Genomic DNA, 57,671 nt, shown 5'->3' with positions numbered 1-57,671 from the left:
ATGGCTATCTTATTTACCTATATATGACCCTGGTTGGCAAATTACAATGGCTCATGGTTTAGCTACAGGTTGGATAGAATGGGAAAATAAAAAATATCAATTCGTAGATGTCCCTGCTTATAGTGAGAAAAACTGGGGAACTTCTTTTCCTAAAAAATGGTTTTGGATCAACTGTAATAGTTTTGAAAATCAAACAGATTTAGCTATTACCGCAGGGGGAGGAATTAGACAAATATTATGGTGGTCAGAAGCAGTAGGATTAATTGGCATCCACTATCAAGGAAAGTTTTATGAATTTGCTCCCTGGAATTCCCAAATTAATTGGGATATTAAACCTTGGGGAGAATGGAAAATGCGAGCTTGTAATGATAATTATTCCGTTACTTTAACAGGTCTTACTAATTTACCAGGAACTTATGTGAGAACTCCCACAGCTAAAGGTTTAATTTTCAATTGTCGCGATACTACTAAGGGGAAATTATCTTTAGAATTAAAATCCCACACAGAGGTTATTGTTAAAGCTAATAGCAATCTTGGTGGTTTAGAAGTAGGTGGCTCACCTTGGAGTAATTCGTGGATAGTAAGTAATTTTTGAGCATAAATAGGTAAAAAATTGTGCCATATTTAGCTGTAAGCCTTATCAAAGAAAGTTCGGTTATACCGAAATTATGATGTAAAACTAACTGGAAAAAGCCAAGTTTAAAAAATATCTAAGACTAAAGTTATCAAAATTTATGAAGCCATAGCCTCGTCTTTTAATCAACTTAATTTTGTTATTAATTCCTTCTACTGTACTTTGAATAGTTCGGCAATCGCGCGTTCTTCACGAGTAATGAGTAGTGAAGTTTAGAGTAATGAGTAATACCTCAGCCCAAAGGAGCGAGGATTCAATAATTGAATTATATTTTTATTTTTCGCGCATAAATGCAGGAACGGGCGACTCAAGCATTTGAACTAAATTCAAATGACGCGCCCTCGGCTTTTAACCAAACTTCGGGCTTTACTTATTACTTATTACTCATTACTTATTACAGAGAGCCCGAAGGGCGCAGTAACAATTTCTCCCAACCACCTTCTAGTTGTACCAAAGCTTTGAGGACAATAGTCTTTTGCCTCTCTCAGCCAATCCCCCAGAGAGAATAATCCTTCGACTTTAAGATTTACACCTTTATTTAATACTTAATTTTTCTTGAGATTTTTTATTGGTTTTACATCACAGATTCTGTAGAACCAAAATACTTTGCTTAATTTGCTTCTTAAGTTTTTTATTTGAAAAACATTAACGAGAATAATATATGGCAACGATTCGCACATTTTCTTTCTTAACTTCTTAAATTTCCCTGGAAAAAATTCTTAAGGCACTTAAGATAATTAGAATACAGAACAGCCGACATCTTTAACATTTTTTGAGATCGAGTTTTAATCCGCATTCCACAGCCAAATTTTTCCCCTAGGAAGACAAATTTCTATTCGACAATTCTAAAAAAGCTTTCATAAAAGTTTTATTGTTAAGTTAATCATACAGTTGAGACTTAAGTTGCATCAATCTAAGATAACTTGAGGAGAGAACAACAATGACTCAAGCTTCCAGAACTACCAAACCGAGAAAAAATTCTGCTTTCAAAAATCTGATGTCTATTCACTGGTGGATGTTTTACTGTTACATCATTCTTTTTTTTGGCGGAGCTTCCATGGCACGTTTACCCAGAGATTTTTGGGGACGCAACTCTCTCTATGACTTTCATAAAACTGTGGGAGTACTGACAATGGCGTTATTAACCTGGCGAATTTTAACCCTGTTACAGGTATGGTGGAAAAAGTACACAAAACGTCTGCCTAAGTATAGCCCTGAATGGATGCAAAAATTTGCTCTTCACACCTCTCTTTATACATTTATGTGGGCTGTTCCTGTCAGTGGTTTCTTTTTCTCTAACTCTTTTCAAAGCAACAACGTACGCTTTTTGGGTATAATTTTGCCCGATCTATTTCCTCAAAATAGTGCTTTGGTTGAACTGGGTAGAAATCTTCATTTCTGGTTGGCTTATACTTTCTTAGCTTTTATTATTTTGCACACCCTTGACCAACGAAAAGTAGTTAAAGGGTTTTGGCGACGAATTACAAAACGGCGGACTAAATCAAGCTGATACCGATCGTTCCAATTGATGCGCACAGTCAAGATACGTGCAAAATTAAGTATGGCATATCTAGCTGTTAAGTCTTGCTAGTTATCGCTTTTAAGATAACATAATTGTAACTTTTACTTTCACAAACTAATAAAAGTTGAGTTTGATACAAATATGCCTAGAGAATATATCAATCCAAGCTCTTTGTTTCCAAGTATAAAATTTGGTTTCTCTCAAATAGTTACTACTCAAGGTGGTCGAACAGTATACTTATCTGGTCAGGCACCGTTTAATGCCGAAGAAAAAGTTGTAGGCACTAACCGTAGAGAACAAATGCAACAGTGCTTAAAAAATGTGAAGACAGCATTGGAAGCAGTCGGTGGTTCACTTAAAGATGTTGTAGCTCTACGCATTTATCTAGTTAACTACAACCCCGATACAGAAGGCAATACAATTACAGAAGTGCTGAAGGAGTTTTTCCCTGGCGATCATCCGCCTACAACAACTTGGATTGGCATTTCCACACTCGCTGTCAAAGATTTCTTGATAGAAATTGAGGCAACAGCCGTTCTGGAATAGCATTTTCCGTTTATTGTGCTTTTTTGTTTGCTTCAGTTAAAGTCTTACTACATTGTGGCGTTCCGAAGATGATTTTCAAATTTTATTGCTAAGCAATCTGTTCCACATTCCAAGTCAAGTCTTCACTCGTTTCACAAACCTAAACCATTGTCGTATTTCGATTCAATGTCAATTTAGCGATCGCCTTAACTAAAAGCTCTCAAAATTACTACTTAATTATTTGTTTACCAATGAACGACTTTAATAATTTTTCAAGTTCATCCAGTCGTCGTCAGTTTTTGAAATTTGTTTCCATAGCAGGTACTTCGGCTGCTTTTAGCGTTGCTTTACAAGGAAGAAACACTCCAAATGCGATCGCTAATTCCTTAAAAACTGCCTCAAACAATTCCCCCATTCGTATGGGTGTTGTGGGGTTGTCTTTTTATCGAGTTGTCGGTGGGGTAGTACAGAACGTTTTGGAATCATTAGGACATCAGGTGGAAATAACCGAAGGATCTCATAGTGAGATTTTTCCCATCTTAGGTCAAGAAGATTTAGATATGTTGGTAGCAGTTTGGCTTCCCAACGGACATGGACCCCTGTTTGAAGAATATGACATACAGGCGACTGAACTAGGTTTACTCTATGACGATGCTCGCTTCTTTTGGGGTGTCCCCGACTATCTACCCAACAATATTAAATCTATTGTCGATCTTGCTCGCCCTGAAGTTGCTGCTCAAATGAACCAAGTCATTCAGGGTATTGGCTCTGGAGCAGGTATTACTCGTCTGTCACAAGAAGTTATGTCTCGCTACAATCTAGAAACTGCTGGTTATGAATTTCGCACTGGCACCGAACAGGACTGGGTGGATGCGTTTGACCAAGGAGTAAGTGCAGAAAATGGGATTATTATTCCTTTATGGCAACCGCAATATCTCAACCAAGCTTACGAGATTCGCCGTTTAAATGACCCCTTGGGTGTATTTCCCGAACCAGATAGCTGTTCGTTAGTAGTTACTCAAGACTTCCGCGATCGCTTTCCCCGTAATACTTTAGAAACCCTAAACCGTATCACTTTGGGAGTTGAAGCCGTGACCGAAATGGATTATCTGACTAATGTTGAGGGCTTGTCTCCTCGCGAAGCTGCAACTCGATGGATGGAACAAAACCAAGCGCTCGTTCAATCCTGGCTCACATCTTCTTCTTGATAGAGTTTTGTTACAAAGATGCTGGACATAAGTTGCGATCGCCAATTACGATTATTCAAGGTCAATTAGCAACTGAATAATTACCCAAAATAATAATTTTCTTTTGTAGCAAGACTAGTTAACCAGATTGGCACGACTTTAACTTTTCCTGATAGAATAAGAAGTTCTCAGTCCTAAAAATTATAGTTTCACAGTATTTTTATAGGAGAAAATAATGGCAAAACGTATACCTATCGTCTTGAATGAAGACATATCCAAATTAGGTAAAAATGGCGATTTAGTAGAAGTAGCACCAGGCTACGCTCGTAACTATCTAATTCCCAAAGGTGCAGCCACAATTGCTACCCGTGGCATTATCAAACAAGTAGAAGCCAGAAAAGAAAAAGAAAGACTACGCAAGCTAGCTATTAAGCAGGAAGCAGAAGATAAAAAGACTGCACTCAAAACTATTGGTCGCTTAGTAATTCGCAAACAAGTTGGTGAAGGTAATGCGATCTTTGGTACTGTTACTTCTCAAGAGGTTGCTGACCTCATTAAAGAAAAAGCCATGCTGGAAGTAGACAAAAAAGGTATTGATGTTCCTGAGATTAGCTCTACTGGAGAATACCCAGTGGAAGTTAAATTACACCCTGAAGTTACTGCTATCGTCAATATTGAAGTTGCAGCGTTATAAACCACTTGAAAGTAAAGATTATCTGACATTTGAGAGGAAGAGGAAATTGATTCGCTAAAGTGTAGCTAAGTAATATCATTTAGGAGAATTCCTGGATATGATTCCTCTTCTAATCACTTTATTAGTAACTGCTATTAGTTTGTTGATAATTTCTAAGTTACCCACTGGGGTAGAAATTGATAGCTTTGGTAAGGCGTTCGTCTCTGCTGTCGTATTTGGTGTTCTTAATGCCTTATTACGTCCCATTCTTAGTATTATTGCATTCCCTATTACCCTCATTACCTTTGGTTTGTTTGCATTGATTATTAATGCAGTTATTTTTGGTTTAGCTGCTTTCTTAGTTACTGGTTTTAGACTACGCTGGGGTTTCTGGAGTGCTTTAATTGGCTCTTTTGCTTTGGGTGTAATTAATTCTTTAATCTACAAAATACTTCCTTTGGCTGTAAATTAGCTTTTCAAAAGTATTTAACTTAAATTTTAATTTGTTATCTTGATTTATTGGGATATGACTTAACTTTTTTCATGAAGAGGTCATCTTCCATTATTTTTTGCTTGATAATACTAATTCTCAAAAGTGATTGAAGACTTGGTAGTAGCGCGTTTAGACTAAAATGCTGGGTTAATCCCTTAAGTGAAAAATTGTTTTCCCCGAAGTTTGGTGATTAGGGGGCTTAAATTAATTACCATTACCCAACAAATTAAACTGAATGCGCTACTACAATTTATTTATTCATCTATCCAGCTATTTTTGATGCCTATAACGGTGACCTGCGTTTACCATAATTTAATTGATTAATTTTGTGAGCCAAAATAAAGAGACTCACAAAACCGAACAAACATTAGGGCGCATTCCAAATACGTTGATGATAGTCTTCTAACTTGGCATAAGGATCGCTATTAGCGTGATGATGGTGGGGATCGTGTCCGTGTCCGTGTCCGTGTCCGTGTCCGTGTCCATGTCCGTGTCCATGTTCAGCTTGTCCATCTGCTGCTGCAAGGCGGAATTTGCACATTTCGCAGTTCATTGCCACTTGTCCTAACTGTGCCTCGATTTCTCGTTCTCTGAAGACTTGCAAAAGTTGGGGTGCAATACCCATTTCAGGTAAACAAGCAAAGTCTATATTGGGGTTTTGTGATTCTTGTTGGGCAGTAATATCAAAGATTTTTTCCATTAAAGTACCCGTAAACAGGAAGTAGGGCAACACAATAATCCTTTTTGGTTGATGGAGATAAGCACGACGAAAACCCTCTTCTAGACGAGGATGAGTAATCCCAATAAAGCAAGTTTCTACTGTTTTGTAGCCACTACCCTCCCAAATAATACGAGCTAGTTTATAAACATCACCATTAGCATCAGGATCGCTCGAACCACGACCGACAAATAGCAGTACAGTATCCTCACGGGCAATATTATGGGGATTAGATTCTGGTAGATCTAATTTTATCAGGCGATCGCGCCATAGTTCAATAATTTTGGGAGTAATACCAAAGTGGCGACCATAATTAAAGCTTAATTGGGGATAAGGCTGACGCGATCGATCTAATTCGTTAGTGACATCAAATTTATTGTGTCTGGCTGCAAATAACAGAATTGGTAAAGCGGTAATGTCTGTATAGCCTTGTTTAACACAGGCTTCTACTCCCTGTTGAATTGTGGGTTTGGTTAGTTCTAAAAAACAAGGAATAACGGGACGAGAAGTATCTAATTGTTGATATATTTCGACAAAATCCAGGAAAGTTTGTCTGCCTTTTTCGTTTCTTGTACCATGACCAATCGCTAGCAATGGTCTTTGATAGGGTAAGGTGGATAACTGGAGTGAATTAACGATTGATTTAGGAAAGGAATTCGTAATAACCATCTGTACCTCGCAGATATATTAGTTAATTTGATTTTGTTCATCGGCGGGTATTCTGACTAAGAGGCTTTAGAGATATCTCGCGCGTTCCCTTGCGCGACCGAAGGAAGTCCTTTAGGGTCTTACGCCGACGCGGGGTCGCTCGCCTCATCACAGTTGCGGGACAGCGTTGGATTTACACCATACTTTCCCCATTACTTCTAACGGCTGTTCTCCATTAGAACCGATAACTAGACAACCAGGGCTTTATCATAACCCCAATCACGTATGCCTAATTCAAAAACTTAGCTTAATTTCAATATTGAATAAAGAGTCGTGGTGTCAGAAGTCCCTGTGCAAAGAAACCTGCGCCTTGGAGAAATCAGAAAATCAATGAATTGGTCGATTATGTTATACTTACAAGTCGCAAGAATGTGACTAAAGACAGTTTTTTTCGGGAATGCGATCGCTTATACTATGGATAAAACCAGCAAAAAATATAATATAGTAACTTTCGGCTGTCAGATGAACAAAGCCGACTCGGAACGTATGGCTGGTATCCTTGAAGAAATGGATTTCCAATGGACAGCAGAGCCAGAAAGTGCCGATCTAGTTCTCTATAATACCTGCACTATTCGCGATAATGCAGAGCAAAAGGTTTATTCTTATTTAGGTAGACAGGCAAAGCGGAAGCAAAAAGACCCTAACTTAACTTTGGTAGTCGCTGGTTGTGTAGCGCAACAAGAAGGAGAAAAGCTCTTACGTCGCGTACCCGAATTAGACTTGGTAATGGGTCCTCAACACGCTAATCGTCTGGAGGATTTACTGCAACAAGTATTTGATGGCAATCAAGTGGTTGCTACTGAACCCATTCATATCATGGAGGATATAACTAAACCTCGTCGTGATAGTAAAGTGACGGCATGGGTAAATATTATTTATGGTTGTAATGAACGCTGTAGCTATTGCGTTGTTCCCAATGTCAGAGGTACAGAACAATCTCGTACTCCTGAAGCAATTTTAGCCGAGATGAGGGAGCTTGGAAAGCAAGGCTATAAAGAGATTACCCTACTAGGTCAGAACATTGATGCTTACGGTAGAGACTTACCAGGAAGCACCCCCGAAGGTAGACACAAACACACCCTAACAGATTTACTTTACTACGTTCATGATGTGCCTGGGGTAGAACGCATTAGGTTTGCTACCAGTCATCCCCGTTATTTTACTGAAAGACTAATTAAAGCTTGTCAAGAATTGCCCAAGGTGTGCGAACACTTTCATATTCCTTTTCAGTCTGGAGACAACGATATCTTAAAAGCTATGAAGCGGGGTTATACCCACGAAAAATATCGTCGTATTATAGATACCATTCGTCAGTATATGCCCGATGCTGCCATTAGTGCTGATGCTATAGTAGGCTTCCCTGGAGAAACTGAATCACAATTTCAAAATACCCTCAAACTAACTGAGGATATCAGCTTTGATATGTTAAACACGGCTGCTTATTCTCCTCGTCCTGGAACCCCTGCTGCGCTATGGGATAATCAGTTGAGTGAGGAAGTTAAAAGCGATCGCTTACAAAGAATAAATCACTTAGTAGGTATTAAAGCAGAAGAACGTTCCCGACGCTATCTTGGTAGAATTGAATCAGTTTTGGTAGAAGATATTAACCAAAAAGATACTACTCAAGTAATGGGTAGAACCAGGGGTAATCGTTTAACTTTCTTCCCTGGAAATATTGAAGAGTTGAAAGGTAAAATTGTTAAAGTCAAAATCACGGAAACTCGACCCTTTAGCTTAACTGGGGAAATTGTTTAATTTGATGATTCTCGATCGGCAAAAAGAATGCTAGCTATCGATTTTTCAGTGCGTTTTTCTCGCCACAACCAGTGATTATCTTGACCATGTTTCTTCAGAAAAGCGATCGCCTTATCAATTTTTTCGTCTAATTCTGTAATATCGGTAAAGGTATCTCCTATGGTTACTGGATAATTAATTTGTTGTTTAATCACAAGATAATCTGAAGCAATTATATAACAACCAGCAGAGCCAGCATCACTAATAACACCATGATTTTATAATAGTAGCGATCGCGATCGTAATAAATTATTAAAATATTTATTTCTGGCAATACTTTAAAATAATCTTTCTTACTTAAGAGTTATTGTTGTATCTTGTAGCAAAACTCGATTGATCGCCAGCAATTACCAATGCCTTCAGGAAAAACTCACGATCGCATTACTCTTTGGATATTACCTTGGACAGTCTGCGGTAGTTACATCTTAACCCGCAATGGAGAATTAACCCTGTTGTTTTCAGGAGGCTTTTTGTTCAGTGGTTTAATGTTTGGCCCAGATTTAGATATTTATTCCGTACAGTTCAAACGTTGGGGAATATTGCGTTGGTTGTGGCTTCCCTATCAAAAATTACTCCATCACCGTTCTTTTTTATCTCATGGTTTTATCTTAGGTACAGTAATTAGAATTATTTATTTACTATTGTGGTTGTTTATTTTGGGGTCTTTTTTCGTGGCTATAGCGCAATTAATTATAGGTTTTAATTGGAATTGGCACACTTTTATTGTTAAGCATTTTAATTTAATTATTACAGAATATCGGCAAGAAGCGATCGCCATTTTTACTGGATTAGAATTAGGTTCAATGAGTCATTATTTTAGTGATTGGCTTGGTTCAGCTAATAAAAAGAAACAAAAAGCACAAAAACCCAAGCCTAAAGTGAAAAAAACAAAAAACTCAACAAGATGATTTTTCAAGCTGAGCTTTTTAGAACTATTAATTTTGAGTAAAACTAATTAAAATTATCAAAGATAGTTTTCAAAAGACGTTTTTGAATTGCTAGCGTTTTTAAAACTTCTTTATCTGCTTCAAAAGCTGGGATACCCAAAAGCTGAATATCGTATTTTTTACCAATTTTAAAACCACTAGCTTTTAAACTATTTTCATATTCTTTGGGAACTGGTATATTTTCAAGCCAATACTCTCCATGAATTGTTTTATTATCATAAAAAGCAATACCATAATTTACCTTTTTTGTAACGAAAAAACTTAATTTGTCTGGCTTTACGCTGTTTTAATCCCGCGACATCCGAGACTAAATCCCCCGCACCGAAAATAAATCCTAAATCAAACATAATAAATTTTTCTGATAACAACTAAATATTAACTACAAAATTAATCCAATATATTGTCGCCATATTATTGCTAATTTAATTTTGACTATTAAAGTTGAATTTATCTTCTAAAAAAATAATTGAAAGTGATCTTAATCACCATAGTTGCTCAAGATAGTTAGGCTCATTCCCAAATAGCATCTAACTCAACAACTAATCCAGGTAAAATATCATTATTAGCAATAGTATTGGGATGTTCTAAAAGTTCTTTCGCTTTTCCTGGCTGATAAATCTCTACTTGCTTACTTTGAGGATTAATTAACCAACCCAAACGTACTCCATTATTAATATATCCTTCCATCTTTTTTTGTAAAGTAACCAAACTGTCAGTAGGAGACTTTAACTCTAAAACAAAATCGGGAGCGATGGGAGCAAAACCTTCTTGTTCTTCTTTGGTAAGACTATGCCATCTATCAATAGTAATCCAACTGACATCAGGAGAACGTTTAGCACTATTTGGTAAAGTAAAACCAGTAGAAGAATCAAACACTACTCCTGATTTAGATTGCTTATTCCAATACCAGAATTGTCCTACTAAATCTGAATTTCGTCTACCTGTATTACTCCCTGTTGGTGACATAATAATTAACTCCCCTTGACTATTAGTTTCTAGTTTTAACTCAGGATTAAGAGCGCATAATTGCTGGAAATGTTCATCAGTAATTGGCTCTGTTGAAAGTTTTAAATTGAAAGTATAAGTATTCATGATTAACTAAGTTATAAAAGGACTATTATTAATTTTAAGCTTGAATATTAAATTAAATTCGATAAACCCTATCAAGTTCTCATGGTTACTTCAAATGAAACTCTTTTCATCAACTATTACATTCAAATGTCTAAGAAAATCTCTCTATAATTACCATTCCACAGCAAAAGATCAGAAACAAATCTATACAAAGTCGCCGAATCTGTGAAATTACGCTACAACTGATAACTAATGATTGTCATGGTACTTAATTTATGTGTGGGATAGTTGGGTATATTGGGACACAAACAGCAAAAGAAATTTTAGTCTCTGGCTTAGAAAGACTAGAATATCGGGGTTATGACTCAGCAGGAGTAGCTACTATTTCCGAAGGGAAGCTAGAATGCGTCAAAGCCAAGGGAAAACTCTATAATCTACGAGAAAAGCTAGAACATAGCATTAGCATTAATGATGCTCAAATCGGTATCGGACATACTCGCTGGGCGACTCATGGTAAACCAGAAGAACACAATGCCCATCCTCATCTAGATAGTAACCTGAACGTAGCCGTGGTGCAGAATGGCATTATTGAAAACTATCGAGAGCTAAGAGAAGAATTAAAAAGTAAAGGGGTAGAATTTAGTTCCGAAACCGATACAGAAGTCGTCCCTAACTTAATATCTCAATATTTAAACGATTCTAACTTATCTTTATTAGACGCAGTACAAAAAACTATTGCTCGCTTGGAAGGGGGATTTGCGATCGCGATTATTGATGCAAATAATCCTTATGAACTTATTGTAGCTCGTCAACAAGCACCTATTACCCTCGGTTTTGGACAGGGTGAATTTTTCTGTGCTTCTGATGTCACTGCCCTATTACCCTATACTCGTGCTGTTTTAACGCTAGAAAATGGTGAAATAGCCCGTCTTACTCCTTTAGGAGTAGAAATATATACTTTTGCAGGAAAAAGAGTCAATAAATTCCCCCGTACTCTCGATTGGAATCCTGGACAAGTAGAAAAACAGGGTTTCCGTCACTATATGCTCAAGGAAATCCACGAACAACCAGGAGTCGTACGTAGCAGTTTAGAAACCTATCTTAATCCTAATTGGCACGTTTCGGAAAATCCCGATTTTAGTCCCATCAACTTAGGTTTATCATCGCAACTATACGAAAACACTGATTATATTCAAATAGTAGCTTGCGGTACGAGTTGGCACGCTAGTTTGATTGGAAAATATCTTTTAGAACAACTTGCAGGTATTCCTACTACAGTAGATTATGCTTCTGAGTATCGTTACTCTCCTAAACCAGTAATTCCCAAAACCCTAACTATTGGTGTTACCCAATCAGGGGAAACCGCCGATACCATTGCTGCTTTGGAAATGGAAAGAGCCAGACGCAGTAAACTAGATAGCAAATTCCAAGCACAACTACTAGCAATTACTAACCGTCCTGAAAGTACTATAGGACAAATATGTAACCATATCATTAACACCCAAGCAGGTATCGAAATTGGTGTTGCAGCAACCAAAACTTTTATCGCCCAAGTACTAGGCTTTTACTATCTCGCTCTAGACCTTGCTTATCATCGTAAAACTTTATCAAATGAACGTATTAGCGAAATTATTGAAGGATTGCACCACATACCCGATAGTATCGAAAAAACTCTCGAAACTCAAGATAAAGCGATCGAAGAATTAGCACATAACTTTACCCAGGAAACCGAAGATTTTATCTTTATTGGGCGTGGTATCAACTTCCCCATCGCTTTAGAAGGTGCGCTAAAACTCAAAGAAATCTCTTACATTCATGCAGAAGCCTATCCCGCAGGAGAAATGAAACATGGTCCTATTGCTCTGTTAGATCATAAAGTACCAGTAGTAGCTGTTGCAATGCCTGGAAGTGTTTACGAAAAAGTGATATCCAACGCCCAAGAAGCCAAAGCCAGAGATGCACGTTTAATCGGGGTAACATCTGCTATGAATTCTCAAGAAGCAGCACATACTTTTAATGATTTGTTAACTGTACCAGAAGTAGAAGAGTTATTATCGCCGATTTTAGCGGTGATTCCTTTGCAACTATTGTCTTATCATATCGCTGCGATTAAGGGGTTAGATGTCGATCAGCCTAGGAATTTAGCCAAAAGTGTCACTGTTGAGTAAGTACAAAGGAACTTAGAAATAAATTGTAGAATAACAATAAAGTTAGTAACTTAGCAATAAACTTGGTAATTTTAGTATAAATAACAATAAAGTTAGTAACTTTTGTCGTACTATTGATAGAAGTAATACTAATGTAGCTACCGATAAAGTCAAGTTTTGTGCTGAGTATGGAATTGAGATTACAGAAGAGGAATGGCTAGCGCATCATATTCCCGATGCTATTTTAGGCGATCGCCAATAAATACTAGATTGAATCTCTACAAAAATTATTTATCAGAACAAGTAATAGTTTGACCCATACCCAAACGAGTTTTCATACCCGTACCCGAAAAGGCTGCATATTGAATTAGGAGATGGGCGACATTGGCAATTAATGGTTCGACCTTATAAGGTAGTTGTAAGTCTATACTGCCTGTAAATCCAGTAACATAGCCACGATGAATCTGAAAATTGCGAGTTTGTAGCCGATGGCGTTTAATTCTTATAGCTTGACTGAGATAGCTGACTAACTCGTCTCCACCTAAATAGATTGGGGCAAAATGATTCCATTTTTCTAACCAACTACGTAGCATTAAGCTGGGAACTGGTAAAGGTAAATAGCTTCCTTGGGACGAAAAACTGGTAGGTGAAAGAAATTTCAAACTAAAGTATCTAATGGGTTCTGGTTCTTCGGCGACTAATTCTGTGTATAAGCGATCGTAGCTAGTAATTTCCTTTTGGCGATCGCTTACTATGAATTTTGCACCGAGAAATTCTAGAGAATTGGATAAGTCTAAATTTGCGATCGCCTTACTACTATTTTCGGTTAATCCTGAAAGAGATAGTTGATAGGTTTCATTGGGGAGAAAACTATAAAAATCTTGGGAACTAGTGTAATAACCTAATAATCCCGAAAAAGTTGTACTGGGAATTTGTTCTGTCCCGATTTCCAAGCCCATTTGCTGATGTAGCTGTTTGACTAGTTCGAGGCAATAGGAACGGGGAATTACAGCAGTTTCTTTAGTAGTTAATGTCCAAGTGGAGCGGATGAGCATTATGATTTTTCAGTTAATTTAACCCAACCAGGGACATAGCGAATTTCTCGATCTCGATCGGCAATAACTCTTCTAGATTTTGGTGCTTCAAAACCTGGTGCTTCTTTTCCGCAAGTATCCCTAATACTTTCTACAATATCTTTTTGTAGTAAAGAGCTAATAGTAGTTCCAGACAAACCACCTCCCCAACCAAGACGAAGATTGTAAGGACATTTTTCTTGGTGATAAAATTTTCGTATATCATCTAAATATAAATCAATTTTTTCTCCATTTGTATCTTTAGCATTTAGATTATTTTTCCAATTATTATGTAACCAGTAATGACGCTCATAATTCCATTGTGCTTGAGCAAAATCTCGGCAAATATCAATAATATTTTGAGTTACATTATTTTGCTCTATTATCTCGATCGTGACTACAGATAATTACTTCTGGGACAACAGATAAATTATGGTTTTTTTGTTTAATAATAGATTTAGTGTCAGTTATTTGAATAGCACGCATAAAATCTGTATTTGATATATCAGTTTTTCCAAATGCTGTATGACCTTTATAAATAAGCTGGAAATCAGAAAATATGCTTTCCATAAATAATTTATCGTCAGCAAATTTTTGTTTCTTTTTGAATTTTAATTTATTTTCTTCTGTGTTTAACTTTTCTCGTAATGTTTTTTCTATCGCGCTAATTCTTTTAGTTTCAAGAACTTGATATGTATCTTCATGATTGATTATATGATAAGCGATCGCGGTTCTGATTGCACCTTTAATTGAAGAACCTGGAATATATAATTCTCCTCTGCCGTTACGAATCATCGGACGTATGTCTTTAATTTCCTTATTTGTCCATCTCTTAATTCTTTTATTGCGGGGAAAAATAAGTTCATTATCAACAGATCTTAGATTTTTCCAATCTCCAAAAGTGTCTTGTAATAGTAATGCGATTTCTTCTCCAGTTTCTATTTTATGAATGTAATCTTTTAAGCGACCTCTTTGATGCAAAGATTTAATTAAGGCTGACTGATTTGGATAGTAAACACGATCGTTATCTTTAACATATTCAAAAGGATTGAGTTTTGATACTTCCGAGCCAATATGAATTAGTGAATTAGGACAAGTGAGTTCAATTACTTTGATTTCAAAAGCCTTGTCTTTTTCTAGAACAATATTAGAAGTTAGCATATTTACTTAATCAAGATTTTTATAGGAAGACTGAGGCTAATACCACTACGATAAACATTATGATCGTTAAAACCTTGAGGCTTTACATTAGCTAATTTACCTCGGGGAATTTTAGAAAATACAGAACCCTCTGCAAACATATGAACTTTTTTTCTTCTTAATTGACGACCATCTGAAGAATAAGAACCAATCCAACCACCTCGTTCTTTTAGTTCATAACTAGCAATAGGTTTATCTTCTTCTCCAAGTAGCTGTTGTAGATGAAAAGAATCATCTGTCCAAAATAGACTAAGAAGACTGTGATAACTGGACTGATTAAATTTAAGCACTTTATTCCATTGTTTCGACAGAGTTTTCTTTCTAGTGTATTGGAATCTCCCAGCACCACTAGAACGTTCTCCGCCAAGACCTTCATCGCCTAAAAATTCCAAAACTTCAAAAAAAGTATTTTCCCATTCTGAATCAAGAAAGTTTACTAAAAAGTAAAGACCAGAACTATAATTTTCTTCCCATCTATACTGCACGAATCCCGTATGATAGAAATTGCTTGCATGAGTTACGCGGTCAATACTAACTTTAGGTAATTTACTGAATTTATAATTATCTTTGTATTGGAAAGTTCCAGCTTTTGTTAATACCTGAGAAGTATTTGCACTTTTAATAGTTTTAACAATCAATTCATTACGGTCGTTTTCGGAAAAGCCATTCCCTTGATACCAACGTTGCCAAATATCTATTGGTAAATATTTTAGCTTTTTAAAAGTTTTGAAAAAAGCAAGATCGCCTCCCTCTTCTTCTGTAGGATATCCTGATGGCAAACATAGAGGACGAGGTAAGTAATAAATTGTTTTTGTTTCTTTTTGAGGTTGTTGATAAATGAAAGTAGAACTTAAACTAAAGGGAATATTATCTATATCTAGAAATTGCTCCAATATTTCAGATACAGATTCTTTACCTCTTAACTTTGCATAAGCGTTAATCCAAGCACTAAATAAGGTGTCAGAATAAACTCGCTCGCTTGTTTCTTCAATACCAATTCCTAACTCACCAAAATGAGCTACATTTTTGCCAAAATTAAGTTTAACTAACCTCCAATTATTCATACGCTATCTTCATTTTCTTCACTATCTAACTTTGATTGTTCAATTGTTGGTAATAGTGCTTGAATCTCAGGAAATTTAGCTGGCAATTGGTTAGTAACTTTAGCTTCTATAGATGCGCTTAATTCTTTTGATGACAATGGCTGTAAAGGATCGTTATTAAAGTCTTGATAGTTTTTGTATTGAAATTTCCAATTTTTAAAACTGATTTTGCCGTAACCACGAGAAATATTTCCACCCAATCCATCATCTTCTAATACCATCATGGCTCGAAGAATATTTTTAATATCTCTATGTGCTTCCGTAAAAATTTCTGCTCTATTTATAAGCTGTCCTGAATTTTGTTCTTCATCAGTAAAATCTTCTACCGTATAAACTAGCTCTACTTCAAACTCCGAATCTTTAGGAACTCTTTCTACCTGTCTAGGATTAGCAGCAGCAGTAATACGATCTATCCCATTTTCAAACTTCCACTCGGTCATGTATAAACCAGTATCAATTTTTTCGAGCAATTTTGCAGAGTTATCAGTTAAATAAGCATCTCTAACTATTAAACGTGCAGTAGAGCTACGTCCTTTAACAAAAACATATTTTTCATTATTACCTAAATCATTCCGCTCTTCAGATTTAACAAGTTCTAAATCTTGCTCTTCACAGATAGATTTTTTCACCCAACAAGAAACTCCTGTAGAACCAAAAATTCTACTGACAGGGCAATTTTTTGCACCTTTAAATTTTATTGTTTGTTTATTCGATTGTTCGCCAATTTCCGAATAACCTTCTTCGAGATCGTCACTTTCATAACGATAAGTACCACTTCCACCAGGACGATTGACTGGTTTATTTTCTAAGCGTTCTAAAATAGACCTAAGTTTACCTTTTAAAGATGAGCCTGGAATGTAGGGATGACGAGAAATAGGATCGCGGATTACAGAATGATCTAATCCTCCAATATCTAATGTTTCTCCTCCTCCTCCTATGTGTAAACCTGTTTCAATAACAATATCTACAGTAATAAAAAACTTACCAAATAGTTTTTTGGGTTTAATTAATCTAGGCATTATTTTAGTCTCCACCTGCTGCTTTGTGATAGGCAATTATTGCTTCTACAAGCTGTACCAAACGATAAAAATCTTTTTCAGAATGTACTTTTTTGATTCCTGCTGTGACGACATTACAAAAATCTTGAGCGGGATTTAATGAGTCCCCTTTCCTCATTTCTTGTTTTTTTCGAGCAGCAGCAAAAGCAAGTTGAGGTTGTAAAAAATAAAGATCGTCTTGAATATCTTCAATTTTTCCTGTTTTTGCTAAACGAGCCTTTAGTTGTTTTAGTGAATCCAAAAATCGACGCAAATGATTAGTTTTTAATCCGTATTTTTTGAGGTGGTCGCTAAATTTTTCTGTATCTTCAACAAGGGGACGAACTTTATATTCATGCAAACCATTTTTAGATTTTTCAATTGTTTTAATAATTTCTTTAGTAATCATTTCGCGCTCGTTATCATTTTCTTTTTTGCTTGAATATTCAATTTTTTTCTTTTTCTCTTTAATTTGATTTCTATTTGTATTTATCGATTTTTTATAAGGTTTATTTAAAGATTGATTCATACTTTCGTTTTATTCAAAAAGTTAATATTTTTGTTCAAAAAGTAAAAATGCGCGATCGCAATTCTTTTAGCAAATTTTCTAAAAATCAAGCATTCCATAATTGCTCGACAGTTAAAGCCAACTCTGGAAAAGTAGGCGATACAATTTGCTCATTATTGTTATAAACTTGTTCCTCATAAAAACCCTCGACTAACTCTAATACAGTTACCTTTTTCTCTTCAGGATCGATAATCCAATATTCAGGAATTTCTGCTGCTGCATATTCAGATCGCTTATAACGATAATCTCGATTAACTGACTCTGGGCTAACAACCTCCACAACTAAAACAGGAGGAGTTTCTAATACTGCCGAAACATCAATATATGGTTCAATTTGTTCTCGCGTTACAACACTTAAATCAGGAATTCTAGAACGATTAAAAGTAGTACGAACACCAATGTCACTTAGAGCAAGCCAATTTAAAGTCAATCGCTCAATCTCTGCCTCAAAAACCTTACTAATTAGTCTAATAATTAGAGCATGACGACCCATCGGCGGATTCATTAAAAGCAATTCTCCATCTACAAATTCATAACGATTATCAGTTCCATCGTCATAATTTAAGTATTCTTCAAAAGTTAGCTTTTGCTTAACATTGGTTGCAGTCATGATGTTGTATTTAGACTAACGGTTTAATAATTCTATCCAAGTTGCGATCGCCCTATAATAAGGCGCATTGCGTGGATTTTTCAAGGACTTCCTAAAATCATCTTTGATTTTGACATTTTTTTCTAATCTTGCTAACGTATAAGCAATCTGGGGTAAATGCAAGTAATATTTAAGGTCTTTATCTTCAAAGGGATACAATTTATCTCTTCTTTTTTGTTCAATTTCTTCAAGTTTTTGTTCCTGTAATTGAGCAGTATTCAGTAGATTACGGACAAAGTTTCGTGTATAATCTGTTCCTATTTTTTGGTATTCTAATTGTTTTACGAACGAAAAAACTCCCCATAAATCGGGATAATCTTCTGCTTTTAAATAATCTATGATTTCTTTTTCCTTTTCAGATAAATTTTCCATTTGAGTTTTTTGCTCAATGGAAACCCGAATATTCTCTTTATTTCCTAACCATTCATCCCATTTAAAAGTTTCACCAAATAACGTCAAGCTATCACGCCCATTTCCTTTGGCTGCTTCTTCTGCATCCCCTGAATCTTCTGCTGCTTGGTAGAGGGGATATTTAGGTACAGCAAGACTAATCCCTGCGGAGATAGTAATATCTGGGTTGTAGCCAGTATATGCCCGAAAAGATTGATCGACATCAAAGCTAAATTCTACTACTTCATTCCACGCACCACTGATAAATAAGTCGTCACCACCTGCATATATAAATAAGAGATTGTCGCGCTTTTCGCCTTTTTTCGGTAAATCTATTTTTGTGTAATTTTCATTTTGGGGAAGATTATTGTCTCGATCTTCTGCCAAACTGTTTAGATATACTTTAAAAAAGTAAGTCATCTGCCGAGATAAACCCGCTATCTGAGGTAAAGTTTGTTTTTCTCCTAATCCTGTTGCAAAAATTTTGCCTAAATTATCTACATCCATTCTCAGAGAAGCAACTCGCTCAATTCCTTGAGATGCTTTGGCTAATTCTTCGGCTGTTGCAAATGCTTTGGGATCGTCTTTACTTTTTTGGGAGTAATTACCAAGGAAAAGAGGTGTGGCATCTAAACCAACATAATCATTAATATTCCAGTTATTAATTAAGAATAATTTGCCTCGCTCGGCTTTTTTCTTGGCTTCGCTAATATCATCAAAGAGATGGTAGTAATGAATTTCTGTTTTGCTCAATTTAAACTGAAGATACTTTTTAGAAGAAAGAGTTCTATCTTGCGATCGCACTATCGCTTTAACATCTCTTAATTGTCCGCCCAAACGATATAATCGGCGACAAATACCACAGGCTTCAACATCACTATCATCACCTAATGGTTTTAGATTTTCTACATCATCTCGATGACATACTTTACAGGGTTCGTAGGCAGGTTGTGGGGTAAGTAAATCTGATAGTTCTTGTCTGAATTTTTGCGATCGCAATCCATCTAAATTCTTATTAGCTTTTGACCAAACTTCAGCAAATTCGTTGTTTGATACTTTTGCTACTTCAAATTCATAGCTATCTAAAGCCAGGAATACCTTACCCTGAAACTCATCCTTCAACCATTGATTAAACTTGTTACCTATTTCTTCGACAGCTTGTTTGGTTTTATCTGAATCTGTTGCCAAGATATAAAGCTTACTTGCACCAGCAAAAATAATGTTGGTACGAGGTAATTTTAATTCTTCTAATAGTTGTTGTACTATTTCTTCTGTTACCAATTCCAAATAGAAACTACGCGCACGCAGAGACTTGAGCGCACCAGCACTAGAAATGGTATAGATGAATTTCTGCACTCCAGATAAATCTCCCACAATCAGACTTAATTTTTTGGCATCGGGATTTTTGGTTAATGCAGTAGATACAGCAGCAGTAGATCGTATTAAATCGACAAATGCTACATCTTCATCATCTAAAGCGATAAATGAGCCGTATTTTTCGATAATTAAAGCCAGTAGGGATTCATTTTGCCAATTTTCATCTCGCTCGAGAAGGGTTCTTATTTCTTGGCATGATGTTTCTAGATATTTTCTGATATCTTCTGATGTCGGTTGTATATTTTGAGGATAAGGAATATTGGGTTTTTCGTTGTCGATTTCTCTTGGTATCCAATAATGATTTTCACTCTGCCCTCGATCTAGCTTGATGCGATCAAAAAGTACTCGCAAAGCTTTAATTTCGGAATTATCTGACAAACTTATTATATCGGTGAAATCATCTTCTACAGAACAATTCTCAGGTATGCTCATACCAGCATTAGTAAACAAAAGCTTAACAGCGTGCTGAAGAATTTTTAATGCAGAGGGAATAACCAAAGAATCAGACATTGAATTTAAGGCTGCTTGTATTTTGGGAGAATTGAGAAAGTTTGATTTCTATCTATCAAAAGTAACCGTATTTCATATTTATAATTTAAAAATATCTTTTTTATTTATATTTCGTTCGATTTAAGCCTATTATTAAAATTGTGCATATTTAGGCTCTGTATATAACTCGAAGAAAACGATGCAATTTTATGCAGAATCGAGCAATGTTTAATAAAACTTCGTATCTCCCAGATTCTAATATGTATCTAAGAGATATAAATTATATTTTTTTAACTAGACAAATGCTGTGCGTAAGCATTCCAATCTATAGCTGGTACTGTCCCTAATGATTGAAGTTTGCCAAGCAGCCTAAAAATAAAATACATAACAGCTTTTTCACTTTGTTCGTTGATTATTTTTGGATAAGAGTCAAAGAAATCGAAATGATCGCCTGAAACAGCCAAGCCACAATCTAATTTTTGCTCATCATTTAATTTATAATGATTTTCAAGAAAAGTACCTTTAAAACCACCAGAATAGCCATTATTAATAGCCAAAATTCCACAAACTATCTTAAATAAAGGTTTTGCTGGATAAGTTCCACCAGCATGAGGAATTGGAACAGAAGTTCGATGTAGTTTTCTTACTGATGCAGCTTTGTCTCCTGCATATTTTAAATTACTGCTAATTTTGGGCTTGACTTCAAAAACTGCATATACAGATTCAGCGAGAATAAATCTCATCTCATCCTCAATAAATAATTTGGGAGTATACTGAGGATCGAAAATTACAATATCAATTTGATCGCTAGTCTTTCCAAGACTATCAATTATTATTCCACTTTCAATTGCGTAGCGTTTGGGTAAATACTCCCTTAATAATTTAATAAAAGCTTGCTCGGTTGCTTCTCCTTGCTTGCCATTATGAGTAGATTTTTTGTTTCTTTTGAATTTACCGTTAAGGTATTCTTGGACATCAGAAAAAATTTCTTGTAAAAATTCTTGTCCCTTTTCTTCTGAATCTATCTTTGCTTTATTTGTCATTATTTTGATTTGAGCTACAAAATTAGTCTGTCCAAAATTACTACTGTAACAACGCGATTTTGAAAAACTAGATATATGTTCCTAAAAATATTAATTGGCTTTTTATTTCTTCAGATGAAATAGATTCAATCAGATTCTGTAATCCTTTTAACTGCTCACCAACAGAATATCTTTGTCTCGGTACAACAATAATGCCAGAATGCTTTTTTCTCTCGGTCATGTATATTGTATGCAATCGGCAGAAGTCTCCAACATTAAACGTGTATATTATACGATTGTTTTTTCTTGCCCAAATCAACTGTTCGGTGTCAGCTATGCCACGATTGTTAGCCTCTGGAGTTGATATAACGTCAATGTTTAACTTTCTCAAAGCTTCTACAAAAGATTTTCTACTAGCATCCTCATCAATATACAAACGAATCTGATTCACTATTTTTGATTAGTTTTGGATTGTACTGATAATTTTTGATATTCCGCCTTATCTTCAGCTAGATATTGTTCTATTTGTTCTTGATTAGCGTAATAGTAAGCCAATGCTGCATAAATCTCTGCCAAGGATAAAAAATCGTACTCATCCTTTATTTGCTTAGGACTCAATCCTTCTCTATTCAGACTTGCTATTTGCTCGACAGAAAACCTTTTGCCTGCAATTCTTGGACGATTAAAACAGACATCTGGTGTTGAAACAATTAATGTTCCAATATCAATAGTAGTTACCATTTATTGGTTTTGATAGTTGTTTTATCTTAAGATTATACCCATTAAAGGATTGTGAAATTGTCGTTCTTTTATGTTTTTGGTGCGATCGCAAATCTAACTCTTATTAACCGATCTGTTTGACCATATTTTTTCGCGGACGACCACCTTTTTTCCCGTTTTCTCTAGATGCTGTTTGTTTGCGTTCTGATTTTGACTTACCACCTTTGGATGCTATTTCTTTCATCCAAGATTTAGTGCCGAATATACCCAGTAGTAAGCCTTGAATACTGAGATCGATATCTGCTGTTTCCCATCTCAATCCTTTTTGATTGGGCGTTAGCTTTACTTCCGCAATAATTTCGTTTTCTAGTTCGCTAACTCCTTCTATTAGATCGATTGGGCAGGAAAATATAGAACCATTAATAAAGTAAATAGCTAATGTTTTGGTATCACGATCGAATAAAACTTTTTCCGCCCGTGGTTCGGTTTTATTTATTTGCTCTTGATTTTTTATTGCAGTATTAATCTGCTGTTCGATCTGCTGTTGCGTCAGTTCTGCCATTTTTTACCCACTATGAATGGTTTTCCACTTATTAATTAGTTCTTGTTGATTCTCTTGAACTATTGCGATCGCTTTTGCCACCTCTTTTGCTTTCAAATTATAAAATTCTCGCAGTTCGGGATTACCATTTTTGCCCACTAGATTAATTATGCATTCGCCATCATCTTTGATAACGTGTACGTGACTTGGTAAATGGTCGTTAAGATATATTCTGACAAAATATCCCTCTACACTAAGTATGGTGGGTATCTATTGATATTTATTCTAAGTGCTTGGGTTATTTTAACATGGGTAAATTTTGGCTGCCCTGTGCGATCGCACTTCTTTTATTTCTTCAATCCTGCAAATGCTTTATTGATTTGGGCTGCATCGATCGCTCTTCCCATTAAGGTTAGAACGTTATTTGCGGGAGTATAGTAAACATCTTGGTTGTTAAATATGTTGTCTAGCTCATTCACTCTACGTTTTATGTAGATAACTATTGTCAATCGCTCTGGAATTATTGCAACTATTTTTTTGAGTATGCTAATTACTTCTTCGTCATCAGAAAATTGACCATTTACAAAGTCCATAACTACCACATCACAATTAGAAAATGATGATTTTCGCTCGTGGTTTTCTACTGGTGAAATATTAAATCCTCGATTATCTAATAGTTTGTATTCTTGAAGCGATCTAATGTCGGGATTTAACATTGGCAAGCAATATTTAACGTTAGTGCTACTCACTATCGCCTCTTGTTTGACTATTCTTTCTACATCTTCAATTCTTTGATTAACTTTTTCTGCAATTTCTTTAGTAACAGTTCTTTCAATTAGATCGTTTACATCTCTTTTTAATTCTTTGAAACTGAGAATTTTAGTTAAACCAACAAATCCCGCGATCGCAGTAACCGAAATAAAGGCAAAATTAATAATCCTATATGAATAGGAAATGTTTGATTTAAGCAAATCAAATTCATCTTTGACTAACTCAGAAGTTATTGATGCAAGGAAGTTGCTATGGGCGATCGCATTAATTAAATTTGACATGAGATAGCTATGAATAAATTCAATATATAGCTAAATTATAGTCATTTCAAAGCGATCGCTAGTATTTTGTGGGAGAAATATAATATTTAGGTGCTTGAGGCTAATTGAGTTTGAGATTTGGCGATCGCAGGTTGTATTTAAGACTGGCGATCGTATTTTTTTGTGTTTCCATCCCCTGACGGGGTACGTGTTTTCAAAGGTGGTTGTAAGTAAAATTCCATCTCAGGACAAGGTTGTCATATGGTTTCCATCCCCTGACGGGGTACGTGTTTTCAAAGTTTTTGATAGTGTTGTTAAAGATATTATGCTTAATAATATCGTTTCCATCCCCTGACGGGGTACGTGTTTTCAAAGGTTAGCATTAGACTAATGCTTTAATGTTCATATAAGGTTTCCATCCCCTGACGGGGTACGTGTTTTCAAAGACTAGCCTTTAGAACCCTTATGGGGCAATGCCTCAAATGCAGTTTTTCGCGGGCTAATTTAAAACAGCAAATTAATAGAAATTAGTTGCAATAAGCCCAAGTGCTATCGGCTTAGAATCCATACAGTGAGAGGCATCGACGGAGGTCAACCAAATTATAGGGTATTCAGAGGTTGGGCTTACCCCCCGAATACTGATAGAAAATATTGGGAAACTTACTAGAGAAATTTATTAAATTGTCAAGGTTCTTTAGTATCAAAACTATATCAATATTTATAAGTAATCCTGAAACTATTTATTATTTCCTAAGATTTTGGATATTTTTGGTTATATCAAAACAATAGTTCAGAACTGGCAATGAATTGGTTTTATGGCGCGATCGCCGTTATTAAGAAAAAAACCAATTAGTTTTGCTCAGAATAATAGTCTCTCATATCTGCCCTAGTTAACTTAACGTAGGTTTTCACCGTTTCGTAAGGTATTTGCAGAGATTTGGCAATTTCATTTAAGCTTTGACCGATTTCATACATGGCATAGATTGTAGCTTTTCTGGTACAAGTTGCGATCGCCCGATTGCCTCCCTTTCTGATTTGCGATCGCATTAGAATCTCAGTAATTTCTTGAATTCTAGGTTGAAGCAAAGCATTCAAATCTGCACTGTCTGAAGATTTTAGTTGAGATAGAGTTTTTCTGCGAGGAGTAAAAAGAACTTGTTGTTGTTGAATCACTTGTCTTAGTTGATTATTTTCTTGGCGCATCTGTTCGATGGTGTTGGTTAATTGGTTTAGGGTTAAGGCAATGTTCTGAGATTCAGGGATTTGTAAAGTTAGAAGCTCTAAGGCGATCGCTTTTTGTTTGATAGTTTCCAGAGAGGTCAAAGCTTGATTGAGTTTTATTGATTGTTCGTGTACTGCTGTATGGATAATGCGATTTAAAGATAAATCTACTGCAACGGGTTTTTCTACAAGATTATGGATAGCGTGGCGATGCTTCAAGGCGATTTTTAATTGAGTTTGTAAGGCATTAATCTCTTGGATGAAGGGAGATAATTCTGAATCTTCCAAAGTTTTAGATAGTTTTTTCTCTGTTACAGATTGTTTTGTTGGTGGAGACATAGGAGAAGTAACAGAATTTTGCCAACCAGTTAAAGACTGTATCCAAGTCCTAATTCCTACTGCTGCAAATTGTCTGAATGCTTGACGAGCTTTTTCTGTTGGACGTTGAGATTCAAAAGCATACCATTCCAAAATGACCGCGCAAACTGAGTCTTTGATAATAGTGATATTTTTAAACTCATGATAACTCGTACCAAGTGTCAATTCTTTATTCTGCAAAGGTTTCAGAAAATCTGGGCAAGAACTCGTGATAACTGATTTTAATAGTTGATTGACTGCATGAGGTTTAACTCCACACATCCGAGCCAAACCAGATTGACTCATCCCAGATTTGCCTGTTGCTCGAACAGTGAAAAACTCAATACCTTCTGATTCGCGACGTAAAATACTCATTGTGACCTCTATATTAGGTTACTCTCAGTGGAGTTATTGGTGTGTCAGCACCATGCTCGCGACTGAGTTTTGTCTTAGAGGTATTATACTACATTTTGGTTACTTTGGCGATCGTCATTTTCCTAAGATTTCTAATTATGCGATCGCGCTATATAACAGCGGATGTTTGGACATTTGGATGCTTGGTTTTAAAAATGCGATCGTCTGTTAGTGCATCAAGCAATTGTTTCCATCCCCTTGCGGGGTTCTGAGTTATTGAAACTTTAGTGATTCCGAACTCCAAAAAATTCTCAATATGTTTTCATCCCCTTGCGGGGTTATGGGTTATTGAAACTACGTTATTGGTTTCACCATGGGGAGCGATCGCAAATTTCCATCCCCTTGCGGGGTTCTGAGTTATTGAAACAGAAGCGATATCTTGGATGTAGTATCGAATCTAGGTTTCCATCCCCTTGCGGGGTTCTGAGTTATTGAAACGGTAAAATCTTCAGACAAACTAGCGAATCTGTTTCTTGTTTCCATCCCCTTGCGGGGTTATGAGTTATTGAAACTGCGATCTCTTTTTTGAGGGGTTCTGGGGAAATCACCTGTTTCCATCCCCTTACGGGGTTAAGTAGATCGAAAGACTTCGCTGTAGAGAGCTTATAGAGCAAGGGTTTCAGAGGACAAATCGACACAATAACTATGTACTGGTCAATATTTGACTCCTATTGAGAAAACATGGAACGATCTATCTTCTCAAAGCCTGGATCAGACTGGCATCGACGCAATACCGTTCGGTTAAGCCCCCCAGCCCCCAACTTTGGGGGAGCCAGATTTGTAAGCAGCTAAGGAATGCGCGAGTGGGGAGCCAGATTTGTAAAAGTTCCCCAGGATTGGGGGATTTAGGGGGCGGACAAAATAACTTGAGCGACTAACCGAACAGTATTGGGCATCGACGCATCTCAATGAAAAAAGTACATTTCAGCGTTTGAAGTTATTGTGTCGATCGCGATTGTAAAAAAAGCGGTGTGACCCTAAGAAATATTTAGTTTTCAAAGTACTTGGTTACTATTATCCATCGCCTTAAGCAATTATTGATTGTTCCCAAGGATATCTTTAGTTTTGAGCCGAATAGTAGTTTCTAATATCTGCTCTCGTTAACTTGACATAAGTTTTGACTGTTTCGTAAGGCATTTGTAGGGATATGGCAATCTCATTGAGGCTTTGACCGATTTCATACATGGCATAGATTGTAGCTTTTCTGGTGCAAATTGCGATCGCTCTATGACCTCCCGTTCTGATTTGAGATTTCATTAAAATAGCGATAATTTCTTTAATTCTGGGTTCTAAGACTGTTTCTAGATTTTTATTTGTAAGTAATTGAGCTTGAGCTTTTCTGCGGGGAGCAAATAAGATTTTTTGTTGTTCAATGACTTGTTTTAAGTTGGTGTTTTCTTGGCGTAATTCGGCAACTAAGTGAGTAATTCGAGCAAAAGATTGCCATAAGTTGTTATATTTGTCTATCTGCTGTCTTATAGTTGTTAAGACTTCGATTTTATCTTGAATAGATTGTAAAGTGGCTAAGGCTTGATTGAGTTTTTGTGCTTGAACGTGAACCGCAGTATGTACAATCTGATTGAGAGATAAATCGACAACGGTAGGTTTTTCGACGATATTGTGAATTGCATGGCGGTGTTTGAGTGCCACCATGAGATCGTGTTGCAGTAATTCGATTTGTTGGAGTAAATATTCGCTATCAATATCGGACTGAAGCTGAATAGTATCGGGGTTAAACTCTTCTGTAGTGATTGGCGGAGTTTCTTGAGTTTGCCAGCCTGTAATGGATTGAATCCAGGTGTTAATCCCTAAAGTCATGAATTTATCCATGCTTTGTTCGGCGATTTCTCTACCTTCGAGGGCGTAGTGTTTGACAGTTGCAGCACAAAAGTCAGCCCTTAAAATTTTGACCACACCACCTTTTTTCTTATAAACCCCTTCCAGGTGCAAATCCTTACCAATAAAAGCTTTTAGGCGTTTTGCTGCTTGTTTGGCTTCCAGGTTTTTTACTAATTCATTTATAGTCCAGTGAGTTACACCACATAAAATTGCTAATCCGCGATGACTAATCCCTGATTCGCCTGTAGCTTGGACTGTGAAAAATTCAATACCGTTTGTTTCGCAACGTAAAATACTCATTGTGACCTCTCCTGTAGGTTACTCCCAGTGGAGTTTATTGGTGTTGTCGCACCATGCTCGCGACTGGGATTTTGTTTGAGAGTATTATACTATATTTCAGGCTTTATTGCGATCGCCATTCTCCTAAGATTTTCTATTATGCGATCGCGCTATATAACAGTGAATGTTTGAACACTGGGATGCTTGGTTTGAAAAATGCGATCGTCTATACAATGCATTAAGCAATTGTTTCCATCCCCTCGCGGGGTTATGAGTTATTGAAACAGAAATTATTATTGGTGGTGGAACATCTCATTATTTGTTTGCATACCCAAAGGGGATTTTAGCTCATTTCAAAAATAAATTGCAATATGAATTGGCAAAAGATTTAGTTTTTCCATCCCCAGAGGGGATTTTCGGTCATTTCAAGGATACAGTGTCTGCGCTTTCTAACGGGAGGTTACTTGTTTCCATCCCCAGAGGGGATTTTAGCTCATTTCAAGATAGCTTTTTCTATGATCCCAGGAAAACAAAATATGCTAGGGTTTCCATCCCCAAAGGGGATTTTAGCTCATTTCAAGAACAGCGATTCGCGAAGCTAGAAAAAATATCGATTACAAGTTTCCATCCCCAGAGGGGATTTTCGGTTGTTTCAAGAAGAATATGAATTGCTTTTGCCCTTGTTAAATCGAAGTTTCCATCCCCAGAGGGGATTTTAGCTCATTTCAAGAAATAGTCGAAGCTGTTAAGTTGGCGCGATCGCAATACTAGAGGTTTCCATCCCCAGAGGGGATTTTAGCTCATTTCAAGATAACAGACCTACAGGGATTGAGGTCAATAACGGTCAGTTTCCATCCCCAGAGGGGATTTTAGCTCATTTCAAGCTATAATTTTTGTCCATGATGGAGTTTTGCGTAATAGTTTCCATCCCCAGAGAGGATTTTCGGTCATTTCAAGTCTGTACCTTAGAAACCAGACAGTATTTAGTTTTCCAGGTGCATTTTATCGAAGTCCTATAAATGCTAGCACAAGCAATCTGCAAACAAAGAGAAAAAAAGCTTATATGAAATACAAAAAAGAATGCAACATATAATCTGTAGTGATAATTCATGAATTATCACTACAAGGTAAAATTATTTGTAGCAAACATTTAAGTATTTGATATTAAATCCTTACTAGATATAGATCGTCAAGGTGTTTTTAATCGACAAACCTTCAATCAAATCAATATATTATCTTGGTTTCAGCCATTTTTTTTGCTGATGGTAATTTCCACACTTGGGTTCGACAGAAACAGATCCCAAAGAAAGCTCTTGCAACTATGGAAATCAACCCCTCAAAGCACGACGGGCTAACTTAGCATAAGTCTTAACCGTGTCATAGGGCATTTTTAAATCTTCCGCAATAGAAACCAAAGATTCCCCAAACTCACGACGAGCCAAAATAAGCGATCGCGTCTGACAAATCTTCTTAGCGCGATCGCCACCAGTACGCTTTTGAGTTGCCATTAATGCTTCAAAAATTTCTCTTTGTCGTTGAACAATAAAAGTTTCCACAGACATAGATAAGATATCTGGTTGCCGATCTTGCCAGCCCAACCGCGTTTGACCCAAACCAAAAGTAGTTTTATGACCCGTACCACTATAGGGGGCGAGTTGTCCCAATGCCTTGTAAAGCTTGATAAACTCAGGATTATCGCTGGTAGATTTTGCTAAATCCAATTCTACCGAACCTACAAAACCCGTTACCAAACCACGTTTTCCTCCTGGAACTCTAAGAGAATCTAATTGATGTCGGGTAATAATGACATTTTCTTCAATCCAAAGCAAAAATAAATCTCGGTCGAATTTATGGGGTGCAAAATGATTCCAACGGCGGAGATAGCTGTGAAACAACTTATCGGGGGCGGGCAAAGGATAGTGATTGCCTTTGCTGCGAAAGCTAGTCGCACTCAAAAAACTAAGAGCAAATTTTTTTCTAGAGATAGTTTGCAATAGATTGCTATAAGTAGTGGCAGGTAAAGCAATGTCTACCGATTGTATTGAGAGATAAATCTTGTCGGGGAAAGTACTTTCAGGTGGTTGCTTGAAATTCAAAATAATGTATCTCGGCATATTATGTAGCCAATGTCGAAACCAGCGCACCACCCGTTGAGACAATGCCGACAGATACCAATGATAGGTTTTTCCTTCAAATAAAATTAGTCGATCTTCATTTTCTGTCATCTCGCCAAAAAGACGGGACATGGTAAATGGTTTTTCCGATTGTCCATCATGAAGATATTGAGAAAGTTGGGGGTCTTTTTTTAGAACTTGGCTTAAAAACCAAGCGTGCAAACCTTTGGCATAGTTAGTTGGTAATGCTACATCTTTTTTCGGAGAAACTGTAAAAATCAAACTCACCAACTCAGTATCATCTGACCAATCTAAGGAAGCCTTAACCATTAATCGCAAAAATGTTGACTCTCAACTGTCTTATTTTATCGGTAACATCAAGTCACGATTTCTTTGGTAATCTTTCAATAATTATTCAAATGTTCGAGCTGCTGATATAGCGATCGCCATAACTATATTTCGCGATCGCATTTTCCTACTTTATTGAATTATAAACCAACCCTGTTGACCATAAAATTACAACTTTTCAAATGGTAGTGCTGCACCAGGCTATAGTTCGATTCAGACGATCGCAGCAAGGAAAAGAGTCGCAGCCGAGATAGAAAAAATACTTAATAAATAGAAAACAAATCTTTAGTTGATACTCATAAAACTTGCGTATCAAGGCTTACAAAAATTGTTGGAGCGAATTATTGCATTTTTAAAGTGTATTTCAATTTAAGGCGATCGCATAGTGGCAAATTGTTTAACCGTATTATTATTTATCTGATGAGTTGAGAATCTTTAAATAGCCAAAATTGTTGGAGCGAATTATGAGTTTACACTTGCTCTTTTAAGAGATTAATGTCTTACCTATCAACGTAATGCTAGATATTAGTGTATTTCTCCAGCAAAAATTGCACCCATAAGCAAATCCAGGTATACATATTCTTCACATGATAGCTGTGTCTCAGGAGCGCAAAGATTCTCAATTGCCGTTTTCATGTTATTGGTTAGATGACCAGTTTTTTGGGCGTTTTGAAAGATTATTTTGAGTGTCATTTGAACTAATTCTCCTTTTCCACTTAATTTTAGAAATTAAATTGTTAATTTTTAGATAAACAATTTAACCGAAAGACCTGAGTGATTGACAATTCAAATTATAAAAAATAAAAATATGTTTGGAAAATATAAACTGACGCTTTTAAAATTGTCATAACATAAGTATAAGTACTTACATTATAATTTGTTAAGAATTAGCAAAAAATTTAACGCAGATATAAATGGGACAAGAAACTATCAATAATTCTTGTCTCAGGAATTATTTTTTCTTGAGGAAACAATTGGGTTCTGATTATCTTGACCTTCTAAGATTTTTTCTGAATTATCACACCTTCTCAGAAAGTCAGATTCCTGAGCGAGTGGGAAAAAGTCCCATCGATCCTTAAGATATGCGAACGATGAGTTCTAACCCACAATAACTAAACTTAACCTTACTAACATTAGAGAATCTACAATTTAGCGAAAAATATCTCTAATCGAATCGGAAATAGTTCTTTCAATACCTCTTCTCACCCCATTTCCCACTGTTCTTTCAATGGCAGAAGGACGACGGTGGGGTTTGGTTTGTGCATCTTCATTATTAGACTCTTCCCTAAAATCGAGCGCGACGGGATTACCAAGAAATTTAATACTGTCAATTTTTCCCTCATGGCTTCTACTGGACACCCCAAAGCGATCGCTACCTTGATAAGCAGATTCGACCGCAGTCAGTTCAACATTAATCAAGCCACCATCTTTTGTAATCATACCTGCATGAACCGCAGCTTTACAAAGTCCAGAATTCATCGTATATGTATCAGTTCCCCATACAGGAGCATAAACTTGAGTAGAAGGTGCAGTAGGACAGCTAAAAGTAAATACCTGAGCTTCACCTTGATTGTTTAGTTCAAAACTACTTAAGCGGGTACTCCAGCCAATTTCTGGCACTGAAGATAATTTCGCTTGAGCGTTAACTGTTTTTGCAGAAAACAACCCAGTTGCCATAGCAGTACCCAGAAAACCTAAAATAATAGTCTGAGGAGATAATAATAGTTTCATCGAATTACTTTTAAGACATTACAAGATAGCTCTTTTATAACTTCAATAATTATATTTTATCACTGCCGAGAAAGCGATCGCGATCGCCGATTATCTTAACCTCTTTCTAGCTCCACGTAATGAACTCGCGTTGTTTAAGTGCCATATCTGTAACCAGGCAAACATCCCCAGTTAGATACAACCCTTTATTCCCAGTTCCTATCGCCGAGTTAAAATTGTTCAGCTTACATAATCTCTCAAATATTCATAAGGTTTGTTCAAGTCACCATCAAGGGCGATCGTCGCTTCATAGATCATTCGACTATCGGCTTGATTTAACTCTGACCATACTTTTGAGATTAATTGATTGCCAAAATCTTCTGAAGCATCTCTCGGTAGTTCATTGGGAAGGTTATCTACTGCCATGACATCAATGCAGTGACTTTGAAATGGCTGAGTTTCTTTTTCTGACACAGGGTCATAACCATAAATCGGCTCGGCAATCGAAGAGGCTCTGATTGTCGAAGGAATAGAAGAATCTGGGGCAATATCGCAGGTAACATCGGCAATGACCCGAATCGTAAAATCCTTGCGCTTCATGTCCTCAGATGTAAAGAAGACTGGAATACGGCTATCCCAATAGATACCATTGAGCATAATATTCGCAGTATGGGTGTAGGGTTCAAAAATCGACTCGTACTGTGAGGGATGTTGATAATAGTGAGTTTCATCAAAAGAAATTTCTCCCCGTTTGCGATACATATCCTTGACCGCCAGTTGTGTATAGACAGGTTCGTTAAAGTTTTTCTCCAAAAATGCTTGAGGTAAAACCCGCTTTATTTTCATCAAGTCCAACACTTCAGTAGCCCCCTTAGCAACTCGACCTTCTCCAGTGACTACCAGCTTGATATGGGAAAGAGGTAAATTTTGATAATAAGTTTGAGCTTCTGCCCAGTCATGACATTCATGCATGGGTTTGAGTAAAAATTCTCCCTCACGTCGTCCCCAAGTGAGAATGGCATTATGACCTCCCACAATTCCCGCCCAGCGTCCAAAAGCAATTATTCGTTGACCAGAAGAGTCACGCAAGCATTCATAATCGATTAAGCGAATTTTTTGTTGCAGGATCGAACGCAAGAGTTCGCGATTATAGGGTTGTTTTTTAATCGTATGAGAGAAAAAGAGGTAGGTTTTATTCGGCAGCAGCAGGGAAATGGGAACTTCTTTAACTCCTAACAACAGATCGCATTTGGCAAGATTTTCTGTTAATGGGATACCTTGATTTTGATATTCGGAATCGTTAAAGCATCTCTCTTGACTAGGCTGGACAAATATTTGTAAATCTCGATCTCGATCTAGCAAATATCGGCATTGCTTCGGTGTTAACGGCACTCTAGTATCACTCTTGATTTTGCCTTCTCTGACGATTCCTACTTTCATTATTAATTAATTGTTTCATTTTAAATTATCACTGTCCTATTCTGGATCGGACACCAAAGCTTTGTTACATTTAATACTAAAATGTTTTATAACTCAGCTATACCAAACACTTTTAGTCATCTTTTCACAAACAAGAAAATTTCATGTTTGACCGTATTATTCGCTTTTTAAGCTCAATCAAATTAGCCATACCTCTGCTTAGTGCCATCATTGGTGTTTTGATTTGGGCTACGTTTTATGAATCAGAAGTAGGTACAACCACAGTACAGCAAGAAATTTATAAAAGTCCTTGGTTTGGAGCATTAATGTTCTTGTTGGCTCTTAACTTGGGAATGTCTGCATTATCTCGCTATCCTTGGCGAGGTGCGCGAAAAATTGGCTTTGCTATTACTCATATCGGTTTAGTTGTGATTATTGCAGGTTCGGCTGCGGTAATTCATTTAGGGGTAGAGGGAATGCTACTCGTGAGGACTGATAGCGATGCTAATAATCAGGTTCGCATTGAGGGAGATACCTTAGAGGTAATGACCCCTGACGGCAATATCGAGCAAGCTAATATCTTTATTAAAGATGATGGTACGATTAATCCCCAATATGTGGGTGGATTGGAATTAAAAGCCTATAGCGAAGATACTGTGAGAACAGTTAATTTTGTGGAAGGAGGTAAAATTGCTAATCCTGCGGTTACTTTAAGCTTATATAGCGATCGCATGGGACAAGCTGTAGAACGTTCCTTAGCAGTTGCTCCCAAAGGATATGATACTTTAGCGATCGGTCCTGCGGAATTAGACATTATCAAAGTTAACAGCGATCGCGAATTAAAACAGCTTTTAAATTCTCCTACCGAAGCCAAACAACCCTTATGGGGAGAAATAACCGTTAATTATGGCGATCGCGATGAATTAATTGATGTTCAACAACAATTAGATAAAGTCATTAAAATCAAAGACTTACAAGTCAAAATCATCAAATTTTTCCCCGATTTCCGTCTCGATGAAAACAATCGCCCCATTAGTGCATCAGATCGATTAAATAATCCTGGGGTACTATTGGAGTTAGCTAATGATGAAACTGTAGAAAGATGGTTTGTCTTTGGCAATACTGCGATCGCTCCCATTCATGCAACAATATCAGGAACAACAATTGATAATTTACAAGTTGCTTATCAAATACAACCACCCCAAGTAACTGATTTCTTTAAAGTCATCGTTGCTGAAGATAACCAGCTTTATTACGCTGCAAAATCTTCTCAAGGCTTTAAATCTGGTACATACACAATAGGTGAAGCTGTAACCCCTGGTTGGGCAGATTTTCAGATTACTCTCCAAGAATACATCCCCAATGCTCAATTAAAACGCAACATTGTTATCAGTAACGAACCTGGTTTAGAAAGTGCGCCCGCACTACTGGTTAAAACCAAAACAGGAAAAGAAACCTGGATACCTTGGGCTGAACCCACAGCAATTGAAGATGGCGATCGTGAAATTTATGCTGCATTTAGTCCAAAGCTGCTAGAAATCCCCTTTGGTGTCAAACTAGAAGACTTTATTGTAGATCGCAATGAAGGTTCGGAATCTGTGGCAATGTGGACAAGTAAAATTCGCATTGATGATGCCATTACTAATCAAAGCCAACAGCGTAAAGTCTGGATGAATCATCCTACTTGGTATAAAGGCTGGAAAATTGCTCAAGCTTCTTGGAATCCTGGGGATTTAAAACAGTCTACTCTCCAAGTAAAACGCGAACCTGCTTGGGTAACAGCAACTACTTGGTTAGGCTCAATCTTAGTCGTCATGGGCATTGCAGTTATCTTTTATGCTCCTGCATTAACTAAAAAGTGGCGTAAGTGGCAAAAAAATCAGCCAGATACGGCTACTGAAGATCCTGAAAATAAAGAATTAGCTGCAACTTAACTGGAATTTTAGATTAATTGTCGGATGAGTGCCAAGGTTATGTTCTAAGTTACAACAATTCAGGATTCTTCATATATAAGTACCCTAAAACCAACTAGACATAGGATAATAAATACTCACGAAGTCAGAAAAAGTTTTGTCTGTTTGAGGCGAAGTCTCTCTGAACTAATAAATTTATCAAAGGATAAATTTCCTATTTTGGTCAGCACGGGAGTCCCCGTGAGGCTGAGGATAAATGGAATAGCGCAACAGCCTTGCAAGAGGGTTTCCCTACGCAGAGGACTGTTGTAAGACTGCTTCTTGACAGTCACGTATCGGGAAGCATTCCCTCATTTCCTCCCGTCAAAAGATAGAGACACCATATATTTATATATTTAAGGAGCAAGTATTGGTTACTACAACATCCTTTAACACGGCTAAATCTGAAGAAATTTTTTCCGCAGCCCAAAAGCTAATGCCAGGGGGAGTAAGCTCTCCTGTTCGTGCCTTCAAATCTGTTGGTGGACAGCCCATAGTATTTGACCGCGTTCAAGGTGCTTACGCTTGGGATGTGGATGGTAATAAGTATATTGACTACATTGGTACTTGGGGTCCAGCAATTTGTGGACACGCCCATCCTGAAGTACTGGCTGCTTTACAACAAGCATTACAAAAAGGCACTAGCTTTGGTGCGCCCTGCTTGCTAGAAAATATCCTTGCAGAAATGGTAATCGAAGCTGTACCCAGTGTAGAAATGGTACGCTTTGTCAACTCTGGTACGGAAGCCTGTATGTCTGTATTGCGCTTAATGCGGGCATTTACTGATAGAGAGAAAATTGTTAAATTTGAAGGCTGTTACCACGGACACGCAGATATGTTCTTGGTTAAAGCTGGCTCAGGAGTAGCAACTCTTGGCTTACCTGACTCTCCTGGTGTACCCAAGTCCACTACTAACAGTACTCTTACTGCACCCTACAACGACTTAGAAGCAGTTAAAACTCTCTTTGCTAACAATCCCGATTCTATTGCAGGGGTTATTTTAGAGCCTGTAGTCGGCAATTCTGGATTTATAACTCCTGATGCTGGTTTTTTAGAAGGTTTACGCGAAATAACTAAACAATATGGTGCATTACTCGTATTTGATGAAGTAATGACTGGTTTCCGTATCTCGTACGGTGGCGCACAAGCCAAATTTGGCGTTACTCCTGACCTAACCACTTTAGGTAAAGTTATCGGTGGCGGCTTACCTGTGGGGGCTTATGGCGGAAGAGCCGATATCATGTCTATGGTTGCACCAGCAGGAGCTATGTATCAAGCAGGAACTCTTTCTGGTAACCCTTTGGCGATGACCGCAGGAATTAAAACCCTTGAACTACTCAACAAACCTGGTACTTACGAACAATTAGATCGTATTACTAAAAAATTAGCAACAGGGATGCTCCAAGTAGCAAAAGATGCAGGACATGATGTAGTAGGTGGTCAACTTAGTGCCATGTTCGGAATGTTCTTTACCAACACTTCTGTTCATAACTATGATGATGCCAAAACTTCTGACCTCAAAAAATTCGGTCGTTTCCATCGTGGAATGTTAGAAAGAGGTATTTATCTTGCACCTTCTCAATTTGAAGCTGGTTTTACTTCTCTGGCTCATACCGATGAAGATATTGACGCTACCTTAGCAGCAGCGCAAGAAGTTTTAGCAGAAATCTAACTACTGATTGTTCGGGAAATTAAATGACATTATGGTAGGCTGCGACCTACCTTTTTTATTTCACATCAGGAGTTTTTTTAAGTTGCAAAACTAATGCCCAATCTTAGATAATAAGGAACATATTGTGGAATTGGGAGAATTAAAGTGAAAAAGTTAATTCGCGGTTTAAATGAGTTTCGTCAGAACTATGTTCGTGGTCATCAAGAGTTACTAGAACAACTGTCTCATGGACAAAAACCAAGAGTTCTTTTTATCGCCTGTTCCGATTCTAGAGTAGCCCCTAATTTAATCACTAATACTGATATCGGGGAGTTATTTATAATTCGCAATGCAGGGAATATTATTCCTCCTTACGGTGCAGCTAATGGAGGAGAAGGTGGCACGCTCGAATATGCTATTGATGCTCTGGGTATTGAACAAGTAATTGTATGCGGACATTCCCACTGTGGTGCAATGAAAGGGTTGCTAAAACTCAATAAACTACAAAAAGATATGCCTTTAGTTTATGACTGGCTAAAGCACGCAGAGGCTACTCGACGCTTAGTTCAAGAAAACTATCCAGACTTAACAGATGAAGAATTTATTGAAACTTTAGTAGCAGAAAATGTTCTAATTCAAATAGATAATCTGAAAACATATCCCGTCGTTAAAGCCAAGTTGCATCAAGGCAAACTCAAAATTTATGCTTGGATCTATAAAATAGAAACGGGAGAAGTTTTAGCCTACGATGCCAAGACTCATACCTACGTTGCTCCTCAAAGCCAACTTCCTATTGATAACTCTTCTGATGATATATATTCCCTAGCTCCTTCCGTAGCCAATCAAACACCCGCAGTAACATCAAAATCTATAGCAAATCTACGAACTCAATTAGAGTCATTACTCGCTAAAAATCCTCAATCTTCTAGAGAAGCAAAAGGAGCAGTAAAGTCACTTTTAACACTTTTTAAAGAAGCAAAGCAAGAAGGAATGACAGATCGAGAATTGCAAAGTTATCATGCTTTATTTTCTGAACCTGTTCAAACATGGTCGCAAAAAATTTATTCTCGACACTAACAAAGTTATTGGCTTTATATGAAGATAGGTATTTATAATGGACTCCTTTGGTAAGTCCAATAAACTCTGGTTGGTTCAATTAGCTAGTGGTGAGTTACTGATTTTTTTATTGATTTTTACAAGGGTCTAATACTTAAATTTATTCACAAGTCATATTTTGCTTGATTTGATTTTTCTGCTAATATTTTAGGCTTTTTATCTTCAATATTTCTCTTTTTGGCTCTTAGTTCTACGCTTTCAATAACTACGCGAATCAAAAAGATGAATGAAATTATATTCATTAAATATAGTGCGATGGGAGTCAAAAAAGTCCAGCTATATTCCATTAAAGTTAAAATATGCCAGAACAGTAAAAACATAGCTACATAAGTAAATCGATGTAATACTTTCCATTTTCTTTTTAGTTTCCGAATACTCCAATTATTAGAAGTAAACGCTAAGATAGAAAAAATAATAAAAGCTAAAGTACCAGTATAGTAATTTCTATATGTTTCTAAACTTAATGGATTAATATTATATTTTGCAATAGAAATTAACGCATGATTAGTTGATAAAGAAAAGGCTGTTAATCCTAAAAAACGCCTGTACTTCAAAAGAAATCTATTTATTTGCCATTTTTTTGTATCTGGAAAAACCTTAACTAAATTGGAAGGAATTAAGGTAGTAATATACGTAATTAAAGCCAAAAAACCGAATAGGCTATTGTATGTCATGATAAGTTAGCCTGAAACTATGAGTAAAGTATCAATAAAATTTGTAGATATATTAAACTACCTACAACTATATATATAATCAAAATTTGCATTTAAGAGATTATCTAAAAAATAATTTTAGTTACTATTAGAATTGGAATTACTCCATAAAAATTAGTTAACATAGTGGTTATTTTTTGAAATAAACAGAAACTTTTTACTTTGAAGACATTCTCTAATATTTAGCATCTTCTCAAACTTAAGTTAAAAAGTAGATTATTGATTCACTACTTTAGTAATCGTCCCTTTTCTTATGACACACCTTTTCTATAGAGTAATGTTTTCAGCAAGCAACCAAATAAAGCGATTTGGTATGTGTTTCTCCAGACTAAAATTAATGATACAAAAAAAGGGAATTAGAATTTGTTCTAATTCCCCTTTACATTCAAAGCTTAAATTTAACTAATAGTATCTATTCAAATAATTGAAGATCGGAGAAATTAAATTCAATAGTTTGTGGTTGTCCATCATTATCCGTAGTTTGGATCTCACGGTTAACTAACAGATAATAATTCCCAATTTTTTCAAACTTATCTTCAAAGGTGGTAACACCCGTTGCTCGCTCTTTTGTTTCAGGATTGAGGTAAAAAGATTCGTACTTCTCTGATAAATAACCACTTTCAGTCATTAAAGTTTTTAGGGTATTGATGTTAACTACTTTGTCTCTAATGCGACGATTTACAAAAGATACTGTGTCATCTTTGACTTTGTAGCTGTTACCCGCAGAAGCTCCTCCCACTAAAATTTCTACTGCGCCTGTTTCGTCTTTGTCGCCAAAAGAAAAAGTATTTTTACCGTGAGTTTCTTCAAAACTATGTTTTACTCTGTGGATAGTCATTTCCCAGAGTTGTCCCTGAATAGATTTTTTGGCTTCTTTATCTTCAATATCTGATACTTCAAAGGATAGATCGGATTTAACAGTTACTTGAGCAGTGTGTTGTTCATCGCCACTTTTCATTGTTACGGTAGCTTTGTAACCAGGGAAGTTTTTGTCCCAAGTGTAACGATTTTCGTATGCTGAGCGAAAAACATCTTGTGCAGTAATAGTTTGGGTCATGCTTTTTTTATCAGAATTCAGAAAGAATATCTATGATTATAGATTCTATTGTTGATAGTAGGTTCAAAGTCACTAAGTATGTAGAGCTAATTAAAGTTTACTCTTAAGCTCGCCGAGTCACCGAGTTAGCAGAGATCTGTTTTGGTACACTTCTTTGGGGCGATTAAAAATTACGTCTGTACAGAAATCAGAATAGTTAAAAATTTTAACATTCTTTTACATATTTACAATATTTACATTCAATTATATGACTCTACTGATTGTAGCTTCAATATTAGCGATCGCCAATAGTATTAACCTCAATTTTATCAAAAATAGCTACTGAATGAGCATAGTATTTAAACTCTAACAAGTTATAAAAAGGATCTTCCAAAAAAAATGTCCAATGCTCTATTATTTGATTGGCAAAACGTAATTTAGGTTGTTGATAAAATTTTAATTTTTGTTTTTCTGCCTGAAAAACTATAGCATCCCAAGCAATTTTATCAGGAAACACTAAGCCAAAATGTCTGGGATAAACTCCTTTTTGGGGTTGTAACTCTTCTTTAGTCATGTGTGCAACTACTTGATGACCATAAAAGTTAAAAATAATCGCATGACGATTTTCGCGACCAACTTGACAACCTAAACCATCACCATAAAACTCTTTAGCTAAAGTAAGATTGTTAATGGGAATTGTCAGATGAAAAATTATGGGAATATTCATAAGTATCAGCAAGCAAGTAAATATACAATTTTTCTAAAATTTTATGGTTCTGAGGATTAACTACATTTTATCTTTAAACAAACTTTTTAAAATCTAGTTCAAAACAATGTATAGTCTAATTGATAAAGTTTTAATCTTTAACTTAATTTAGTTAAGTATTAAGGCAACTAGAATGCAGAACTGTATAAAATAAAGCTAATTAAGTAAAAAAGTATGGGACAACGCGGAGTAGCAGTTTGGTTTACAGGATTTAGTGGCGCAGGTAAGTCAACTATTGCCAACGCCTTAGCAAAAGAATTAACCTCCCAAGGTTACACTTATGAAATTTTAGACGGTGACGAAATCAGAGAAAATCTGACCAAAGGATTAGGTTTTTCCAAAGAAGATCGTGATACTAATATTCGTCGTATTGGATTTGTAGCTAAACTATTAGCCCGCAATGGGGTTATTGTTTTAGTACCTGTTATTTCTCCTTATCGCGAGATTAGAGATGAGATGAGAACAAAAATCGATAATTTTATTGAAGTCTTTGCTAATGCACCTATCGAAGAGTGTGAAAGAAGAGATGTCAAAGGTTTATATAAGAAGGTTAGAGCAGGAGAAATTAAACAGTTTACAGGTATCAGTGATCCTTATGAACCTCCTTTAAACCCTGAAGTAGAATGTCGCACCGATCTTGAAGAATTAGATGAAAGTGTTGCTAAAATAATCAATAAATTAAAAGAGCTTGACTATATTTCTTAGTTTTATTTAATTGGATAATTTCTGATAATTTAATTTAGGTAGGGTGAGTAATGCTCGCTCTACTTTACCTATTATTAAAAGAAGATAAGAGTGCAAAATAACTCCCTAGAAGACATATTTAAGTCTGGTCAAATTGTTTGTTTAGAGTCTGGCGCAAAAACTCTTTACGGAGAAGTAATTCAAGTAATAGTTAAACGTCAGCTATGTTGGGTAAGACCGCTAACTATTGCTATTACTTTAGAGGAAAATAGTTCTGATTTTGATATTAATGCAGACCAAGAAATTATTGATTTACGCTCTGCTTCTGATTTATTATTACCTTTAACTCTTTTCCGAGCTAGTTACGATACAGAAGCAATTGTTTTATTAACGGAATTAGCTTCAAGAGAAGTATCTTTTGATAAGCAACAAATGTCTTTTTCTTTGAATAGCTTTGTCAGACAAGTGTGGCAAAATAATCAGGAAAAATTTAGTAACTGATAGTTAATAGTTAGTTGCTAGTCCCGTCCCATCTTCGTGGGACTTGTCCTCGAATGGGGATAATATCGAGCGGGATAATATGGTTGGTTGCTGGTTGTTAATTAATTGATAATTGCCTTGGAATAAATATAAATTTAATTTTTATCGCCTAAATATTCAATTTTAAAAATGCTATCTGCTGGTTTTTGAGCAATCATTTCCTCCCATCGTAAACCAGAGATAAAAATTGATGCAGATCGAGTTTCAACTACATCAACGCCCCATTCTCCAGGTTGTAGAGAATTTGCTGAAGCACTTATGGCAGGAGTTATCTTTTTACCCCCAAGAAATAAAATGTCAGGCATTATCTGATTATCAGGTTTTTGTGCCTGTCTTTTATCTAATAAGATTTGATCGCAAATTTTACCAATCTCTTCGGCAGAAAAATCAGCAATAGAAAAGATAATCTCTACTATCCAATGAGCATTTTCAATCATATTGCAGCGAATATGATCTTTAGCTTGCAAACCATTAATGAAAATTTGAGCAAATTCATCCCGATTCAATAGGGGAAGTTCACCTTCAGATAAATTAAAGTTGTGGGAAATTAGCATTCTTCCTTGTATTTGATTACTCATTATTGTCGTCAAATTCAAAATTGTACATACACAAAATCATTAACCATAATACATTTTCCTGGCTTTACGATAATTAGGGAATAAAACGTATTGAGATAGCTTTGAATACTAACGAGAAAATAAGAATTTTCTCAAATAATCCAAATTAATAGTTCAAGTATTGATATTTCTTGTTTTGTCCTAATAGCTAAAAAGTTTTACAACCAAAAATCCCCCTTTCAATTTTTTAAAAGGGGGACTAAAAAAGGGCATAAAACCCCAGTAATTAGCTTTAACTAAACCTTAGTAACGGTTAGAACCAGGCTTGTAAACGATAAAGCTAACAGTTTGGCATTGTCTGATGTTATCGAAACCAACTACACGAATGTAAGAATCAGAATATTCAGAACGACATTCGCGAACTTCTGCCAATACTTCTTGAGCAGAGCGACAACTGAATAAAGGAAGCTTCCACAAAGTCCAGTGGTGCAATTCAGGAGTAGGGTCTTTTTCAAACTCTATGCCAGGAATGAAACCTTGATCCAACATATATTCGATTTGTTTGATGATTTGTTGGTCAGTTAAAGGGGGTAAATAAGAAAGGGTTTCGTAACGACGCTCTTTAGGTAATGTTTTCATGGGTTTATCCTTTACTTGTTTTCGTCAGAAGGTTCATTAGCATCTAACTCTGTATCGAGGTTATTTGCTTCAGAAGAAGATTGAGTAAGACGCTCCAAAAGACGACGACGATGTTCTAAGTTAGCTTGCTTGATTGAAGTACCAACCATCTCTGGTAAGTACTCTAAAACTTGCTTTGCCAGATCGTCGCGAACGGCTAAAATTCGCATGACTAATTGTTTCCCTCGAAGTTCGGACATTAGCTCGTCGATATAGTTTTCACCATTCTGAAGTTTTCCTCCAGATGAATACTGTCTGAGCCAGATAGCTTCTGCTGGATTGGTTTCTGTCAGTTGATCGATAATGAGCTTTACCGCTTGATAAGTTAAATAGTCTTGTACGACCTTAGCTGTATTTTTCGCAATGTCTTTTGGCTGCATCTTATTTAGTTATTAGTTACCAGTTATCAGTGGCTTTGTTGTTCAGATATCTAGCTGCTGAATTAATTAAAAACAAAAGTTCTTTTCTTTTTCAATTCTTGCTGTTCGATCGTACTGTTCACTGTTCACTGATAACTGTTCACTATATTTAGAGAGTGTCCATTGCTTCAAACTCGAAGGTGATTTCTTTCCAGAGTTCACAAGCAGCAGCCAATTCAGGAGACCAACGGCAAGCTTCACGGATAACATCGTTACCTTCACGAGCCAAATTGCGACCTTCGTTACGAGCTTGAACACAAGCTTCAAGAGCAACGCGGTTAGCTGTCGCACCAGGAGCGTTACCCCAAGGGTGTCCGAGAGTACCACCACCAAATTGTAAGCAAGAGTCGTCACCAAAGATTTCAACCAGTGCGGGCATATGCCATACGTGGATACCACCAGAAGCAACAGGGAATACTCCACCCATAGAAGCGTAGTCTTGAGTGAAGAAAATACCGCGAGAACGATCTTCCTCTACATAGTCTTCGCGCATTAAGTCAACAAAGCCCATAGTGATTCCACGCTCACCCTCTAATTTACCAACAACAGTACCAGAGTGTAAGTGGTCACCACCAGAAAGACGTAAACACTTAGCCAAGACGCGGAAGTGAATACCGTGATTTCTTTGACGGTCGATTACCGCGTGCATTGCACGGTGAATGTGAAGTAATAAACCATTATCACGACAGTACTTAGATAAAGTGGTGTTAGCAGTGAAACCACCAGTTAAGAAGTCGTGCATGATGATGGGAGTACCAATCTCTTTAGCGAATTCAGCACGCTTGAGCATTTCTTCACAAGTACCAGCAGTAACGTTGAGGTAGTGACCTTTAACTTCGTTGGTTTCTGCTTGGGATTTTTCAATAGCTTCCTGTACAAATAAGAAGCGATCGCGCCAGCGCATGAAGGGCTGAGAGTTGATGTTTTCGTCGTCTTTAGTGAAGTCTAGACCACCGCGAAGACATTCGTATACTGCACGACCGTAATTTTTCGCAGATAAACCTAGCTTAGGCTTAATGGTACAACCTAGTAAAGGACGACCATATTTGTTAAGCTTGTCACGCTCTACAGTGATACCGTGGGGAGGTCCAGGGAAAGTTTTAATTAAAGCAACGGGGAAACGAATATCTTCTAAACGTAAGGCACGTAAAGCTTTGAATCCAAATACGTTACCAACTAAAGAAGTTAAAACGTTAGTTACAGAACCTTCTTCAAACAGGTCTAAAGGATAAGCTACAAAACAGAAATACTGATTGTCTTCACCAGGTACAGGCTCTACTTCATAGCAACGACCTTTATAGCGATCTAAGTCGGTGAGGTTGTCAGTCCATACTGTAGTCCAAGTACCAGTAGATGATTCGGCTGCAACCGCAGCACCAGCTTCTTCTGCGGGGACTCCAGGTTGAGGAGTCATACGAAAACAAGCTAGTAAGTCGGTATCTTTGGGAGTGTAGTCAGGAGTGTAATAGGTAAGACGATAGTCCTTTACACCTGCGTCAAACCCTGCGGATGATTTGGTTTGTGCCATGTTAGCTCAATTCCTCCATAAACAAAATGTTTAGTTTTTTTTTAGAGTCTAAATATAGTCACGACTCTGTTCTACTGGGAAGAAAAATCTTTTATAGATTAATTTACCTAGCGAAAAACGTAGGTCGCTAATCTTTAGTATGACTAATTCTTTTTCAAGTTCTAATCTTAACATAATATTTATGGTTTAAATTAACTTTTGTCAATATTTCTAGGGAAATTAAATTGGAATTATTAGACTTAGGTATTAGGGAAACTAATATTTAAGCTTTGACTTATTATGGTAGTCTTGGAAACATATTTCATTCATAATTTTTTGTTCCTGTAAATTATCTTTAGCTAACCAGGAATATATACCTAGATACAAATTGCAAAAAGGCTGAACTCGATAAATATTTGCTCGTAAAAATATTCGGCAAGTAATTAAGCTCAGAGCTTGCATAATGGTATTACAAGCTGATTTTTGACAATAAATAGCTTGCAATTCAGATTTTAATGCTTATTTGGTTTATGTAGAGTTTGTTTAGTCTCAAAAATTAGACTTGATTTATTTTATTAAGAAATGATAAGAAACTTATTAAGGCTACTGAGAAGTAGAATTATTATTAAAATGTTTTTTATGGGGAAATAAGGTTACTAATAGCTCATTGATATACACTTTACCAATTGCCTTGATTTCATCAACTTTGTCACTTTTTTCGATTTCTTCAACTGCTAAATCTACTAACTCTTTTACATCAGTAGCTTGTAAATTTTTTTCTGACCAAGGATCGCTAGGGTCTTCAACAACTTGCTCGTTATCTAATACTTGTTTTTTAGCTTTTGAATTCGTATCTGTGGAACTGATTCGCTCTTTTTCTAATATTTTTCCCTGACTATTATGGTTATTGGTTGTGGTTTCTGGTATTTTTTCAGATGCTATGAATTTTTCGGCTATCTCTTCTGTCTGATGGGAGCTTGAAGTGTTTGCCTTTGCACCATTGGAGGCTGCGGTCTTATTTTCAGTCTGAGGGGAAAATTGGTTAGTAGTCGTTTGACGAGAAATATCACCGATGATTGAACCTGGACTAATTACCGCCATTGAGTCCACAGAAGCATTAAAAATTGTGGAGGCTGTTCCCACACAAGCATTATTTCCTACTTGGCTATTACCAACTATTAATACTCCAGAACCTAAAGTAGCACCACTGGCAATTGTGACTACGCCACCATAAGCACTGATAATAACTCCCATCCCAATACAAGCATCAACATCAATAATAATTCGACTGTCAGGCGCAGCTTGTAAAATTACCCCTGGAGCGATTGATGCAGTAGGATGGATTTCAACATCACCACAAATACGAATATCTGAATTAGCTACAGGTTGCAGAGGGGGTAAATACATTTAGAGAGTAATCAGTAATTAGTAATTCAGTAATCAGCAGTGCAACCTTGTAAAAGCTTGATTCATTTAAGGGCGTGCATTATTAAGTAACCAGTAATGTGACTGCAACCAGAGATTTTCTTGGTTCAGAAAAGCACATTTAGAAATTAATTCAGTAATTAGTGGTCAGCAGTCTTAAAACTGATTACTACTAATTACTGTTTTAGATTGCTGTTATGGACGTTGAATAATAGTTTCGGAAACTCGGCGTTTTGCACCAGGATCGATTCCGATTAATCTGACATATTCTCCTGCGTGTTCTACCAAGCAAGCTTCTAGGGCTGCAACTACATCTAGTTCATGGCGACTTTCAATGGGAGAACAACTCTGCCAAGATTTGGTTTTAAAACGGCGTTTGTTGGCGTGTTCTGTACCGATTTTATAGCCAGCAGATAATAAAGAACGAACTTCTTGCATTGCTTCATCAGTCAGATGTTTATTGCTAAATTCGTTGCTATAGCCGTGAGTGCGACCATTACCATTCCCATTACTGTAGCTGCCACCATTACCATTACTATTACCATTGCTGTAGCTAGTAGTTTTGGTAGTAGTTGTAGCTACTGCACTATTGCCATTACCAGGACGTTGAATAATAGTTTCGGAAACTCGACGTTTCGCAGCAGAGTCAATTCCAATCATGCGGACATATTCCCCTGAGTGTTCTTGTAAGCAAGCTTCTAATGATGCAATGACATCAGATTGGCGGGTGCTTTCAATAGGGGAACAAGTTTGCCAAGATTTAGTTTTGAAACGGCGTTTGTTGGCGTGTTCTGTACCGATTTTATAGCCAGCAGATAGTAAAGAAGATACTTGCTGTATTGCTTCTGGGCTTAAGCTACTGCTCCCACTGTGACTATTGCTGCTGCTATAGCTACCACTATTACTATAACCAGAACTACTGCTGGAGCTAGCTGCTAATCCTTCTCCTGGTCTTTGTACGATGATTTCGGCTATTCTTCTTTTGACGTTGGGGTCAACACCAATGAGTTGAATATAGTCTTGAGGATACTGAGATGCCACAGACTGCACTTTGCTCATTACCTGCTGAACACTGCCATCAACTTGTCCCTCTGTTAACCAAGATTTGGTTTTAAAACGGCGTTTACTGGCTCTTTCGATACCTATGCGACAACCTTGATTAACTAAAGAGCTAATTTGCGCGGATATATCACCACTAAGCTTACTTGTACTGTTGCCATTACTGGAGAAACCATTACCATTACCATTACCGTTGCCGTTGCTACTGTGGTTGCTCATCCGTAAGTTAGGAGCATCATCCCCTGGGCGTTGGACAATAACTTCTGCTAAACGGCGTTTTGCTTGGGGGTCAACTCCTACAAGTTTGACATATTCTCCTGCGTGTTGTTGAAGAACACTATCTAACTGAGCTATTACTTGATCTTCGCGACGACCAGTAATCGTACCACCAGTTTGCCAAGATTTAGTTTTGAAACGACGCTTGTTAGCGTGTTCAATTGTGAGAGTGCATCCTTGTGCCAATAAAGAGCGTAACTGCCCTCTAATATCGTTACTTGTACTCATGTTTCCTACTGAATTTATATAGTTATTATCTGTAGTTGTCTCTAAAGAATTTGACGGAGAATGATTAACACCATTTAGGATGGGACTAATACAAGCTGAGTCTTCCGCACACTGATATCCAGCTAACAGGGCTTCGTTCACCTCTACTACGTGATGGGCAAAAGATCGATCGCTTTCTTGAACATCTGGTAAACGATCTGCTTGTTGCTGATTGGTAATCACTGCTCCTGAAGGTATGTACTTACCTGGTGGAATTTCTACATCCTGAATCAAAGCGTGCATCATGACAATACAGCCATCGCCCACTTTGGCATTAAATACCGTAGAACGAAAACCAATAAAACATTCATCACCCACATAAGCAGGACCATGAATCAGTGCCATGTGGGTAATACAAGTATTTTTGCCGATCCAAACCGAATAGTCTTTACCGTCTTCTCCTTTTACTCTCCCCTTTTCCAAGCCATGAATTACTACACCGTCTTGGATATTGGTACTGTCCCCTATGTAGAATGGTGTTCCCTCATCTGCTCTGATGGAGCTACCAGGAGCAACAAACACATGAGAGCCTACACGAACATCTCCAATAAGTCTGGAAAACGAATGAACATAGGCACTACTATCCACTTGAGGTTCTGCGAAATCTCTAGACCAAGGAGTAGGGGGAGCCGCGTTAGTGCGGACTGGCATGATTTCAATCTCTCCTAAAATTAACTAAGGGTTTCAGCTACTCAAAACGAGTTCGCTGTTTTGCCGTTATCAAGCCTTAGTCTTACTGTATAGTTTATGTAAAACGTTCCGTTTCCCTCTTACTATAAAGAGAACGGTTATCCACGGAAACCGTATCAATAATTCCGACAATAGTGGCATCTAAGGGTCGATCTTCATACCGAGTTTCGATACGAGCAGCACTTCCCCTGCTTACTAGCACCCACTCACCAACACCCGAACCTACGATGTCTGCTGCAACTTCGTAGTTGGGTAATAACTGTCCTTCTTCATCAATAAATTGAACCAATAACAGTTTTACTCCTGTCATGCTGGGAGTTTTGTGGGTACTAACCACTGTGCCACGAACTTTGGCAATTTGCATCTAATACTTTGACAACTACGGTCTTCTTAGAGGTTGAGGATTAATGCTTTCACGAAACTGTTCTACTGCTTCGGTGTAACGGATTGGAAGAACATATTCGAGGTTTTCGTGGGGACGAGCAATAATGTGATGAGAAAGTACTCGACCACCATTGACACGACCTACGTTATCAATTCCAGCAGAAACAGAAGCCTGTACTTCTGAGACATCACCACGAACAATTACCGTCACGCGACCTGTGCCAATTTTTTCGTAACCCACTAAGGTTACTCTGGCTGCTTTAACCATAGCATCAGCAGCTTCTACAACTGCGGGAAAACCTAATGTTTCTAACATTCCTACTGCGATCGACATAAATTCTACTCCTTCTTGAAATATTACGTTATTGTTTTGCTGAGTTTTTTTTTAAGAGACGTTAATACGTTCGGAATTGTTCTACTTCTTCGGTGTAGCGGATGGGCAAAACATATTCCAGGTTTTCATGGGGACGAGCAATAATGTGAGTCGAAAGAACTTCACCACCATTTACTCTGTTAGCAGCTTCTACACCAGCAGAGACAGAAGCTTGTACCTCAGATACGTCACCACGAACGATTACTGTTACGCGACCTGTACCGATTTTTTCATAGCCCACTAGGGTTACCCTGGCTGCTTTAACCATCGCATCAGCAGCTTCTACCACTGCGGGAAATCCTAGGGTTTCTACCATTCCTACTGCAATAGACATAACTTTCTATTCCTTTTTTATTCCTTTTTGTTCAAGCCACAATCAATAATTTTGTCTAATGACAATAAGCTGTCAAATCTAGAAGTTAGGTTGACAACTCACGGGAGTGGCTACATTACCTTCCCATAATTAAGGATAGATAACCTTGTACCCTTTGACAATATAAATTCTGATTATATTTTTTTATTTGATAGTTAATGAGAATTAATACTTAGTGATTGGGCAAGATTAAAAAAGTTCTAGAACGCCAAGATTGCATGGTTTTGGCTATTTTTTATAGTTTTTTAATACTAAGTCTTAATCAGGGATAGGTAACTTACAAATCATCACAAATGTTTACAGTAAATTCTTTTGACAGCCGATGTTAGTGATCTTAAATACTTTAATCTCAATTTAAATTGAGTCAGAGCATCAAAACATAAAATAACAATAACTTAATGTATTGGACTGTGAGAATAATTATCAATCAAAGTGATGTGTTAGTCATCGTAAATTATGATGCTTAGTTTGAGCTATCCTCATTGTTGAATATTTACCAGTGATTAATAGTTTCTGACTAATCTAAGATAATTTTTTTTTGATGTGGATGAAATAATTAGGATTCTTAATACCTGGTATGATTAAGATTTAAGAAAATATAAATAAACTTTAGGTAGTGTTTTTTCAATCAACTGAAAGCTCACTACAAGCATCAATTTTAATGTTGTAAATTTATAGGGCTTGTTAATGGCTGAGTTCCTGCTTAATACTGTATGGCTTATACCTGTTTATGGATTTTTAGGGGCAATATTAACCTTGCCTTGGTCTTTGGGATTAATACGTCGCACTGGACCTAAGCCAGCAGCATATATCAATATTTTGATGACCCTGGTTGCTTTTGTTCATGGATCGATTGTCTTTAATTCCATTTGGACACAACAAACTCAAAAACTGGTGTTTGACTGGTTGCAAGTGGCAGATTTAAAATTGACCTTAGCGATAGAATTGTCTCCTGTTAGCTTGGGAGCTTTAGAGTTAGTAACTGGTATCAGTTTACTGACACAGCTTTATGCTTTAGGCTATATGGAAAAAGATTGGTCTGTAGCTCGCTTCTTTGGTCTGATGGGCTTTTTTGAAGCTGCTTTAGGGGGAATTGCTTTAAGTGATTCTTTATTGCTTTCTTATGGCTTGCTGGAGTTACTAACTTTATCTACCTATCTGCTGGTGGGCTTTTGGTATGCTCAACCCCTGGTAGTTACAGCAGCTAGAGATGCTTTTCTGACGAAAAGGGTAGGAGATATCTTACTTTTAATGGGAATAGTCACCATGTCTGCTTATGGTGCAGATTTGGATTTTTCCGATCTCACAACATGGTCAAACAGTCATCCTTTGGACTCTTTAGGGGCAGCTTTAGTGGGTTTATCATTAATTGCAGGGCCTACAGGGAAATGCGCTCAGTTTCCCCTTAATTTGTGGCTCGATGAAGCAATGGAAGGCCCTAACCCCGCGGGGATTTTAAGAAATTCGATTGTAGTTTCTGCTGGTGCTTATGTGTTGATTAAGTTGCAACCAGTGTTTACTCTTTCTCCCGTATCCTCTGATGCCTTAATTATTCTAGGGACGGTAACAGTTATTGGTACTTCCTTGATGGCGATCGCACAGATTGATATCAAACGGGCTTTATCCCATTCGACGAGTGCTTATTTGGGGCTGGTATTTATTGCAGTGGGTTTGGGACAGGTAGATATTGCTTTTTTACTATTATTTACTCATGCGATCGCTAAAGCTCTGTTGTTTATGAGTGCAGGATCGGTAATTCTCACTACCAGTAACCAAAACGTAACTGAAATGGGTGGTTTATGGTCGAGAATGCCTGCTACAGCGATTTCTTTTGTAGTCGGAAGTGCTGGCTTATTATGCATCACTCCTTTAGGAATGTTTTGGACTTTCAAGCGTTGGTTTAGTGGCTCTTGGGATGTTGATTGGTGGTTGTTAGCAATTGTGATGTTTGCTAATGTGTTATCGGCAATTAACTTAACTCGTTTATTTAGAATTATCTTCTTAGGTGAACCTCAAGCAAAAACCCGTCGTGCGCCAGAAGTACCCTGGCAAATGGCAGTGCCGATGATATCTTTAGCCGTAGTAACTTTACTTGCGCCTTTAGCACCTTTGCAATGGTCTTTATGGCTCAGTCCCAATACGCCGTTAGCTTTAGAAGATAATGTGATTCAGTTAGCAACACCATTGTTAATAGCTTCAGGAGTATTAGGCTGTATTATTGGTTCAGCAATCAAAGTCAGACAGGCTTGGGCAAGATCGCGTAAAGTAACTGTCAGATTTTTCCAAGATTTATTTGCTTACGATTTCTATATCGATCGCCTGTACGAAGTAACCATAGTAGCTGCGGTATCATCCCTCTCGAAGATCACTTCTTGGATCGACCGCTACATAGTTGATGGTGCAGTTAATCTAGTTAGTTTGGCGACTTTATTTAGTGGTAATGCCCTCAAATATAATGTATCGGGACAATCCCAGTTTTATATTTTGACAATTTTATTGGGAGTCAGTTTCTTACTGTGGTCTGCACTTAACGGTCAATGGTCTATCGTTACTAACTATTGGTCATCTTTGATAAGTTAGTAAACTGGGCGTTGATGAAACACAGGTATGAAATAAATAATAAGTACTCGTGCAAAATAGATTACACACTGGAGATAGGCAACAGGCAACAGGCAACAGGCAACAGGCAACAGGCAAGAGAGAATTCTGAGTGTGTAAATAATTATGCCCAAATACTTAGTACGGTTCTTTGTTAATCGCTAATGGCTAATTGTTTTTTTATTTATAGAAAAACTGAAAAAATCAGAATCATACCCTGATTTATTAACACCAAAAACTACTATCTAGTTGAGTCAAGAAAGTGTGGATGAGACAAAGAAGAAGTAGGCAACAACAAGCAATCAATAATTAACAATTAACCACTAATCATCAATAATTAACCATCAACAACTAACAACTAACAACTAACTATCTATGCTCAGTGCATTAATTTTAATTCCCTTAATTGGCTCAGCTTTAGTGGGGTTTTTACCTGACAAAGAAGGTAAATCGAGTCGTATCATAGCTCTTTTTTCAGCGATCGCTACTTTAGTAATTAACTGCTATCTCGGATTGCATTTTAATACTGAAATTAGTGGGTTTCAGTTTTCCGAATATCTCCCTTGGATCGAATGGCTGGGTTTAGACTACAGCATAGGTATAGATGGCTTATCTTTTCCTTTGGTTTGTCTCAATAGTCTATTAACTTTAATTGCCATTATTATTACGGATAGATCTATTTCTAGACCTCGGTTTTATTATGCAATGTTGCTGTTATTAAGTTCAGGAGCAGCAGGAGCATTTTTAGCCAAAGATTTATTATTATTCTTTCTTTTTTATGAACTGGAAATTGTACCTCTTTATTTCTTAATTGCTATTTGGGGAGGTGAAAGAAGAGGTTATGCTGCCATGAAATTCCTGCTTTATACCGCAGTATCGGGAATTTTGGTTTTAGCATCTTTCCTCGGTTTAGTGTGGTTAACAGGAGCGGATAGTTTCGCCTATGAAGCACTGCGATCGCAAACTTTACCCATTGGAAGTCAACTCTTATTACTTGCTCCTTTGGTAGTGGGAGTATTTATTAAAATCCCCATCTTTCCCTTCCATACATGGCTTCCTGATGCTCACGTGGAAGCTTCCACACCTATATCGGTCTTGCTCGCAGGAGTATTATTAAAGTTAGGGACTTATGCTTTATTACGCTTTGGTTTAGGCTTATATTTACGTGCTTGGGTAGAAATTGCGCCTTGGATGGCACTCTTAGCAGGAATTAGTGCTTTATATGGAGCTTCTTGTGCGATCGCTCAAAAGGATATGAAGAAGGTGGTAGCCTATTCTTCCATTGCACACATGGCTTACATTCTTTTGGGTGCATCAGCCACAACCCGCTTAAGTGTTACTGCTTGCGTATTCCAGATGGTAAGTCACGGTTTAATCTCGGCACTACTCTTCTTGCTAGTCGGGGTGGTATACAAGAAAACTGGTACAAGGGATGTGGACTCTTTAAGAGGTTTACTCAATCCCGAAAAAGGTTTACCTGTTACTGGGGGATTAATGATTTTAGGAGTTATGGCGAGTTCTGGCTTACCTGGAATGGTGGGCTTTATCTCTGAATTTTTGATATTTAGAGGTGCATTTCCGATTTATCCCATACCTACTCTTTTATGCTTAGTGGGAACTGGTTTGACTGCGGTTTATTTCTTATTAGTAGTTAATAAAGTATTCTTTGGACGCTTAACTGATGGTTTATCAAGCCTACCTCCCGTGAAATGGATCGAACACACTCCCGCATTCGCCTTACTGTTTTTGATTATCACCTTTGGTATCCAACCAGCTTGGGTGATTCAGTGGAGTGAAGTACAAGCAACTGCTTTATTGACAGGGGGGTAATTTAAGGAATGAGGAATGAGGAATGAGGAATGAGGAATAAGGAGTGAGGAATGAGGAATGAAGAATGAGGAATGAGGAGTGAGGAGTGAGGAATGAGGAATGAGGAATGAGGAAATTTTTTAAGTAGTAAGTTTTTTCGGCTCTTCCGTTCCTAGGATACTAATTTTTGCTTGAAAGGCTTGCCAGATAGTGATTCAGGCTATTTTTATTCTTAAGTAATTCTATTAGTTTGTAAAACCTTTTAAATATAGAAATTTTTTTGAGTTCAAATTGATAGTTTGGCGTAAAAAGTACTGAAAAGCCGTTTTTTCAAGCAATAAATGAGTAAGTAATCAGTTTTTTCGGTAACTAATAAGTAGTAAAAACAACGAACCACGAGCAACGAGCAAACGGATCGATCGATTACTTCCATATATCGATTAACTGGAAGCGTTCCACAACGAACAACGAACAACCAACTAATAACATCCATTATGGTTACTGCAACAACCAAAGCTAGTAAAGCTCAATTAATAGAAGAATATATTACCAAACTGGAAACAGGACAAGCCTTACTCAATGATAGTGAGCAAAATCTGATTGAAGTAGTAGGAGTTCTCAAAAGTTATGGAGTAGTATTAGATGCTTACTCTGTCAACCTTTGCTATATTGCCAATACGCAGTTTTTAAAGCTATTTCCCTTCTTTAAGTACTTCAATGGGGAAATCAATCCCCGTACCTTGTGGCAAAATCTTTGGCAAGATCGCATTAATTATGAATATGCCGAGTATTGCATGAAATCGATGTTTTGGCATGGAGGAGGCGGTTTAGATGCTTATGTAGACTCTCCTGAATTTGCTGCTGTAGCAGAATCAGTTATCCAAGCTAAATTTAAATACAATCCTTTGATGCTGGGTTTGCACAAAGCTTTTAAAGGCTACTTACCAGAACATATGCGTCAAATGTCTTACTATAGCGGTTTAGGACAGTTTTGGCGCGTGATGAGTGATATTTTTATTGAACTTAGCGATCTCTATGATCGAGGGAAAATTAAGTCAATTCCTGATGTGGTACAGCATATCCTTGATGGTTTAGTAAAAGATGCTGCTCGTCCTATTACCTATACTGTAACAGTAGGCAAAAAACAGTATGACATTATTCCTAAAAGTGCAGGTATTACTTTCTTAATGGATACTGGTGTACCTTATATAGAAGCAATCTTCTTTAGAGGCACTCCCTTTACTGGTACGGTTTCTTATAATGCTCAGGCATATCAAATTCCTTACGATCAGGGAATGTTTAACTACGGTGCATTGTACGCCGATCCTTTACCCATAGGTGGTGCAGGTATTCCTCCTACTCTGTTGATGCAGGATATGAGACATTTTATTCCTGATTATCTGATGGATATTTATCATCAAGGTATTAGAGGAGAAGGCGATTTACGAGTTAAAATTTGTCAAAGCTTTCAAAAATCGATGTTTTGCGTTACCACCGCAGCAGTCAAAGGTTTAGCACCTCATCCTTTAGATACTAATAATCCTGAAGAAAAAGCAGCTAATCGCAAGTATCTCAAAGGCTGGTTAAATAGACTGTTAGCTTCGCAAATGCTAAAAGCCAATAGTTAAAATTAGCTCGCTTGCCATTAGCTTTCTTGCTATAAGCTTGAATCGCACGCACGCGTACCCTTATTCCACTTAAAGAGGTGGAGGAGTTGAACCTGGAGCTTATATTAGAAGCTCAGAGCTTAAAGCTGTTAGCTAGTTAGGTAAGAGAATTTTCGGTATAGTAGCGATCGCTTGTAGGGTGAGTTGGCATAACTTGAGTTTATAATAAGTTTTTGGCTTTAAGTTGTAAATAACGTTCTATTAAGCGATCGCTAATTTGATTACAGGGTGCATCTAAAACCAGTACTCCTTTTTGTTTTAATCCGAGCAAAGCAACTTCTCTTTGAGACAATAAATCTAACGCCACTGCTCGTTTATAAGTATCCCGAAGATTATGAGTCATATTATGGGCAATAGTATCAACTAAGGAATCGCGGAGAGTGACACAAAAAGGAAGATAGCGGGGGGTTAATCTAGCCATTGCAGATAATAATTCTGTAGATGCAGTAATATCTATAAGGTCAGTAATCACGACCACTAAAGCACGACGAGTTTGCTGAGTTATCACCTTGGTAATTGAACCCAGATAATCCGATTCTAGTAATACAGGCTGTATGGGTGTCAGATTCTCAATTAACTTTGATAAATGAAATTGTCCTCTCTCTGGTGGTATCCAGGTGGTAATATCGCGATCGAATACTGCAACACCTACTTTATCCCCTCGATTCAAAGCAGCTAAAGCTAAAGATAAAGTAATATTCAATCCCCAATCAAATCTTTTTAACCCTTGTACCTGGGCTGTCATTAAACGTCCGCGATCGAGTAAAATAAACAAAGTCTGTTCTTGTTCTGGTTCTAAAGCTCTCAGCAAAGGACGATTACGACGGGCTGTAGCTTTCCAATCAATTAGCCGAACATCATCTCCTTGACTGTATTGTTTTAATTCGGCAAATTCTGTACCATTACCTAATTTCCTTGCTTGACGCATCGCCCCAGTACTACCTAAAGTAAGACGAATAGAAAGCGATCTTAAACCAATCAAGTCAGGATATACCGATACCTTTTGTTTCGCTTCTACTTTCCAACTGCGCCAAGCTAAACCCCAGTTTCCTAATTGTCGAATTGCGATATTTCCCCATTGGTATTCTCCACGACTTGTGGGGTGAACAGTATAACTTAATTCACTGCTGCTATTTGCCGAGATTTCAGCTTCTAAAAGATCGCTGGAAACATCAAACAAAAGTGGATATTCGTCTTTAACTTGGATAATTGCTGAGTTTTGAGATTTTACTTCCAAAGTAACGCTGTTATCTCTTCCTACTGACAGTCTAGCTAAAGGCTGTCTTTGAATTGTAACTTTATTGTTATTAACTCTAATTCCATCCCAGACAGTTAAAGTCATAACAATAATGTCGTAGATTAACGTAACCAAAATGCTCAGAGAGTTATTTCCGAAAGCTCCTAGCAACCCAGCAATTACAAAGCCAATCAATAACAGTAAATAACAGCGTATTGTAGGAAACATCAAAATTTATTCATTCACTATTCATACGCAACTATAGCTGATTTTAATTATTGTGTAAGATCGATCCTTTAGTCAGAGTCTTACAGAAATTAAAGCCAAAGCCAACGTCTTTTAAGCGTTGGATGTAGGGGCAGCGTCCTTTAGGGCGCAGTGATTGACAAGATCGCGTAGAATGTTTACGTAGTAGGTCGATTACGCAAGATGTTTATTCTAGAATACAGTGCGATTTGTTGATGGTGCGAGACTGTAGAGACTACAGAGGTAGAGCCACCCCAGTTATGAACATAAAGTATAACTGGAACTGTTCATTGGATGTAGGTGAAAACCCTACCATCGAAGAGAGCGA

The 57,671-nt window shown here is 37.1% G+C and carries 55 protein-coding genes, 1 pseudogene, 1 CRISPR repeat array and 1 riboswitch (1 of these 58 running past the window's edge); of the genes and pseudogenes, 18 read left to right on the top strand and 38 right to left on the bottom strand.

Annotated elements, in window-relative coordinates; genetic code table 11:
* On the top strand, positions 1-595 hold the 3' portion of the coding sequence (locus H1P_RS01775; protein ID WP_144863540.1) for a tocopherol cyclase family protein. The gene continues 509 nt to the left of window position 1, outside the view; only the last 595 of its 1,104 coding nucleotides appear in the window; its start codon lies off the left edge, out of view; it ends in the stop codon at positions 593-595.
* Between the two features lie 84 nt (positions 596-679).
* On the opposite strand, the pseudogene H1P_RS01770 reads toward H1P_RS01775, so the two are convergent.
* Positions 680-808, bottom strand: a pseudogene (locus H1P_RS01770) (transposase); the annotation flags it as partial.
* Between the two features lie 766 nt (positions 809-1,574).
* On the opposite strand from H1P_RS01770, the gene H1P_RS01765 reads away from it, so the two are divergent.
* The 5 genes from H1P_RS01765 to H1P_RS01745 all read left to right on the top strand — a co-directional run bounded on the left by H1P_RS01765 (position 1,575) and on the right by H1P_RS01745 (position 5,013).
* Positions 1,575-2,144, top strand: a complete 570-nt coding sequence (locus tag H1P_RS01765; RefSeq protein WP_144863538.1) for a cytochrome b — start codon at positions 1,575-1,577, stop codon at positions 2,142-2,144.
* 183 nt (positions 2,145-2,327) lie between these two features.
* Positions 2,328-2,702, top strand: a complete 375-nt coding sequence (locus H1P_RS01760; RefSeq protein ID WP_186375791.1) for a RidA family protein — start codon at positions 2,328-2,330, stop codon at positions 2,700-2,702.
* Positions 2,703-2,932: 230 nt separating this feature from the next.
* Positions 2,933-3,889: a glycine betaine ABC transporter substrate-binding protein gene (locus H1P_RS01755; RefSeq protein ID WP_144863534.1), complete on the top strand. Its 957-nt coding sequence runs from the start codon at positions 2,933-2,935 to the stop codon at positions 3,887-3,889.
* Between the two features lie 214 nt (positions 3,890-4,103).
* Positions 4,104-4,562, top strand: a complete 459-nt coding sequence (gene rplI, locus H1P_RS01750; RefSeq protein WP_144863532.1) for a 50S ribosomal protein L9 — start codon at positions 4,104-4,106, stop codon at positions 4,560-4,562.
* 97 nt (positions 4,563-4,659) lie between these two features.
* The gene (locus H1P_RS01745) at positions 4,660-5,013 is read left to right on the top strand and encodes a phage holin family protein (RefSeq protein ID WP_186375790.1); all 354 of its coding nucleotides are present in this window, start codon (positions 4,660-4,662) and stop codon (positions 5,011-5,013) included.
* 388 nt (positions 5,014-5,401) lie between these two features.
* Here H1P_RS01745 and H1P_RS01740 read toward each other — a convergent pair whose 3' ends face one another.
* Positions 5,402-6,421: a sirohydrochlorin chelatase gene (locus H1P_RS01740; protein WP_144863528.1), complete on the bottom strand. Its 1,020-nt coding sequence runs from the start codon at positions 6,419-6,421 to the stop codon at positions 5,402-5,404.
* 25 nt (positions 6,422-6,446) lie between these two features.
* Positions 6,447-6,661, bottom strand: a riboswitch (cobalamin riboswitch).
* Between the two features lie 213 nt (positions 6,662-6,874).
* Here H1P_RS01740 and miaB point away from each other — a divergent pair.
* Positions 6,875-8,215 (top strand): tRNA (N6-isopentenyl adenosine(37)-C2)-methylthiotransferase MiaB, encoded by a 1,341-nt coding sequence (gene miaB, locus H1P_RS01735; RefSeq protein WP_144863526.1) that lies wholly within the window; start codon positions 6,875-6,877, stop codon positions 8,213-8,215.
* Here the strand turns inward: miaB and H1P_RS01730 are convergent.
* Positions 8,212-8,409, bottom strand: a complete 198-nt coding sequence (locus tag H1P_RS01730; protein ID WP_144863524.1) for a hypothetical protein — start codon at positions 8,407-8,409, stop codon at positions 8,212-8,214. The two genes, miaB and H1P_RS01730, sit on opposite strands and share 4 nt — an antisense overlap.
* A 198-nt stretch (positions 8,410-8,607) precedes the next feature.
* Here H1P_RS01730 and H1P_RS01725 point away from each other — a divergent pair, with 198 nt between their 5' ends.
* Positions 8,608-9,162 (top strand): metal-binding protein, encoded by a 555-nt coding sequence (locus H1P_RS01725; protein ID WP_144863522.1) that lies wholly within the window; start codon positions 8,608-8,610, stop codon positions 9,160-9,162.
* Between the two features lie 254 nt (positions 9,163-9,416).
* Here H1P_RS01725 and H1P_RS38765 read toward each other — a convergent pair whose 3' ends face one another.
* Both H1P_RS38765 and H1P_RS01720 read right to left on the bottom strand, forming a co-directional pair.
* The gene (locus tag H1P_RS38765; RefSeq protein WP_281291075.1) at positions 9,417-9,548 is read right to left on the bottom strand and encodes a hypothetical protein; all 132 of its coding nucleotides are present in this window, start codon (positions 9,546-9,548) and stop codon (positions 9,417-9,419) included.
* Between the two features lie 163 nt (positions 9,549-9,711).
* Positions 9,712-10,293 carry a Uma2 family endonuclease gene (locus H1P_RS01720; protein ID WP_144863520.1) on the bottom strand — a complete coding sequence of 194 codons (582 nt, stop codon included), beginning with the start codon at positions 10,291-10,293 and terminating at the stop codon, positions 9,712-9,714.
* A gap of 254 nt (positions 10,294-10,547) precedes the next feature.
* Here H1P_RS01720 and glmS point away from each other — a divergent pair, with 254 nt between their 5' ends.
* Positions 10,548-12,440: a glutamine--fructose-6-phosphate transaminase (isomerizing) gene (gene glmS, locus H1P_RS01715; protein WP_144863518.1), complete on the top strand. Its 1,893-nt coding sequence runs from the start codon at positions 10,548-10,550 to the stop codon at positions 12,438-12,440.
* A gap of 266 nt (positions 12,441-12,706) precedes the next feature.
* Here glmS and cas6 (H1P_RS01710) read toward each other — a convergent pair whose 3' ends face one another.
* From cas6 (H1P_RS01710) to H1P_RS01645, 15 genes are all read right to left on the bottom strand, one after another.
* On the bottom strand, positions 12,707-13,474 hold the full coding sequence (gene cas6, locus H1P_RS01710; RefSeq protein WP_144863516.1) for a CRISPR system precrRNA processing endoribonuclease RAMP protein Cas6: 768 nt from the start codon (positions 13,472-13,474) through the stop codon (positions 12,707-12,709).
* Positions 13,474-13,650, bottom strand: a complete 177-nt coding sequence (locus tag H1P_RS37185; protein ID WP_222426896.1) for a hypothetical protein — start codon at positions 13,648-13,650, stop codon at positions 13,474-13,476. The genes cas6 (H1P_RS01710) and H1P_RS37185 overlap by 1 nt, the downstream gene beginning before the upstream one ends.
* A gap of 211 nt (positions 13,651-13,861) precedes the next feature.
* The gene (csm5, locus tag H1P_RS01705; protein WP_222426895.1) at positions 13,862-14,653 is read right to left on the bottom strand and encodes a type III-A CRISPR-associated RAMP protein Csm5; all 792 of its coding nucleotides are present in this window, start codon (positions 14,651-14,653) and stop codon (positions 13,862-13,864) included.
* Between the two features lie 2 nt (positions 14,654-14,655).
* Positions 14,656-15,756 carry a type III-A CRISPR-associated RAMP protein Csm4 gene (gene csm4 / locus H1P_RS01700; protein ID WP_144863514.1) on the bottom strand — a complete coding sequence of 367 codons (1,101 nt, stop codon included), beginning with the start codon at positions 15,754-15,756 and terminating at the stop codon, positions 14,656-14,658.
* Positions 15,753-16,814, bottom strand: a complete 1,062-nt coding sequence (csm3, locus tag H1P_RS01695; protein WP_144863512.1) for a type III-A CRISPR-associated RAMP protein Csm3 — start codon at positions 16,812-16,814, stop codon at positions 15,753-15,755. The genes csm4 and csm3 overlap by 4 nt, the downstream gene beginning before the upstream one ends.
* Before the next feature lie 4 nt (positions 16,815-16,818).
* On the bottom strand, positions 16,819-17,361 hold the full coding sequence (gene csm2, locus H1P_RS01690) for a type III-A CRISPR-associated protein Csm2 (protein ID WP_144863510.1): 543 nt from the start codon (positions 17,359-17,361) through the stop codon (positions 16,819-16,821).
* Between the two features lie 85 nt (positions 17,362-17,446).
* Positions 17,447-18,010 carry a Uma2 family endonuclease gene (locus H1P_RS01685; RefSeq protein ID WP_144863509.1) on the bottom strand — a complete coding sequence of 188 codons (564 nt, stop codon included), beginning with the start codon at positions 18,008-18,010 and terminating at the stop codon, positions 17,447-17,449.
* A gap of 15 nt (positions 18,011-18,025) precedes the next feature.
* Positions 18,026-20,326: a type III-A CRISPR-associated protein Cas10/Csm1 gene (gene cas10, locus H1P_RS01680; RefSeq protein WP_144863507.1), complete on the bottom strand. Its 2,301-nt coding sequence runs from the start codon at positions 20,324-20,326 to the stop codon at positions 18,026-18,028.
* Between the two features lie 269 nt (positions 20,327-20,595).
* On the bottom strand, positions 20,596-21,348 hold the full coding sequence (locus tag H1P_RS01675) for a DUF6602 domain-containing protein (RefSeq protein WP_144863505.1): 753 nt from the start codon (positions 21,346-21,348) through the stop codon (positions 20,596-20,598).
* Positions 21,349-21,415: 67 nt separating this feature from the next.
* Complete coding sequence (locus H1P_RS01670; protein ID WP_144863503.1) at positions 21,416-21,778, bottom strand: DUF5615 family PIN-like protein; 363 nt, start codon at positions 21,776-21,778, stop codon at positions 21,416-21,418.
* Positions 21,778-22,068: a DUF433 domain-containing protein gene (locus H1P_RS01665; RefSeq protein ID WP_144863502.1), complete on the bottom strand. Its 291-nt coding sequence runs from the start codon at positions 22,066-22,068 to the stop codon at positions 21,778-21,780. Before H1P_RS01665 ends, H1P_RS01670 begins: the two co-directional genes overlap by 1 nt.
* Before the next feature lie 103 nt (positions 22,069-22,171).
* Positions 22,172-22,609: a DUF2442 domain-containing protein gene (locus tag H1P_RS01660; RefSeq protein WP_144863500.1), complete on the bottom strand. Its 438-nt coding sequence runs from the start codon at positions 22,607-22,609 to the stop codon at positions 22,172-22,174.
* Positions 22,610-22,612: 3 nt separating this feature from the next.
* Positions 22,613-22,849 (bottom strand): DUF4160 domain-containing protein, encoded by a 237-nt coding sequence (locus tag H1P_RS01655; protein WP_281291077.1) that lies wholly within the window; start codon positions 22,847-22,849, stop codon positions 22,613-22,615.
* An 86-nt stretch (positions 22,850-22,935) separates the two neighbouring features.
* On the bottom strand, positions 22,936-23,640 hold the full coding sequence (locus H1P_RS01650) for a hypothetical protein (protein WP_144863495.1): 705 nt from the start codon (positions 23,638-23,640) through the stop codon (positions 22,936-22,938).
* A gap of 828 nt (positions 23,641-24,468) precedes the next feature.
* The gene (locus tag H1P_RS01645; RefSeq protein WP_144863493.1) at positions 24,469-25,572 is read right to left on the bottom strand and encodes a sigma-70 family RNA polymerase sigma factor; all 1,104 of its coding nucleotides are present in this window, start codon (positions 25,570-25,572) and stop codon (positions 24,469-24,471) included.
* A 1-nt stretch (position 25,573) separates the two neighbouring features.
* On the opposite strand from H1P_RS01645, the gene H1P_RS01640 reads away from it, so the two are divergent.
* Positions 25,574-25,783 (top strand): hypothetical protein, encoded by a 210-nt coding sequence (locus H1P_RS01640; RefSeq protein WP_144863491.1) that lies wholly within the window; start codon positions 25,574-25,576, stop codon positions 25,781-25,783.
* Between the two features lie 15 nt (positions 25,784-25,798).
* Positions 25,799-26,123: a CRISPR direct-repeat array (repeat unit 36 nt; unit sequence TTTCCATCCCCTTGCGGGGTTCTGAGTTATTGAAAC).
* Between the two features lie 547 nt (positions 26,124-26,670).
* Here the strand turns inward: H1P_RS01640 and H1P_RS01630 are convergent.
* The 5 genes from H1P_RS01630 to H1P_RS01615 all read right to left on the bottom strand — a co-directional run bounded on the left by H1P_RS01630 (position 26,671) and on the right by H1P_RS01615 (position 33,341).
* Positions 26,671-27,750: a sigma-70 family RNA polymerase sigma factor gene (locus H1P_RS01630; protein ID WP_144863487.1), complete on the bottom strand. Its 1,080-nt coding sequence runs from the start codon at positions 27,748-27,750 to the stop codon at positions 26,671-26,673.
* 1,307 nt (positions 27,751-29,057) lie between these two features.
* On the bottom strand, positions 29,058-30,173 hold the full coding sequence (cas6, locus tag H1P_RS01625; RefSeq protein WP_144863485.1) for a CRISPR-associated endoribonuclease Cas6: 1,116 nt from the start codon (positions 30,171-30,173) through the stop codon (positions 29,058-29,060).
* 543 nt (positions 30,174-30,716) lie between these two features.
* On the bottom strand, positions 30,717-30,884 hold the full coding sequence (locus H1P_RS35630) for a hypothetical protein (protein ID WP_186375789.1): 168 nt from the start codon (positions 30,882-30,884) through the stop codon (positions 30,717-30,719).
* Between the two features lie 456 nt (positions 30,885-31,340).
* On the bottom strand, positions 31,341-31,922 hold the full coding sequence (locus H1P_RS01620; RefSeq protein WP_144863483.1) for an LCCL domain-containing protein: 582 nt from the start codon (positions 31,920-31,922) through the stop codon (positions 31,341-31,343).
* A 219-nt stretch (positions 31,923-32,141) separates the two neighbouring features.
* On the bottom strand, positions 32,142-33,341 hold the full coding sequence (locus H1P_RS01615) for an NAD(P)-dependent oxidoreductase (protein WP_144863481.1): 1,200 nt from the start codon (positions 33,339-33,341) through the stop codon (positions 32,142-32,144).
* Positions 33,342-33,484: 143 nt separating this feature from the next.
* On the opposite strand from H1P_RS01615, the gene H1P_RS01610 reads away from it, so the two are divergent.
* The 3 genes from H1P_RS01610 to H1P_RS01600 all read left to right on the top strand — a co-directional run bounded on the left by H1P_RS01610 (position 33,485) and on the right by H1P_RS01600 (position 38,000).
* Entirely contained in the window at positions 33,485-35,254 is a 1,770-nt protein-coding gene (locus tag H1P_RS01610; RefSeq protein ID WP_144863479.1) for a cytochrome c biogenesis ResB family protein, read from the top strand.
* A gap of 388 nt (positions 35,255-35,642) precedes the next feature.
* Positions 35,643-36,944: a glutamate-1-semialdehyde 2,1-aminomutase gene (gene hemL, locus H1P_RS01605; protein WP_144863477.1), complete on the top strand. Its 1,302-nt coding sequence runs from the start codon at positions 35,643-35,645 to the stop codon at positions 36,942-36,944.
* A 144-nt stretch (positions 36,945-37,088) separates the two neighbouring features.
* Complete coding sequence (locus H1P_RS01600; RefSeq protein ID WP_144863475.1) at positions 37,089-38,000, top strand: carbonic anhydrase; 912 nt, start codon at positions 37,089-37,091, stop codon at positions 37,998-38,000.
* A 143-nt stretch (positions 38,001-38,143) separates the two neighbouring features.
* On the opposite strand, the gene H1P_RS01595 is transcribed toward H1P_RS01600, so the two are convergent.
* The 3 genes from H1P_RS01595 to H1P_RS01585 all read right to left on the bottom strand — a co-directional run bounded on the left by H1P_RS01595 (position 38,144) and on the right by H1P_RS01585 (position 40,515).
* Entirely contained in the window at positions 38,144-38,713 is a 570-nt protein-coding gene (locus H1P_RS01595) for a ferric reductase-like transmembrane domain-containing protein (protein WP_144863473.1), read from the bottom strand.
* A gap of 451 nt (positions 38,714-39,164) precedes the next feature.
* Positions 39,165-39,809 (bottom strand): DUF3386 domain-containing protein, encoded by a 645-nt coding sequence (locus H1P_RS01590; protein WP_144863471.1) that lies wholly within the window; start codon positions 39,807-39,809, stop codon positions 39,165-39,167.
* Positions 39,810-40,083: 274 nt separating this feature from the next.
* On the bottom strand, positions 40,084-40,515 hold the full coding sequence (locus tag H1P_RS01585) for a VOC family protein (RefSeq protein ID WP_144863469.1): 432 nt from the start codon (positions 40,513-40,515) through the stop codon (positions 40,084-40,086).
* 213 nt (positions 40,516-40,728) lie between these two features.
* Between H1P_RS01585 and cysC the strand changes: the two genes are divergently transcribed.
* Together cysC and H1P_RS01575 are read left to right on the top strand one after the other, a co-directional pair.
* Complete coding sequence (gene cysC / locus H1P_RS01580) at positions 40,729-41,259, top strand: adenylyl-sulfate kinase (RefSeq protein WP_144863467.1); 531 nt, start codon at positions 40,729-40,731, stop codon at positions 41,257-41,259.
* A 90-nt stretch (positions 41,260-41,349) separates the two neighbouring features.
* A complete protein-coding gene (locus H1P_RS01575) occupies positions 41,350-41,739 on the top strand; it encodes a hypothetical protein (protein ID WP_144863465.1) in 390 nt (129 codons plus the stop codon).
* A gap of 134 nt (positions 41,740-41,873) precedes the next feature.
* On the opposite strand, the gene H1P_RS01570 is transcribed toward H1P_RS01575, so the two are convergent.
* The 9 genes from H1P_RS01570 to H1P_RS01530 form a co-directional block, all read right to left on the bottom strand.
* Positions 41,874-42,356, bottom strand: a complete 483-nt coding sequence (locus H1P_RS01570; RefSeq protein WP_246141424.1) for a DUF2656 domain-containing protein — start codon at positions 42,354-42,356, stop codon at positions 41,874-41,876.
* Positions 42,357-42,638: 282 nt separating this feature from the next.
* Entirely contained in the window at positions 42,639-42,974 is a 336-nt protein-coding gene (locus tag H1P_RS01565) for a ribulose bisphosphate carboxylase small subunit (RefSeq protein WP_144863463.1), read from the bottom strand.
* 11 nt (positions 42,975-42,985) lie between these two features.
* Complete coding sequence (gene rcbX, locus H1P_RS01560; RefSeq protein WP_144863461.1) at positions 42,986-43,393, bottom strand: RuBisCO chaperone RbcX; 408 nt, start codon at positions 43,391-43,393, stop codon at positions 42,986-42,988.
* 148 nt (positions 43,394-43,541) lie between these two features.
* Positions 43,542-44,960, bottom strand: a complete 1,419-nt coding sequence (locus H1P_RS01555) for a form I ribulose bisphosphate carboxylase large subunit (protein ID WP_144863459.1) — start codon at positions 44,958-44,960, stop codon at positions 43,542-43,544.
* Between the two features lie 582 nt (positions 44,961-45,542).
* Positions 45,543-46,346: a beta-carboxysome scaffolding protein CcmN gene (gene ccmN, locus H1P_RS01550; protein ID WP_144863457.1), complete on the bottom strand. Its 804-nt coding sequence runs from the start codon at positions 46,344-46,346 to the stop codon at positions 45,543-45,545.
* 213 nt (positions 46,347-46,559) lie between these two features.
* Positions 46,560-48,617, bottom strand: coding sequence for a beta-carboxysome scaffolding protein CcmM (ccmM, locus tag H1P_RS01545; protein WP_144863456.1), 2,058 nt, complete (start codon positions 48,615-48,617; stop codon positions 46,560-46,562).
* Positions 48,618-48,711: 94 nt separating this feature from the next.
* Positions 48,712-49,020 carry a beta-carboxysome shell vertex protein CcmL gene (gene ccmL, locus H1P_RS01540; RefSeq protein WP_144863455.1) on the bottom strand — a complete coding sequence of 103 codons (309 nt, stop codon included), beginning with the start codon at positions 49,018-49,020 and terminating at the stop codon, positions 48,712-48,714.
* 15 nt (positions 49,021-49,035) lie between these two features.
* Positions 49,036-49,374, bottom strand: a complete 339-nt coding sequence (locus H1P_RS01535) for a carbon dioxide-concentrating mechanism protein CcmK (RefSeq protein WP_144863454.1) — start codon at positions 49,372-49,374, stop codon at positions 49,036-49,038.
* Between the two features lie 61 nt (positions 49,375-49,435).
* On the bottom strand, positions 49,436-49,747 hold the full coding sequence (locus H1P_RS01530) for a carbon dioxide-concentrating mechanism protein CcmK (RefSeq protein ID WP_144863452.1): 312 nt from the start codon (positions 49,745-49,747) through the stop codon (positions 49,436-49,438).
* A 726-nt stretch (positions 49,748-50,473) separates the two neighbouring features.
* On the opposite strand from H1P_RS01530, the gene H1P_RS01525 reads away from it, so the two are divergent.
* The 3 genes from H1P_RS01525 (at position 50,474) to H1P_RS01515 (ending at position 55,821) form a co-directional block, all read left to right on the top strand.
* Positions 50,474-52,366, top strand: coding sequence for an NAD(P)H-quinone oxidoreductase subunit F (locus H1P_RS01525; protein WP_144863450.1), 1,893 nt, complete (start codon positions 50,474-50,476; stop codon positions 52,364-52,366).
* Between the two features lie 393 nt (positions 52,367-52,759).
* Positions 52,760-54,214, top strand: a complete 1,455-nt coding sequence (locus tag H1P_RS01520; protein WP_144863448.1) for an NADH-quinone oxidoreductase subunit M — start codon at positions 52,760-52,762, stop codon at positions 54,212-54,214.
* 473 nt (positions 54,215-54,687) lie between these two features.
* Entirely contained in the window at positions 54,688-55,821 is a 1,134-nt protein-coding gene (locus H1P_RS01515; protein ID WP_144863446.1) for a CO2 hydration protein, read from the top strand.
* 199 nt (positions 55,822-56,020) lie between these two features.
* Here the strand turns inward: H1P_RS01515 and H1P_RS01510 are convergent, their stop codons facing one another.
* Entirely contained in the window at positions 56,021-57,325 is a 1,305-nt protein-coding gene (locus H1P_RS01510; protein ID WP_144863444.1) for a DUF58 domain-containing protein, read from the bottom strand.
* Positions 57,326-57,671: the final 346 nt, after the last annotated feature.

It is taken from the genome of Hyella patelloides LEGE 07179, from assembly GCF_900659865.1.
GTDB classification, from domain to species: Bacteria; Cyanobacteriota; Cyanobacteriia; order Cyanobacteriales; family Xenococcaceae; genus Hyella; species Hyella patelloides.
This window is presented reverse-complemented; position numbering and strand designations above follow the sequence as displayed.

Bases quoted from the DNA above. Each gene is read 5' to 3' on its own strand.
- H1P_RS01765 (WP_144863538.1), top strand. From the start codon at position 1,575: ATGACTCAAGCTTCCAGAACTACCAAACCGAGAAAAAATTCTGCTTTC.
- H1P_RS01755 (WP_144863534.1), top strand. From the start codon at position 2,933: ATGAACGACTTTAATAATTTTTCAAGTTCATCCAGTCGTCGTCAGTTT.
- rplI (WP_144863532.1), top strand. From the start codon at position 4,104: ATGGCAAAACGTATACCTATCGTCTTGAATGAAGACATATCCAAATTA.
- H1P_RS01745 (WP_186375790.1), top strand. From the start codon at position 4,660: ATGATTCCTCTTCTAATCACTTTATTAGTAACTGCTATTAGTTTGTTG.
- H1P_RS01740 (WP_144863528.1), bottom strand. From the start codon at position 6,421: ATGGTTATTACGAATTCCTTTCCTAAATCAATCGTTAATTCACTCCAG.
- miaB (WP_144863526.1), top strand. From the start codon at position 6,875: ATGGATAAAACCAGCAAAAAATATAATATAGTAACTTTCGGCTGTCAG.
- H1P_RS01725 (WP_144863522.1), top strand. From the start codon at position 8,608: ATGCCTTCAGGAAAAACTCACGATCGCATTACTCTTTGGATATTACCT.
- H1P_RS38765 (WP_281291075.1), bottom strand. From the start codon at position 9,548: ATGTTTGATTTAGGATTTATTTTCGGTGCGGGGGATTTAGTCTCGGAT.
- H1P_RS01720 (WP_144863520.1), bottom strand. From the start codon at position 10,293: ATGAATACTTATACTTTCAATTTAAAACTTTCAACAGAGCCAATTACT.
- glmS (WP_144863518.1), top strand. From the start codon at position 10,548: ATGTGTGGGATAGTTGGGTATATTGGGACACAAACAGCAAAAGAAATT.
- cas6 (WP_144863516.1), bottom strand. From the start codon at position 13,474: ATGCTCATCCGCTCCACTTGGACATTAACTACTAAAGAAACTGCTGTA.
- csm5 (WP_222426895.1), bottom strand. From the start codon at position 14,653: ATGCTAACTTCTAATATTGTTCTAGAAAAAGACAAGGCTTTTGAAATC.
- csm4 (WP_144863514.1), bottom strand. From the start codon at position 15,756: ATGAATAATTGGAGGTTAGTTAAACTTAATTTTGGCAAAAATGTAGCT.
- csm3 (WP_144863512.1), bottom strand. From the start codon at position 16,814: ATGCCTAGATTAATTAAACCCAAAAAACTATTTGGTAAGTTTTTTATT.
- csm2 (WP_144863510.1), bottom strand. From the start codon at position 17,361: ATGAATCAATCTTTAAATAAACCTTATAAAAAATCGATAAATACAAAT.
- H1P_RS01685 (WP_144863509.1), bottom strand. From the start codon at position 18,010: ATGACTGCAACCAATGTTAAGCAAAAGCTAACTTTTGAAGAATACTTA.
- cas10 (WP_144863507.1), bottom strand. From the start codon at position 20,326: ATGTCTGATTCTTTGGTTATTCCCTCTGCATTAAAAATTCTTCAGCAC.
- H1P_RS01675 (WP_144863505.1), bottom strand. From the start codon at position 21,348: ATGACAAATAAAGCAAAGATAGATTCAGAAGAAAAGGGACAAGAATTT.
- H1P_RS01665 (WP_144863502.1), bottom strand. From the start codon at position 22,068: ATGGTAACTACTATTGATATTGGAACATTAATTGTTTCAACACCAGAT.
- H1P_RS01660 (WP_144863500.1), bottom strand. From the start codon at position 22,609: ATGGCAGAACTGACGCAACAGCAGATCGAACAGCAGATTAATACTGCA.
- H1P_RS01650 (WP_144863495.1), bottom strand. From the start codon at position 23,640: ATGTCAAATTTAATTAATGCGATCGCCCATAGCAACTTCCTTGCATCA.
- H1P_RS01645 (WP_144863493.1), bottom strand. From the start codon at position 25,572: ATGAGTATTTTACGTCGCGAATCAGAAGGTATTGAGTTTTTCACTGTT.
- H1P_RS01630 (WP_144863487.1), bottom strand. From the start codon at position 27,750: ATGAGTATTTTACGTTGCGAAACAAACGGTATTGAATTTTTCACAGTC.
- cas6 (WP_144863485.1), bottom strand. From the start codon at position 30,173: ATGGTTAAGGCTTCCTTAGATTGGTCAGATGATACTGAGTTGGTGAGT.
- H1P_RS35630 (WP_186375789.1), bottom strand. From the start codon at position 30,884: ATGACACTCAAAATAATCTTTCAAAACGCCCAAAAAACTGGTCATCTA.
- H1P_RS01620 (WP_144863483.1), bottom strand. From the start codon at position 31,922: ATGAAACTATTATTATCTCCTCAGACTATTATTTTAGGTTTTCTGGGT.
- H1P_RS01615 (WP_144863481.1), bottom strand. From the start codon at position 33,341: ATGAAAGTAGGAATCGTCAGAGAAGGCAAAATCAAGAGTGATACTAGA.
- H1P_RS01610 (WP_144863479.1), top strand. From the start codon at position 33,485: ATGTTTGACCGTATTATTCGCTTTTTAAGCTCAATCAAATTAGCCATA.
- H1P_RS01595 (WP_144863473.1), bottom strand. From the start codon at position 38,713: ATGACATACAATAGCCTATTCGGTTTTTTGGCTTTAATTACGTATATT.
- H1P_RS01590 (WP_144863471.1), bottom strand. From the start codon at position 39,809: ATGACCCAAACTATTACTGCACAAGATGTTTTTCGCTCAGCATACGAA.
- H1P_RS01585 (WP_144863469.1), bottom strand. From the start codon at position 40,515: ATGAATATTCCCATAATTTTTCATCTGACAATTCCCATTAACAATCTT.
- cysC (WP_144863467.1), top strand. From the start codon at position 40,729: ATGGGACAACGCGGAGTAGCAGTTTGGTTTACAGGATTTAGTGGCGCA.
- H1P_RS01570 (WP_246141424.1), bottom strand. From the start codon at position 42,356: ATGAGTAATCAAATACAAGGAAGAATGCTAATTTCCCACAACTTTAAT.
- H1P_RS01565 (WP_144863463.1), bottom strand. From the start codon at position 42,974: ATGAAAACATTACCTAAAGAGCGTCGTTACGAAACCCTTTCTTATTTA.
- rcbX (WP_144863461.1), bottom strand. From the start codon at position 43,393: ATGCAGCCAAAAGACATTGCGAAAAATACAGCTAAGGTCGTACAAGAC.
- H1P_RS01555 (WP_144863459.1), bottom strand. From the start codon at position 44,960: ATGGCACAAACCAAATCATCCGCAGGGTTTGACGCAGGTGTAAAGGAC.
- ccmN (WP_144863457.1), bottom strand. From the start codon at position 46,346: ATGTATTTACCCCCTCTGCAACCTGTAGCTAATTCAGATATTCGTATT.
- ccmM (WP_144863456.1), bottom strand. From the start codon at position 48,617: ATGCCAGTCCGCACTAACGCGGCTCCCCCTACTCCTTGGTCTAGAGAT.
- ccmL (WP_144863455.1), bottom strand. From the start codon at position 49,020: ATGCAAATTGCCAAAGTTCGTGGCACAGTGGTTAGTACCCACAAAACT.
- H1P_RS01535 (WP_144863454.1), bottom strand. From the start codon at position 49,374: ATGTCGATCGCAGTAGGAATGTTAGAAACATTAGGTTTTCCCGCAGTT.
- H1P_RS01530 (WP_144863452.1), bottom strand. From the start codon at position 49,747: ATGTCTATTGCAGTAGGAATGGTAGAAACCCTAGGATTTCCCGCAGTG.
- H1P_RS01525 (WP_144863450.1), top strand. From the start codon at position 50,474: ATGGCTGAGTTCCTGCTTAATACTGTATGGCTTATACCTGTTTATGGA.
- H1P_RS01520 (WP_144863448.1), top strand. From the start codon at position 52,760: ATGCTCAGTGCATTAATTTTAATTCCCTTAATTGGCTCAGCTTTAGTG.
- H1P_RS01515 (WP_144863446.1), top strand. From the start codon at position 54,688: ATGGTTACTGCAACAACCAAAGCTAGTAAAGCTCAATTAATAGAAGAA.
- H1P_RS01510 (WP_144863444.1), bottom strand. From the start codon at position 57,325: ATGTTTCCTACAATACGCTGTTATTTACTGTTATTGATTGGCTTTGTA.